At 64.5% G+C, this 57,671-nt stretch carries 41 protein-coding genes (1 of these 41 running past the window's edge); 20 read left to right on the top strand and 21 right to left on the bottom strand.

From position 1 onward, the window contains the following. The 7 genes from FJY68_01440 to FJY68_01410 all read left to right on the top strand — a co-directional run. Nucleotides 1–1,800 carry the end of a hypothetical protein gene (locus tag FJY68_01440; GenBank protein MBM3330497.1) on the top strand. It extends 6,834 nt beyond the left edge of the window, so only the last 1,800 of its 8,634 coding nucleotides appear in the window; its start codon lies off the left edge, out of view; the stop codon is at nucleotides 1,798–1,800. Between the two features lie 287 nt (nucleotides 1,801–2,087). After that, nucleotides 2,088–3,272 (top strand): radical SAM protein, encoded by a 1,185-nt coding sequence (locus FJY68_01435; protein ID MBM3330496.1) that lies wholly within the window; start codon nucleotides 2,088–2,090, stop codon nucleotides 3,270–3,272. Beyond that, nucleotides 3,214–4,899, top strand: a complete 1,686-nt coding sequence (locus FJY68_01430) for a hypothetical protein (protein ID MBM3330495.1) — start codon at nucleotides 3,214–3,216, stop codon at nucleotides 4,897–4,899. Before FJY68_01435 ends, FJY68_01430 begins: the two co-directional genes overlap by 59 nt. Nucleotides 4,900–4,901: 2 nt before the next feature. Next, nucleotides 4,902–6,071: a radical SAM protein gene (locus tag FJY68_01425; protein MBM3330494.1), complete on the top strand. Its 1,170-nt coding sequence runs from the start codon at nucleotides 4,902–4,904 to the stop codon at nucleotides 6,069–6,071. Further along, nucleotides 6,071–6,970 (top strand): hypothetical protein, encoded by a 900-nt coding sequence (locus FJY68_01420; GenBank protein ID MBM3330493.1) that lies wholly within the window; start codon nucleotides 6,071–6,073, stop codon nucleotides 6,968–6,970. The genes FJY68_01425 and FJY68_01420 overlap by 1 nt, the downstream gene beginning before the upstream one ends. After that, complete coding sequence (locus FJY68_01415) at nucleotides 6,954–7,592, top strand: ABC transporter ATP-binding protein (protein ID MBM3330492.1); 639 nt, start codon at nucleotides 6,954–6,956, stop codon at nucleotides 7,590–7,592. Before FJY68_01420 ends, FJY68_01415 begins: the two co-directional genes overlap by 17 nt. Continuing rightward, on the top strand, nucleotides 7,589–8,404 hold the full coding sequence (locus tag FJY68_01410; protein ID MBM3330491.1) for an ABC transporter permease: 816 nt from the start codon (nucleotides 7,589–7,591) through the stop codon (nucleotides 8,402–8,404). The genes FJY68_01415 and FJY68_01410 overlap by 4 nt, the downstream gene beginning before the upstream one ends. Nucleotides 8,405–8,595: 191 nt before the next feature. Here FJY68_01410 and FJY68_01405 read toward each other — a convergent pair whose 3' ends face one another. The 16 genes from FJY68_01405 to FJY68_01330 form a co-directional block, all read right to left on the bottom strand. Next, nucleotides 8,596–9,966: a sigma-54-dependent Fis family transcriptional regulator gene (locus tag FJY68_01405; GenBank protein MBM3330490.1), complete on the bottom strand. Its 1,371-nt coding sequence runs from the start codon at nucleotides 9,964–9,966 to the stop codon at nucleotides 8,596–8,598. 106 nt (nucleotides 9,967–10,072) lie between these two features. Next, nucleotides 10,073–11,035 carry a dehydrogenase gene (locus FJY68_01400; GenBank protein MBM3330489.1) on the bottom strand — a complete coding sequence of 321 codons (963 nt, stop codon included), beginning with the start codon at nucleotides 11,033–11,035 and terminating at the stop codon, nucleotides 10,073–10,075. 944 nt (nucleotides 11,036–11,979) lie between these two features. Beyond that, nucleotides 11,980–12,789, bottom strand: a complete 810-nt coding sequence (locus FJY68_01395) for a hypothetical protein (GenBank protein ID MBM3330488.1) — start codon at nucleotides 12,787–12,789, stop codon at nucleotides 11,980–11,982. A 54-nt stretch (nucleotides 12,790–12,843) separates the two neighbouring features. Continuing rightward, nucleotides 12,844–14,676, bottom strand: a complete 1,833-nt coding sequence (locus FJY68_01390) for a PAS domain S-box protein (protein ID MBM3330487.1) — start codon at nucleotides 14,674–14,676, stop codon at nucleotides 12,844–12,846. 39 nt (nucleotides 14,677–14,715) lie between these two features. After that, on the bottom strand, nucleotides 14,716–16,326 hold the full coding sequence (locus FJY68_01385) for a HAMP domain-containing histidine kinase (GenBank protein ID MBM3330486.1): 1,611 nt from the start codon (nucleotides 16,324–16,326) through the stop codon (nucleotides 14,716–14,718). 161 nt (nucleotides 16,327–16,487) lie between these two features. Next, a complete protein-coding gene (locus tag FJY68_01380; GenBank protein MBM3330485.1) occupies nucleotides 16,488–17,966 on the bottom strand; it encodes a hypothetical protein in 1,479 nt (492 codons plus the stop codon). A gap of 112 nt (nucleotides 17,967–18,078) precedes the next feature. Continuing rightward, nucleotides 18,079–19,350, bottom strand: a complete 1,272-nt coding sequence (locus FJY68_01375; GenBank protein MBM3330484.1) for a hypothetical protein — start codon at nucleotides 19,348–19,350, stop codon at nucleotides 18,079–18,081. Nucleotides 19,351–19,356: 6 nt separating this feature from the next. Further along, a complete protein-coding gene (locus FJY68_01370; GenBank protein ID MBM3330483.1) occupies nucleotides 19,357–20,661 on the bottom strand; it encodes a hypothetical protein in 1,305 nt (434 codons plus the stop codon). A 27-nt stretch (nucleotides 20,662–20,688) separates the two neighbouring features. Beyond that, complete coding sequence (locus tag FJY68_01365) at nucleotides 20,689–21,591, bottom strand: hypothetical protein (protein ID MBM3330482.1); 903 nt, start codon at nucleotides 21,589–21,591, stop codon at nucleotides 20,689–20,691. A gap of 9 nt (nucleotides 21,592–21,600) precedes the next feature. Continuing rightward, on the bottom strand, nucleotides 21,601–23,001 hold the full coding sequence (locus FJY68_01360) for a hypothetical protein (GenBank protein ID MBM3330481.1): 1,401 nt from the start codon (nucleotides 22,999–23,001) through the stop codon (nucleotides 21,601–21,603). 40 nt (nucleotides 23,002–23,041) lie between these two features. Continuing rightward, nucleotides 23,042–23,692 carry a hypothetical protein gene (locus FJY68_01355; protein MBM3330480.1) on the bottom strand — a complete coding sequence of 217 codons (651 nt, stop codon included), beginning with the start codon at nucleotides 23,690–23,692 and terminating at the stop codon, nucleotides 23,042–23,044. A 356-nt stretch (nucleotides 23,693–24,048) separates the two neighbouring features. Further along, a complete protein-coding gene (locus tag FJY68_01350) occupies nucleotides 24,049–25,062 on the bottom strand; it encodes a tetratricopeptide repeat protein (GenBank protein ID MBM3330479.1) in 1,014 nt (337 codons plus the stop codon). A gap of 258 nt (nucleotides 25,063–25,320) precedes the next feature. Beyond that, the gene (locus tag FJY68_01345; protein ID MBM3330478.1) at nucleotides 25,321–26,235 is read right to left on the bottom strand and encodes a tetratricopeptide repeat protein; all 915 of its coding nucleotides are present in this window, start codon (nucleotides 26,233–26,235) and stop codon (nucleotides 25,321–25,323) included. A gap of 1,060 nt (nucleotides 26,236–27,295) precedes the next feature. After that, complete coding sequence (locus tag FJY68_01340; GenBank protein MBM3330477.1) at nucleotides 27,296–29,653, bottom strand: YncE family protein; 2,358 nt, start codon at nucleotides 29,651–29,653, stop codon at nucleotides 27,296–27,298. Nucleotides 29,654–29,938: 285 nt separating this feature from the next. After that, entirely contained in the window at nucleotides 29,939–30,166 is a 228-nt protein-coding gene (locus FJY68_01335; protein ID MBM3330476.1) for a hypothetical protein, read from the bottom strand. Between the two features lie 4 nt (nucleotides 30,167–30,170). Beyond that, nucleotides 30,171–32,393 (bottom strand): hypothetical protein, encoded by a 2,223-nt coding sequence (locus FJY68_01330; protein ID MBM3330475.1) that lies wholly within the window; start codon nucleotides 32,391–32,393, stop codon nucleotides 30,171–30,173. A 212-nt stretch (nucleotides 32,394–32,605) separates the two neighbouring features. On the opposite strand from FJY68_01330, the gene FJY68_01325 reads away from it, so the two are divergent. Beyond that, nucleotides 32,606–33,283, top strand: a complete 678-nt coding sequence (locus FJY68_01325; GenBank protein ID MBM3330474.1) for a class I SAM-dependent methyltransferase — start codon at nucleotides 32,606–32,608, stop codon at nucleotides 33,281–33,283. On the opposite strand, the gene FJY68_01320 is transcribed toward FJY68_01325, so the two are convergent. Both FJY68_01320 and FJY68_01315 read right to left on the bottom strand, forming a co-directional pair. After that, a complete protein-coding gene (locus tag FJY68_01320) occupies nucleotides 33,273–34,643 on the bottom strand; it encodes a T9SS type A sorting domain-containing protein (protein ID MBM3330473.1) in 1,371 nt (456 codons plus the stop codon). The two genes, FJY68_01325 and FJY68_01320, sit on opposite strands and share 11 nt — an antisense overlap. A 28-nt stretch (nucleotides 34,644–34,671) precedes the next feature. Beyond that, on the bottom strand, nucleotides 34,672–36,801 hold the full coding sequence (locus FJY68_01315) for a hypothetical protein (GenBank protein ID MBM3330472.1): 2,130 nt from the start codon (nucleotides 36,799–36,801) through the stop codon (nucleotides 34,672–34,674). Between the two features lie 424 nt (nucleotides 36,802–37,225). On the opposite strand from FJY68_01315, the gene FJY68_01310 reads away from it, so the two are divergent. Further along, on the top strand, nucleotides 37,226–39,172 hold the full coding sequence (locus FJY68_01310) for a hypothetical protein (GenBank protein ID MBM3330471.1): 1,947 nt from the start codon (nucleotides 37,226–37,228) through the stop codon (nucleotides 39,170–39,172). A 57-nt stretch (nucleotides 39,173–39,229) separates the two neighbouring features. Here FJY68_01310 and mltG read toward each other — a convergent pair whose 3' ends face one another. From mltG to FJY68_01295, 3 genes are all read right to left on the bottom strand, one after another. Continuing rightward, nucleotides 39,230–40,237: an endolytic transglycosylase MltG gene (mltG, locus tag FJY68_01305; GenBank protein ID MBM3330470.1), complete on the bottom strand. Its 1,008-nt coding sequence runs from the start codon at nucleotides 40,235–40,237 to the stop codon at nucleotides 39,230–39,232. Continuing rightward, entirely contained in the window at nucleotides 40,234–40,752 is a 519-nt protein-coding gene (ruvX, locus tag FJY68_01300) for a Holliday junction resolvase RuvX (protein ID MBM3330469.1), read from the bottom strand. Before ruvX ends, mltG begins: the two co-directional genes overlap by 4 nt. Nucleotides 40,753–40,841: 89 nt before the next feature. After that, a complete protein-coding gene (locus FJY68_01295) occupies nucleotides 40,842–43,064 on the bottom strand; it encodes a hypothetical protein (GenBank protein ID MBM3330468.1) in 2,223 nt (740 codons plus the stop codon). 734 nt (nucleotides 43,065–43,798) lie between these two features. Between FJY68_01295 and FJY68_01290 the strand changes: the two genes are divergently transcribed. From FJY68_01290 to FJY68_01240, 11 genes are all read left to right on the top strand, one after another. Then, entirely contained in the window at nucleotides 43,799–44,596 is a 798-nt protein-coding gene (locus FJY68_01290) for a hypothetical protein (GenBank protein MBM3330467.1), read from the top strand. Between the two features lie 137 nt (nucleotides 44,597–44,733). Next, entirely contained in the window at nucleotides 44,734–46,281 is a 1,548-nt protein-coding gene (gene lysS, locus FJY68_01285; GenBank protein MBM3330466.1) for a lysine--tRNA ligase, read from the top strand. Nucleotides 46,282–46,395: 114 nt separating this feature from the next. Beyond that, nucleotides 46,396–47,619 (top strand): ABC transporter permease, encoded by a 1,224-nt coding sequence (locus FJY68_01280; GenBank protein MBM3330465.1) that lies wholly within the window; start codon nucleotides 46,396–46,398, stop codon nucleotides 47,617–47,619. Next, nucleotides 47,612–48,391, top strand: a complete 780-nt coding sequence (locus FJY68_01275; GenBank protein MBM3330464.1) for an ABC transporter ATP-binding protein — start codon at nucleotides 47,612–47,614, stop codon at nucleotides 48,389–48,391. Before FJY68_01280 ends, FJY68_01275 begins: the two co-directional genes overlap by 8 nt. Before the next feature lie 84 nt (nucleotides 48,392–48,475). Beyond that, the gene (locus FJY68_01270) at nucleotides 48,476–48,964 is read left to right on the top strand and encodes a hypothetical protein (protein MBM3330463.1); all 489 of its coding nucleotides are present in this window, start codon (nucleotides 48,476–48,478) and stop codon (nucleotides 48,962–48,964) included. 100 nt (nucleotides 48,965–49,064) lie between these two features. Continuing rightward, complete coding sequence (locus FJY68_01265; GenBank protein ID MBM3330462.1) at nucleotides 49,065–50,108, top strand: protein arginine kinase; 1,044 nt, start codon at nucleotides 49,065–49,067, stop codon at nucleotides 50,106–50,108. A gap of 29 nt (nucleotides 50,109–50,137) precedes the next feature. Continuing rightward, a complete protein-coding gene (locus tag FJY68_01260) occupies nucleotides 50,138–51,574 on the top strand; it encodes an L-seryl-tRNA(Sec) selenium transferase (GenBank protein ID MBM3330461.1) in 1,437 nt (478 codons plus the stop codon). Beyond that, nucleotides 51,525–53,222, top strand: coding sequence for a hypothetical protein (locus FJY68_01255; protein MBM3330460.1), 1,698 nt, complete (start codon nucleotides 51,525–51,527; stop codon nucleotides 53,220–53,222). The genes FJY68_01260 and FJY68_01255 overlap by 50 nt, the downstream gene beginning before the upstream one ends. Nucleotides 53,223–53,244: 22 nt before the next feature. After that, a complete protein-coding gene (locus tag FJY68_01250) occupies nucleotides 53,245–54,924 on the top strand; it encodes a hypothetical protein (GenBank protein ID MBM3330459.1) in 1,680 nt (559 codons plus the stop codon). 877 nt (nucleotides 54,925–55,801) lie between these two features. After that, nucleotides 55,802–56,962, top strand: coding sequence for a hypothetical protein (locus FJY68_01245; GenBank protein MBM3330458.1), 1,161 nt, complete (start codon nucleotides 55,802–55,804; stop codon nucleotides 56,960–56,962). 6 nt (nucleotides 56,963–56,968) lie between these two features. Continuing rightward, nucleotides 56,969–57,487, top strand: coding sequence for a hypothetical protein (locus FJY68_01240; GenBank protein ID MBM3330457.1), 519 nt, complete (start codon nucleotides 56,969–56,971; stop codon nucleotides 57,485–57,487). The last annotated feature ends 184 nt before the right edge of the window (nucleotides 57,488–57,671 follow it).

Here is a 57,671-nt window from a genome sequence, read left to right as displayed (position 1 = left end):
CAGCTTGGCACCCATGTCAAACGCTGCTCGACCGGCCTGGCCAATGACCAGGTGCAGACAAACGATACGCTATCTGGCCTTGTCACTGTCGTGCCTCCGCCCACTTTGGACGTCGGCGTTACCGCGATTGTCGCACCGACCGGGACGCTCGATTCGGGCACCACTGTCACGCCCCAGGCCAGGGTCAGGAACTATGGATCGTCCGCCGCCTCGTTCCCGGTCTACTTCAGTATTGGCTCGTTCTACTCCAACACCCAGACTGTATCGAACCTTGCGGCCGGTGACTCGGTCCTTGTCTCATTCACTAACTGGACCGCGCTGCAGCGCGGCACCCATGCGACTCGCTGTTCCACCGCGCTCGCCGGAGACGAGCACCGCGCCAATGACACGCTCTCCGGCTCGGTGGCGGTACGGGTGACCAATGTCGGCGTGACGGCCATCGTCGCACCGGCCGGCACGGTCGACTCGGGTGCGAGCATCACCCCGAAGGCCCGGGTACGGAATCACGGCAACACCGCCGCGACGTTCCCGATAACCATGTCCATTGGTGCGAACCTGAAGAGTGGCCGGAGCGCCGGCACGTCTGCCGCTACCATCCCGGTCGAGCCGGCCACCGGCAACAAATCCATCAGCGCGAGGATGAACCGTACCGGCGCCGGCTCGAACCCCTCACCGGTATCCCTCTTTCCGAACTACACCAACACCCAGACCGTCACCGACCTTGCGCCCGGCGATTCGATTGAAGTGAACTTCGCAAACTGGACGGCTTCACCGCGCGGCCTGTTGTCCGTGCGCTGCTCCACCGACCTTACGGGCGACCAGGTCGACACCAACGACACACTGTCCGGCGCAGTGACGGTGCGAGTGCTCAACGTCGGCGTTACTGCCATCGTAGCGCCGACCGACACCGTTGATTCCGGCGCGGCGGTCAACCCGCAGGCGCGGGTCAGAAACTACGGGACAGGAGCGACATCTTTCCCGGTCGTCTTCCGCATCGGCGCCTACGCGGATACCCAGAACGTTACCAATCTCGCGGCGGGCGACTCAGCTTCGGTGAGCTTCGCGACGTGGACGGCGACGGCGCGCGGCGACAACGGGGTCCGCTGTTCCACCGCGCTTTCCGGCGACAACAACCGGGCCAACGATACATTGCCGGGTCTGGTGACCGTGCGCGTGCGCGACGTCGCCTGCACCCAACTTCTGGCACCGCGGGACACGGTCGACTCCGGCGCAACTGTTGTGCCGCGGGCCGTGGTCGAGAATCTCGGTACCACCGCGGAGATGTTCAACGTACGGTTCGCGGTCGGCGCCGGCTTCGCTGACACGGTGTCGGTCACGCTGACTGCCGGGCAGACAGACACGCTCGACTTCGCAGCCTGGACCGCCTTCGCACCCGGAACGTTCCCAACCCTGTGCGCCACGACGCTCGCAACCGACATGGACCCGACGAACGACGCAATCCATGACTCGGTCTTCGTCGAGACCTACACCGGCGTGGCCGAACTGCAAGTCCTGCCCAGGGTGCTCGCGCTGGAACGGCCACGGCCTGACCCGATGCGCGGATGTGCTACCATCAGGCTCAGCCTCCCGCGCCGGACCCGAGTGAACGTCACCGTCCGCTCCGTCACCGGCACCCTCGTCCGAACCCTCTCCGGGCCCAAGTCCCTCGCCCCTGGCACCTATACCCTGGCTTGGGACGGACGCGACAACTCGGGCCGGAGCGTGGCTCCGGGCATCTACTTCTGGCGAATGGAGAGCGAAGGCACAGTCCTCACCCGCAAGGCCACTAAGATACACTAGGGCTGTACGGATCTCACGGGCGGGGCGCATTCGCGTCCCGCCCTTCCGGTTCCAGCCGCCCGGACGCCGCCGGGATGTGTCCGAACAGCGACTCAACGTCACCATTGAGAGACAAGTCCCGGACCTCGCTCTTCATTGGTGACGCAACTTGTATGTCTCACTGCCTGGCATTCAAGCTGCAGAACACCCGTCATGCTCTGGAGGCGCAAGAGTCGGTCGCTTGGGCCCGCTCCATTGCTTGACTCCCACCGGCCGGATCACTACTCTCTGGGCGCGAGGAAGCCAGAGTGAACGTCAGGCAGATGCGGCCCGGCAACGGCATCAGGCCGATGAAGCTGCCGCTTGGCGAAATACCGCACCTCGTGCTCGAGCCCACGCTGCGCTGCAATCTCGGCTGCCGCGCCTGCTACAATCGCTTCCGCGCCCCGGACAAGACGCTCGACCAGATCCGCGCCGAGATCGACCTCGGGCTGTCCAAGCGCCGATTGGAGACCATCAGCATCCTCGGTGGCGAGCCCACGCTCCACCCCGACCTGCCCCAGATCATCCGCTACATCAGGAGGCAAAACCTCTACTGCGAAATGCTGACCAACGGGCTTCGTCTGCTCGAACCGGACGGGGACGAGTACTTGGACGCGCTCGTCACCGCCGGGCTGGACCGCATCGCGTTCCACGTTGACTGCGGTCAAACGCATGTCCGCCCCGATCCCGATGCCGACTGCGAGCGGCTGCTCGGCATGGCCGAGTCGCGCCGGCTCTGGGCCGCTCTCGCGGTCACGGTCTACCCCGAGTCGAGCGGCACCATTTCTCAGGTGATGCGCCGCTGGTCGCGCTTCCGCTTCTTTGACGGTGTGCTCGTGACGCTTCCGCGCGACGCGGGTCGCAGCCCCACCCATGGCCACGGCTTCGGCTCTGAGATGCTGACCGAGTACCGCACCATCGCACAAGACCTCAAGGTAGAGCCGGTCACCTACCTGCCGACCAGCCTCAGCGATGACGACGTGAGCTGGCTCATCTACTTCTACAACATCAACGCCCGCACCGGCGAAACGTTCGGACTCTCGCCCCAGCTCAACCGGCTGCTCCGGTGGGCGTTCCGCGTCATCAACGGCCGCTACGCGTTCGGGATGACCACCCGGCCGGAAAGGGTCTCGTTCTCCTTCTACGGTTCGATTCTCCTCGAACTGCTGCTCCATCCCGGCCGGGTCGGCCGCTTCATCGCCCTGATGCGCGACAGCCGCGGCGCCGGGGACATCCGGCTCCACTACATCGTTCTGCAGGAGCCGCCGACGTTCAATGCCGAAAGGAACGCGGTTCAGATGTGCTACCACTGCCCGGACGCCACCATCCGCAACGGCCGCCTGACCCCGGTGTGCGTGGCCGACCGTATCAGCCCGTTGCCGGGCGCCGGCAGTGCTGCTGTCGACGAACCGCTCCGGACGACCGTCTACTCTCACCTCGGGGAGATGTAGCATCCGCCGGGGCCTGCTGCTCGCCGTCTACATCGTCCTTTTCTGGCTCGTGCTGCCCGCGCTGCTCTTGGCAAGCGCGCTCTTTCTCGACCGACGATTGGGCTGGCACATCGCCTTCACATGGTTCTGGACCGTCGTAGGCGGACTCATCGTCGTCAGCTCGGGTCTGATGCTCGGCACCTCGATCGTCCAGTTCCGGCACTTCGGCCGGGCGATGCCGGTCTCGGCCCTCCCGCCCGACCGGCTCATCCAGGCCGGGCTCTACGCGGTCTGGCGCCACCCGATCTACCTCTTCTTCACCCTCTTCTTCGTCGGCGTCGGCCTGCTGGTACGCTCGCTGTCCCTGCTCTTGATCGTCCTGCCTGCCTTTGTCGCGGCCGAGGCCGGCTACATCGCCCTCGAAGAGCGCGCGCTCGACCGCCGCTTCGGGACCGCCTGGCGCAACTACTGCCGGCGCACGCCGCTCCTCGTCCCGCGCCTCGGGTTCATCCTGCTCCCGTTCTTTCGGCTGGTCTGCTGGGTGCTGTTCGACCTCCGCATTCGCGGGAAGGAGAACCTGCCGCTTGCGCCGCCGTTCTTCATCATCGCGGCCCACCGGAACTACCTCGACCCTTCCTTCATCGGCGCCGGCGCCGGGTTCCCGGTCCACTTCATCACCACGTACGAGATGTTCCGCAGTCCCCGGCTCGGCGCGCTATTTCGCAGGTTCCTCTGCATTCCGAAGAAACGCTACCTGAACGATGTGAGCGCCGCTCGCGCGATTGCCGCGCGCCTGAAAGGAGCAGCAGTCGTCGGCGTCTTCCCCGAAGGCGAGCGGTCGTGGAGCGGCCTTACCCAGGCGTGGAAGCCCGAGGTGCTCAACCTCTTCGTCCATTTTCCGGATGTACCGATCGTGCCGGTACGGATCTCGGGCAACTACCTCGCCTGGCCGCGCTGGGGATCGAACCTGCGCCGCGCGCGTGTCGAACTCGCAATCGGCGCGCCGGTGAAGGTGCGCCCCGGAGCCGACACCGGGGCGCTCGAGCGACATCTCCGCTCGCTCATCGAGCCCGACGACTCGGGCCGCCGCTGCCTGAGCCGGAGACTGAACTCAGGACTCACCAAGATTGTATACCGCTGCCCGTCCTGCCGCAGTTTCCGTCCGCTCGCTCTCTCCGGGCCGGCCGGTTTGAACTGCCCTGACTGCGGCCGCTCCTTCACCATCAGCCCGGAGTACTCTATCGGCTGGTCTGAAGCCGACGCGGCATTTGATATGCCGCTGGCCGCGGTCTACGACCGGATTCGCATTAGGGCCGCCGACCTTGCCGGCCCTGAAGGACTCATCGCTGCCGCCGACTCAGCCGAGCTCTGGGAAGAGACCGGCACCGAACTCAAGTCCGTGCTCACCGGCTGGCTGACCCTCGGCCGCCGCTCCCTCGGCATCCAGGGAACGAACGGTGCGCGCATAATCGACCTCGCAGCGGTCCGCTCGGTCACGACCGAAAGTAACCGCAAGCTCCAGCTCTACGACGCCGCAGCCGGCCGGCTCTATCAGCTCACCTTCCCTTCCGAGAGCGTGCTGAAGTGGCAGGACTTCATCGTCGCGATCATGCGCAACGAACTGGGTATCGAACCCAATACGCGCTGAACATGCTCGACTACGGCCGCCCCATCACGACGAACGCGCCGCTCGACCGCTGGTGCCGGCAGAAGAACCGCACCATCACCCGGGTCCAGTTCCGCCTGCTCGACCTCTTCGGCAGCCTGCCCACGACACCGCCCGCTGCCCAGCTCTACGCCCGCTCCGCCCGGCGACTGGTCGGCGCCTACCTCTACTCGCTCAAGGTCGAACTGAACAACTACTGCAACCTCTCCTGCCGCATGTGCTACGTGCCGGCCGGGAAGAAGGAGCTGCCTCGCGACCAGGTAGACCGCCTGCTCGACGACATCAGCGGGTGCGGGGTCAGGGTCGAACTGCTCGGCGGCGAGCCGCTGCTCATGCCCGGCATCGCGGAAATCGTGCGCGCGGCCAAGCATCGGGCCCGCTCGCCGTTCGTGACGCTCTATACCAACGGCACGACCGCCGAACCTGCGCTCTGCCGCGAGCTCGCTGCGGCCGGGCTCGACGCCGGCATCGTTTCACTCATCTCCCACGACCCGGCGACCCACGACGAGTTCACCGGCAGCCCTGGCTCCCATGCGCGCACCGTCGCGGGCATCCGCAACCTGCGCGCCGCCGGCATCCGGGTCTACACCTTCAGCGCGGTCCACAGCCTGAACGCCGCGCACTGCCGCCAGATCGACCGCTTTGCCCGTGGCGCGCTCGACGCCCACGCCATCTTCTACCAATACACACCGCAGATGAAAGACGACCCGCTCCAGGTGCCGGCCCGAACCTGGGCCGACGTCAAGCACTGGGCACTGCTCGAAGAGAACCCGGACCACGCCCGCTTCGTCCGCCGCTTCTACGAGCTGACCGGCAACGCCTGCTCCGGCGGCAACTTCGTCCTGACCGTGAAGGTCGACGGATCGGTCCAGCCCTGCCCGTTCATCGTTGACATCCCGCTCGGCAACATTGCCGAGCAAGACATCTGGACCATCTACCACGGTCGCTTCTCCAACCCGGCCCTCGTCGAGTTCAAGAGCACGCCTGAAGAGTGCGAGCCCTGCGCGTACAAGTCGGCCTGCGCCGGCGGCTGCCGCGCCGGCAACATGGCACTCTACGGCACCTACGCGCGCCGCGACAGCCGGTGTCTCGGCCCGCATCCCGGCCCTTACCGGGGAAGCGAACTGACCGACCGGGCCCCCTCGTTCTTCTGATGCTCTACCAGTTGGAGAAGTGGTACTTCGACTTCCTGACCGAAGCCGGCGACTACTTCTTCGGCTACTTTGCCCAGGTCGCATTCCTCGGCACCCGCACATCCGAACTCGCGCTCCACCTCCGCCGCGCCGGGACCGATGAGCCGGTGAAGTGGTCCGGCCGCCTGCCGGCAGAGGTCAGCGGCGGCGCTACTCCCACCATCGACTTCCCCGCCGGCCGGCTCACGTTCAGCCCGGCCGCCGCATCCGTCGCCGTCAACCTGCCCGACGCCTCAGTCCGGCTTGAGTACACGGCCCGGCCGCTGACCGACCCCGGCCTCGCGATTGCCGCGCGCCGCGGCACTGTGCTCTGGCAACCGGTAATGCTCGGCGCCATGGTCCAGGGTGAGGTTCAACTCCGGGGCAGGACGATTGTCGCCTCGAACGTGCGGGGCTACGACGACTATCTCCGCTCGACCGTACTCCCGCCGTCCGTCCCTGTCCGCACGCTCTTCTGGGGCCGCGCCCATGATTCCTACTGCGATCTGACCTACACCGTTGCATCCGGTCCCGCCGGCGCCTGGCCGCGACTTGTCCTCCGGATCGGCGAGCGCGTGATCGTCGCGACTGATGTTAAGGTCGAGCCGTCCGAGTGGCGGCCTTCGCCGGAACTCGGCATCGCGTGCCCCTCCCGCTATCGCCTGAACGCAACCGGGCCCGGCCTCGGCGTGGAACTCGATGTCGTCCACGAAAGCGCCGCGGTCGAGTCCGAGTTTATCTCCGGGCCGCTTCTGCGCCGCATCACCCGCAACCCGCGCGGGGTCAAGTTCACCGGCCGCGCCGTAGCCCGCATCGAACACTCAGGGACCACGCTCCGCACCGAAGTGCCGCTGTTAGACGAATATGCCCTCTTCGACTGACCCGGCGACGCGGCCGCTCCTCTTCGCCCGGAACGTGGCCAAGTCGTTCGGACGCAACCGCGTTCTTTTGGACGCGAGCCTCAGCCTCGCTCCCGGCGAAATAGCCGGCGTCACCGGCGAGAACGGCTCGGGCAAGAGCACCCTCCTCAACATCATTGTCGGCCGCCTCAGGCCCGACGCCGGCACGGTCGTCATGTCCGGCCGCGTCGGCCATTGCCCGCAGGAGATGCTCGTCTTCGAAACGCTCACCGTGCGCGAGAACTTCCGCTACTTCGCCGCTGCCTACGGCCGCGCCGACTGGCCAAAGCGCATGCAGGTCTTGCTCGGCCAGCTCAAGTTCGAGCGCTACGCCGACACCATGGTCAACCACTTGAGCGGCGGCACCCGCCAGAAACTGAACCTCGCCATCGCCTACCTACATGACCCCGACATCCTCGTCCTCGACGAGCCCTACTCCGGCTTCGACTGGGAGACCTACCTCCACTTCTGGGAACTCACCGCCGAACTGCGGGAGAGAAAGCGGGCCGTGCTCGTGGTGTCGCACTTCGTCCAGGACCGCGCCCGGTTCGACTCGCTCTACCGTATCGTCGCCGGTCGACTCGAACCGGAGGCCACGAGATGAAGCGCGGCTCCTCTGCCCGCCGCTTCGGTACCGCGCTCGCGCTTACCGGACAGGAGCTCGCCCGCAACCGCGTCGCCCTCTTGATGCTCTTCATCATCCCGGCGCTCTTCGACACACTGGTCGTCCTGACCACCAGGACCACCAAGATCGCGTTCAAGCTCGCCTCCATCCCGGGCAACCCGTTCGTTCAGGTCAGCGAGCGCAGCACCAACCTCATCTTCATCGGTACCGCCGCGGTCGGCCTGCTCACCGCGTTCCTCGCGCTCGGCCTTGTCCAGAAGAACGTCGAGACCAACCGTCGGCTCGTCCTCTGCGGCTATCGCCCGCTTGAGCTCATCGCGGCCAAGCTCGCCGTGCTCCTCATTGTTACCATCATCATCGGCGCCTTCGTTGCCGAGCTCCTGCCGCTCTTCTTCGAGCCCGAACGGCTCGTCCTCGTCATCGCCGGCTTTGCCCTGGCCGGGTTCGTCTACGGCTGCTACGGCCTCCTCATCGGCGCCATCTTCCGCCGCGAGCTCGAAGGAGTGCTCTTCATCGCCCTCTTGGCCAACATCGACGCGGCCTGGCTCCAGAACCCGGTCTACTACGCGGGCGCGCAAAACCAGGTCATCATCCGCCGGCTGCCCGCCTTCTACCCGTCGCAGTTGAGCATGACCGCGGCGTTCACCCACCACGGCGTCGGCCAGGCCTTGCTCGGCAGCCTGCTCTACGGCGGCGCCTTCCTCGCCGCGGCGCTGGTGGTCTACTTCCTCCGGATGCGGGTCCGCCGCCCTGGCCCGCGCCGAGCGGACGTCCCGTCCACGCCCAGTTGACGCGCCGCGTCGAACAAGGCACTCACCTCTACCGCATCAAGAGCACGGGCGCCAAGCTCACGCACAAGGCCGTCAAGCTGGATTGACTAGCCCTTGAGTCGATATGGAAGCCACGAGAGAGCGCGCCGTCGACCGGGCCGCAATCGGCGCAGGTGGAGGCAGGCGACGGCCGGGCACGTCGGCCCGGTTTCTCAGTCGGCCGTCTCGTGAGCGATGCCGTGCCGCTTCATGATCCGGTACAGGCTGGCGCGCTCCACGCCGAGCCTCCGCGCTGCCGCGCTAACAACGCCTTCTTCGGCAGCCAGCGCCCCTTCTACGGCCTCGCGCTCGGCCCGGTCCAAGGTAGCCTTCAGTGTTCCGTCATGGCGCACCTGAGTCTCGAGACCAATGAACGCCAGCAGCTCGTCCGGCTCGACCGGGTTAGTCCTGGCCAGCACGGCTACCCGCTCCATCAGGTTGCGCAGCTCGCGCACGTTTCCGGGCCAGTGGTAGTCGCGCAGAACGGCCGGGCATTCCGGGGCAAGAGCCAGCACCCGGTTGTACTGCCGGCAGAACCGTTCGAGGAAGAACGCGGTCAACTGCTCAATGTCTTCCGGGCGCTCGCGCAGCGCCGGGACTTTGATACTCACAACGTTCAGGCGGTGGAAAAGGTCCTCGCGGAAAGAGCCGTCCTTGATAGACGCCGCGAGGTTCTTGTTGGTGGCGGCAAGTACCCGCACGTCCAGCAGGTGCTTTTCGTTCGAGCCCAGCCTCTCGACCTCAGGATGCTCGAGAAAACGAAGCAACTTGGCCTGCGCTGCGAGACTCATGTCGGCGACCTCGTCCAGGAACAGCGTGCCCTTGTCGGCCTCCTGCAGCTTGCCTTTGCGCGCGGCCTCGGCGCCGGTGAACGCGCCCCGCTCGTGCCCGAACAACTCGCTTTCAATCAACTCCTTGGGAATCGCGGCGCAGTTGAGTGCCACAAACGGCTCAGCCTGCCGCGGGCTCTGCAGGTGAATCGCCCGCGCCACCAGCTCTTTGCCCACGCCGGTCTCGCCGGTAATCAGCACCCCAGCCGCGGTCGGCGCGGCCCGGCCTACGAGGTCCTTCACCTGGTCCAGCGCCCCTGAGCTGCCGACCATCCGGAACCGCTCCCCGAGCTCCGCCCGCAGCACGCTCACCTGGCGCCGCAACTGCGAGCATTCCAGCGCCCGGGCAAGCGCAGCTTCCATCCGTTCCTGGTCAACCGGCTTTTCCAGGAAGTCGAAGGCGCCGAGTCTAAGTGCGTCCACCGCGGCGCGGATTGTCCCATGGCCCGACACCATCACCACGGGCAGGTCAGGTGCGGCCAGGCGGATGCGGCGCAGCGTCTCGATGCCATCCATCTCCGGCATGGCCAGGTCCAGCATCACCAGCTGCGGCCGGACCTGGTTCAGCGCCGCCAGCGCGGCCGGGCCCGTGTCGAACACGGTCGCCTCACAGCCGGCCTGTCGCAGCATAGCGGACAGCGCTCTGGCCACCAGCGGTTCGTCATCGACCACGTACACCAGCGGCCGGAGACCCCTGCTGTCTCTCTCTCTCATCTACTCTCCCTTCGCATTCGGCGGCAAGTCACGCTGGATTATATAACTCGGCTGGACACTGTCAAGCCGTCGAACCGCACCGGCCGTGTCCGCCGCCGCTGCCCCGTCAGGCCGATTGGACCGTGACCGCCAACTCGTGCCTGGCGGCCCGGTCATGAATCGGAGCCTCCGCCTCAGGACTCAGCAGCGCCGCGGTCTCAACCAGCCGCCTGAAAAGGGTCACGAACCGTGCCGCCGGTCCGCCGTCAACGATGTCGTGATTGAAGGCCACGGTCACGCACAGGAACTCGCGTCTCGTCAGGACGTTGTCGATGTAGACCGGCCTCTCGGTGATGCCACCGGTGCAGACGCTCAGGTTGCTGTTGGAGCAGTGAATGCCCCAGCCACCACCTTGCCCGAGCATCCCGACGGCGGTCAGACCTACGGTGCCGCCCTGTTGCTTCCAGCGACACGGTTCGGCCTTGTAGTAGCGGTAGACGAGATCGCGCACGAACCGCGGCAGTCGCGCGAACAACCTCGCGCCCCGTCCGTACCCCAGCCCGATGTGATCCTGCCGACCGGTGCGCAGTTCGCGGATTTCCGCGTCGATCTGGCGGAGACTCCGCTTGTCGGCCGCTCGCACAACGTGAACCACGGGGAACGAACCGGCAGCGGTGCGCATCTCAACCATCAGGGCAATATCGACATCATCAAAGATGACCAGCCGATTCCGCCAGTCCCGGTATGCCTGCACCGAGCGGTCGGCAGCCACGGCCCGGCCAAGGCATGCCGCCATGTAGGCAGTCAGCGACGGCCGCTCGCCGGTGCGCTCCCGCTCCGCCTGCAGACGCCTCCGAACCAGCGTGATGTCGAACTCCAGCAACCCGTGGACGAGGCTCATCCGTCGCGCATGCCGCCCGGCGTCGACGACGAGCCGCCTTTGGATTGGGAACGGTACTGCCCGGAAGCGCTCGGATCCAGTTTCTGTCAGTCCCACACTACCTCCTCTGCCTTCTGGTGCACGGAAACTCCCGAGGTGCTTCCTGCGGAGTCCGCGTCTGCCACTGTTCCACACCGCACTGGATTGCATGCCGCATGCCAGTCGGCCAAGGGCCGATATTGCGGGACCTAGCAGATGGACAGAGTGGAATCAGTCACCGTGAAGCGACAGCCTGTCGCCGAGCTGACACGCTATTGACCTTGTGGAAGCAGGCTCGCGATGTCCATTGTGAACGGGAGCGCCGACTTGAATTGAACACCGCTGGAGCAGTAGATCCCTCTCTAGACTATCCAGCAGGGGCCGGCGCTCTGCAGGGAATTGGAAGACGGTGGCCATGCTATCGCAGTGCGGCGAGCGGGAACTGACCTTGGCGCGGATGAGACAGGTTCTTATCATCCTGCGGAGACGGCTCTCTGGCGTATCTGTTTGCGGCCTATGGCTTTGGGCTTGGGGCCGGGAAATGATACCCCCGCCCGGGGGACTGCCCCGGGGATTGCCCCACCGATTGCCCGCGAGGTTAATTCCCTCGTTGCTTCCAGCGCAATCCTCCGGGTAAACCCGGCCGGCGTCCCGCACACAATCTCCCGGGCAACGTCCGGACCAACCGGCTGGTGAACTTCCCTTTTAGCCGGGGAGCTGGCCGGTCGGGTCAGCCCCGAGGTTTGCCTCCTCGTTACGGTGGAGTTCGCTGCCCGGTTTGCCCCGGGTCTTGCAGCCGAGGCTACCTGCGGTGCGATTCACCGGTCAGTCCCAAGGATTGGCCGAGGCACTGCCGGGCTCACCGTCACTCACGTCACCACCGGAGTACCGCCCCAAGTTGTGTTCTAAGTGCAGTATTCGGTCCTGCGCCCGGCTAGTCAAATGGCTTCGCGTGTTGAGGAGAGCGGCGGCTCAGTCGGAGATGCGGTTCTTGAAGCTCAGTTCAATTGCTTTGAGGACAACCCGGCAGCTGGCCGTGGCGCCCGCTATCGCGTCTACGCCGAGCTTGGTGCTGGAGGTTTGCGGCCGGTGAGTCAGCGGCCTGAACCGATGGACTAGCCGTCTATCGGGCACACGCCATACGGCATCACCGGCCGGCCGTTGGGCCACACCCCGCAGTCGATCGGGCCTATCTCCCGGCAAACGTCAGTCGGGCAGCGACCGTACATCTCGTGGAATCCCTCGAAAGTCTGGCACCCGTCCGACATCCGGCCGCACTGCGGACAGGTGAATCTCGGCGAGACCGATACGCCGACGCGACGGAAGTAGCCGTCGAAGTGAACCGCGGACCCGCATTCGATGCAGGTCGAGCCGTCGAGCCGGGAGTAGTTGATACGATCAACCAGTGTCGCCTCGGCGCCCCGGCCTTCATCCTCGAATCTGACCGCCCGGGCGTTGAGCATCGGGAAGTCCAGGTTGACGGCATCGGCAACGTAGTAGAGCGTGGGCGCGGCATCGAGGAACGGCCGGGCCAGGGACGAGCGCGGGACCGCCTCACGTCCCCAGCCGGAACGGCCGATGACCGGCACGAACACCGCGCTGATGAGACAGCCGAGCAGCAGGCCGAGGAGACCTCCCAGGAAGCGCGCCGCAGGCAGCCGGCCCCAGGCCGGGTCCAACCGCAGCGCATGCAGCAGGGCACGCACGCCGAAGATGCCGATGAGGGCCGCGACCCCGAACGCGGCGAAGCCGGCCGGGTACGAGCCGGACATCCGGTGGAGCAGGGAGAAAGCGGCGAATCCCAGTGCCAGCCCGATGACGATTCGGATGAGATCGAAGAGGGCGAAGAACAAGCCTCGCTTCGCCTCGGCATACGTGCTCAGACCGAGGGCGAGAAGTACCAGACCGTCAATCAGGAATCGCATGCGGGATTATAGCACAAGGAGAGAACGAAGTCAGAAGTGTGCAGTTCCGGGAACTCACTGTTCATCGATGTCAACCTGTAGTTTTGTCGGCCTGCCGGTGCAACGTCCGGCACACATACTGGCCGGCAGAGTGAACCCGAACCTGCTGCCACTGCCGGGCTCGCTTTCGATCCATGTCTCGCCGCCGAGTTTCTCCATGATGCGCCGCACTATGGAGAGTCCCAATCCCTGCCCGGTGGTGCGGACTTGGTGCAGCCGGGTGAAAGGCATGAAGAGTCGCGACTGCTGTTCCGGCGTCAGGCCGGGCCCGTTGTCCCTGACCCAGAAACGAACCTCGCCTGCGGCCGCGGCGGCCCCGAGTTCGAGCCGTGGCGGCCTGCCGCCATACTTCATCGCGTTCGACAGGTAGTTGGCCCAGACTTCCTCAATCCAGGGCCCGTGACCGAGCGCTACCGGCCACGTTTCGGGCAGCACGATTTCCGGCGCATACTCCTTCGTCATGTGCGAAAGGCGCTGCAGCGCGCCGGACACGATCGCGGCCATTTCGACCGGCTGCTTCTCGACTTCGGCCTCACGCACCTCGGCCAGCAGCAGGAGTTCGTCAATGATGCTGCTCATCTTCCTCGCGCTCTGGCCGATTGCCTGCAGCGACTCGGAAACGTCCTTGTCGCTCAAACGGACGTCGGCGGCGGTCAGCGGCCCGGCGAAACCGAGCACGGCGCAGAGCGGGTTCTTGAGGTCGTGCGCCACCACGTGCGCGAAATCGGCGAGATCCTGGTTCGCGGCCTCGACCTGCCGCAGCAAATGCGCCTGACGCTGCTCGGCCTCGTGCCGGGCGGTGACATCACGGATAACCCAGACGCTGCCCACGGTTTCGCCGCCTTTGTCCCGCATCAGCCGGCTCGATACACTGACCGGGACGATACGGCCGCCTTGACCTTGACATTCGAGATCGAGCGCGCTCAACGCAACCCCATCACCGACCCGGATGAATGTCTGCCGGAACAGGTCGGGCAGGACGAAGAACTGCTCGGCCTTCTGCCCGCGCAGTCCCTGTATCTCTCTGCCGAAGAGGTCGGCGGCGCCCTGGTTCGCGATCGCGATCTCACCCTCCGGTGTCAGGAGCAGCAGGGCGTCGGCCATCGTGGCAATGATCTCGCGGGCGGCACGCTGGGGAGTAACCGACATCAGCCCGTAGCGGGTGACCGCAAGGTAGAGCCCGCCGGCCCAGATCAGACAGAGCGCGCCGGCGAGGTCGGGAATCCCGAGGTAAGTGAACTGCGGCAGCACGACGTCGGTGACCGTGCCGAGCACGAGAGTGATGAGGCTGGTGCTGAGAATCAGGCCTGTCTGTCTCCGTTCACGGTAGGTCTTGGCCGACTGCCACAACTTGAATATCAGGAAGAGCGCTGCCAGCGTATACAGCCCGTAGTACGCATAATAGGACGGAACCCAGGCGGTTTTTGCCCAGACCGTCCTCCAACCGTAGACGCTGCGGTCGTAGTCGGCAGTGAGCTTCCCGGCCAACTGCGCGCAGATGATCAGCGCGGGCGGGACGACGAGCACCGGCCAGAACAGCCAGGACCGCAGCAGCTTGAGCCGACGTGTCAGCACCATCGCGAAGGCGAGGTAGACGCTAGCAAACCCGACCCAGCCCAGCGAGCCGACGTACCCGAACAGCCAGACCAGGTCCCTTGGCGCGTCCGGCATGCCGTGGACAATGTCCTCGACGCTCCAGAGAGCAAGCGCGACGAGCACGGCGGCACACAGCCAGTGGAGCAGCGTGCGCGGCCGGCGCCGGAGCACCCGCACGGCCAGCGACAGGTATGCGGCCAGCGCCAGCGCGTACACGAGCGTCATCGGAGTCACGGTCCGTGACTCTATCATCCGGTCACCGACGCCGACGGTTTGGGCAGCGTGAGGCCGCTAGTCAGACGCGGGGACATGCGGAAGCGTGAAACCGAATCTGCTGCTTCTGCCCGATTCGCTCTCAACCCAGGCCTCGCCGCCGAGCTTTTCCATGATGCGGCGCACGATGGAAAGCCCCAGTCCCGAGCCGGTAGCCCGCGCGTGGTGCAGCCGGGTGAAAGGCATGAAGAGTCGCGCCTGCTGTTCCGGTGTCAGTCCGGGCCCGTTGTCCCTGACCCAGAACCGGGCTTTGCCGTCCGCAGTGTCGGCCCCCAGCTCCAGCCGCGGCGGCCTGCCGCCGTACTTCATCGCGTTCGACAGATAGTTGGCCCAGACTTCCTCAATCCAGGGCCCGTGAGCGAGGGCTAGCGGCCACCTGTCAGGCAGCACGATTTCCGGCGCATACTCCGCCGTCATGTGCGAGAGACGCTGCAGCGCGCCGGACACGATTGCGGCCATCTCGACCGGCTGCTTCTCGACTTCGGCCTCGCGCACCTCGGCCAGCAGCAGGAGTTCGTCGATGATGTTGTTCATCTTGCGTGCGCTGTGGTGGACCGCCTGCAGCGACTCGCGGACATCCTTGCTGCTCAGTTCCACGGCTGCATCGGTCAGGAGTTCGGCGAAACCAAGAACGGCGCCGAGCGGGCTCTTCAGGTCGTGGGCCACAGTGTGTGCGAATGCGGCCAGTTCCAGGTTGGCGGCTTCGACCTGTTTCATCAGCTGCGCCTGCTTCTCCTCGGCCCGCTTGCGGGCGGCGAGCGCGTCCTGCAGGTCCTCGGCGAATCCGAGGTAGGATCGGTTCGGCCCCTTCATCTCCCGGTACAGCCGGGCATCGGCGATAGCGAGCGCGCCTGTCCGGGCAACTACCAGCGCCAGATCGAGGTAGTGATCCCGGTACTCGGAGAAGGAGGCGCCCTCGACTTCGAGCACGCCGAGCGTCCTGGTCCGGTGCCGCAGGCTCAAACGAAACCCAGCCCCGCTCTCTGTCCAGGCATGCGAGCGGCTGAAAGCCACGAGCCGTCGTTTCACCTCCTCGGATTCTCCGAACCCCGCCGGCCGCGACCAGATTCGGAGCAGCTTGCCTTCCTCCAGCGCAGCGAAGACCATCGTCGTCGGCGCCAGCATCGCCGCGAACAGGCCGAACACTCTGTCCACGACCTTCTCCTCAGCCAGGGTCCCGGCCAGCCCGCTCACGAGTTCCGTCACCATGCCGAAGTCCGTGAGCCGCCGGTAGGCGCCGGACAGGATGACGTTCAATCGCGTCCGCTGACACTCCAGCCGCCACTCCAGCGCCGTCTTCTCGATCAGCAGCCCCAGTCGCTCGCGCCCGGCATCAGACAAAGCCCGGGGCAGGCCGTCAAAGCATCGGACGATCGGCAGTTGCCGTCCGGCGAGGATGGCTGGGGCCGGGCCGGGGACGCAAGCGCCGGCGAGCATGCGAAACTGCTGGCAGTCGCCCAGCGTCGCCACGGCCCGCTCAATCTCCTGCCAGCCGTCAAGTTGTCTGCTGCAGTCGCCGGGAAATGGTATCAACCGGACGTCCTCGAGCCGCGCGGCGCGCACCAGCTCGACTGCGGCCGGGTGCAAGCACTCGCAGACCAGCAAGCCAAGCCTTTCCGGCCTCGGCATCAGGACACCTCTGCTGCGGGCAGTATCCGGACGTCCGCGAAACGGTCGCAGCGCGACAACGCATCCACCTTATCAGAAGCCTACAGCCCGGAGTCTGGAGCGTCAAGTAGGCGCTGGCCGGCTTCGAGGTTTCGGAGGTAGATGGCGCGAAGCGGGGGCTTCTAGCCGAGACTGACTTTGTGCTTGGCGACGGTCGCGCCGGAGATGATAACGACGAGGTAGGTGCCGCGCTTCAGGCGCACGCCGTCCTCGCCGCTGCCGTCCCACTCGACGGCGTGATACCCGGACGTCTGCTGTTCGGTCAGGAGCAACTTGACCGGCCTTCCCAGCATGTCGAAGACTTCCGCGCGGACCTGCCCTGCCCGGCTCAGCCGATACTCGACCCGCAGGCTGCCGCGGCGCATGGCCGACTGCGCCCGGACGATTGTCACGACGTCGGCAGCGGACCCACCGTCGGCAGTTACACCTTCAGCTTCACCGACGGCGAACACGAGCGCCGGGACGTGACCGGAAGGCAGCCCGAGCGCCGAGGCAATTGCCCGCCGTTCGGTGCGGTCGAGCGGCACGACCAGGAACCCGGCAAGCCCGAGCGCCCGTGCCTGCGCGAGCAGCTGGAATCCGGCAGTGCCAGCCTCAATCATCACCGGGCCGGAGCCCGTGTCCGGAACGCAGATGACGAAGTAGGTCGGCGCGCTGCCGGGAATCCGCGCCGAGGCCGCCCGCAACTGGGGTCGGCGGTCGCCGGCTGCGACCCGCTCCAAACGGTGGTCGCGCTTCGCCGCGTCGGCCGCGACCATAAGCCGGTTGTGATACCGGCTGACTTCGTAGGCGCTGACGACGTAGATGCGGTCGGTCAGGTAGTAGCTCGCCATCGCGCTGGGCACTGTCAATCCCTGGCGGCGGTTGTAGGTCAGATGCGGGGTAACGCCGTAGGCGGCCCAGCAGAGCTGAGAAACGTTCTCCTGCGACAACTCGACGGAGTTGAACAACGAATCCTGGTGCAGGTCGGCCATCACCGCCTCGAAAGTATCGGGTCCGACGACATGTGGCTGTGGCAGGCTTGAATCCGACGAGAAGGCGACGCACAGCGTGTCGAGCGGCCCAGCGGCGGCCCGGCCGAAAACGTTGACCATCTGGACCCGGTGGCCCGGCAGCCATGCGGTGGCGGCGTGGTCTGCGGCCCACTGCATCGGGCAGCTGACCACCTCCGTCCCGCCGCCCCTGAAGGCAGTTCCGGCGAGCAGCCCTGCCTGGATCGCCATGCCGGCTGCTTCCGCCCGGTCGGCGGCGACGCCCACCTCAAACGCCGAACCGGAATTGTAGCGATGGTCACCGGCCCGATGCAGAGTCAGGCGGAGGGCTAGCGGGTCGTAGCGATAGACATTGCTGGACGTAGCCACGTAGAACTCCCGGTACCCACTGCCGACTTGCGGCGCGCGGCTCATCGCCCAGAGCACGTTGGCCATTACCTGCGCCGGCAGGGAGTCATCAAACCCGGAGTGGACGGAGTACCGGCTGTTGGCAAGCTGCGCGAACGAAAACGCGCTGCGGGCCGGGCCGGGCAGGCTGTCGCCCCAGGCCGACCCCGGCAGCGACGCGACGCGCACCGAGAGGCCGATCACGCACAGGAGCCAGTGCATAGGCCCTAAAGATTAGCCCCTGCGCCACCCCAGTCAAGCCGTGGCAGCACCAGGCGCTGCCGGTGGCTTCAGCGATCCGGCCCGGTTCTGCCCTTGGGTGTCGTCCGGGAAGTCAGTGGCTGGGCTGTTCCAGTTCCCGGCCCAGTTCCCGGATGTACTGCTTGACCGGAGCTGCCCGCCTCGAGTTGACCTTGACCCAGGCGGCGATGTCTTCGTCCTGAACGATGGCCGCCCGCGCCCCCGCGTCTCTCGCCGTGGCGTCGGCGAAGTCTTTGAGGGCTCGCGGCACGTCGCCCTGCCACAGCCGGGCGACCCCGGACAGAAGCCGTGAGGCGCCTTGTGCCCGGTCGGAACCTACGCCCTCGATTTCGGCCGCGTCGGACAGCACCCGACCGAACTCCCGCTGACGCAGATTGGCAAGCGCACGGCCGTGCAGGGCGTGGAATCGCAGCTCCGGTTCGTCCCAGGGCCCGCCGGCGAGAGATTCCAAACAAAGCGTGTATGCCCGAACCGCCGCCGGGTACGCCTGCTGATCCAGCCTCTGGTCGCCGGCCCGCAGCGAATCGACCGCTGCCGTACGCCGCGCCACCGCCTCGGCCCGCGCCGCGCCGGCCTCAGCCGCTGACTGCGCCTTGACCGCGGTCTTGACCAGGCCCTCGGTCTTGGCGCGGTCGGCGGCGGCGGCCTGCGCCACGCTCTCCACCCGGGCCCGCTCGGCGACGACGCTGCGCGCGAGGTCCCCGACCTTGCCCCGCTCGCCGGCGGCCGTCTTGACCAGCTCCTCGATTCTTGCCCGTTCTTCGGCCACTGCCTTCGCCAGATCCTCCGCCCTGCCCCGTTCTTCGATGGCGCTTCGGACCAGTTCCTCGACGGCGGCGCGTTCCTGCTTCGTCACGACGGTGTGATCAGCGACCGCCTCCAGGTTCTCCTCGGCGCGGTCAAGACGTTCGCGCAGCGCCACCATCTCGGACTGCACCATCGCGACCTGAGCGGTTGCGGCATCCTGCTCTGCAGGCCGCAGGGCAGCCGTGTCTGCTTCGATCTTTCCGACCCTGCTCTCGGAATCGGCCAGCTTCCGCTTCAAGCGCAGGACTTCGTCCGCGGTACCAGCGAATCGTCCTTCCCACGACGACCGCAGGTCCTCGAGCCTTGCGACCTTCCGGCTCAGGGACCATGTCCGCCACACGGCCAGCGCGGCCGCGACCAGAACCGCCACAATGACGAACGTGAGCGTGCGGCCGAGATTCCGGCTCGCCGCTTCCAGCGCCTGTCTTGCCGCCAGCACGACGTCGTCCCGCGAAGCCGTATCCGAGGCGACCGGCTGCGCCTGGGCCGCCGCCAGCGCCAGAATGACTACTGCCATGACGATTGCCGTACGCTTCATGTGGCGCTAGCCTGACGAGCCGGTCGAACGGAATCGCTTGACGTACACCTTGCCGCGCACGCGGTCGAGGTAGGTCTCGAGCCGCTCGCCCAGTTTCTGCTGATAGAGGTAGTTGCGGATGTTCTCCTGCAGTTCGAGGTAGGAGAGAATCTGCTCCGGCTGCTTGGACAAGACCTTGATGATGTGGTAGCCGTGCTCGGAGAGCACCGGCTCGCTCACGTCACCGGAGTCCATGCCGGCGACGACCTGGTTGAACGGCGGGGCGAGACCGACGACCAGGAACTCGCCCAGCCGGCCGCCCGAGTCGGCAGTCACCGGGTCCTGCGAGTATTGCCGGGCGAGCGAGTCGAAAGGTACTCCCTCGAGCGCCTTGCGGCGGACTGAGTTGGCGAGAGTCCGCGCCCGGACCGTGTCGCCACGCGTGACCGGCACGCGGATCAGTATCTGCCGGAAGCGAACGCGGTCCTCGCCCTTGCGCTCGAACTTCACCGTCATGTAGCCTTCGCGGGTCGGGAACGGCGGCGAGGTCTGACCGGGTTCCAGCTGCGACAGAACCATCATCAACTCCGGGGGCAGCTGCGCTATCTCCACCCAGCCACGGTCGCCGCCTCGGGCGGCTGTCCGCTTGTCGTCGGAGAATGAAGCGGCAACGGTCGCGAAGTCGCCACCCCTCGCCAGCACATCCATCACCTCGGTCATGCGGCGCTGACCGGCGGAGTCAGCGGCCGGGCCCGGCGCAAAGACAAGCAGGACGTGGGCGAGGGCCACTCTTCCCGGCACCCGGGCGATGGAATCTCGGTTCTCGTTGTAGAAGCGCTCGGCTTCGCTCGGCGAGACGTAGATCTGGGTGAGCCCGGCTTTCTCCATCAGTTTGCGGGCGAGCAGCTTGCGCCGCGCATCTCTTTCGTAGCGCTGGCGCAGTGCCCGCTCGGTGTAGCCTTCGACCGCCAGCGCCTCCCGGTACCGCTCCTCGTCCCCGAAACGCTCCTTAACGGCGGCGATATTGCCATCCACCTCGGCCGCGACTTCCGACGGCGCCGCCTCGACTGTCTCGCGCCGCGCCTGCTCCTCCAGTACGAGGTCGTCGATGAGGCGGCCCAGCGCCAGGTCCTCCAGCGCGGCTTCCGACGCGGTCGTGTCCGGCTGCGACAGCCGCAGGAAAGTCACCGCCTGGTTGAGTTCGCTGGCGAGAATCAGCTCATCACCGACCACGGCGACGATGCTGTCGGCCGGCTCAGCCGCGTGCGCCGGGTGGAAAGTGAGAAGGCACAAGGCCAAAGTCACGACCGCCGGCACTCCTCCCTTCGCCATTTCCACTTTCTGTACCCCGACTTCTCCCTACTTCTCGAAATACGCGTCCGGCTTCAGCTCAATCTTCGCGGTCGCGCGCAGGGCACTGAGCACGCTGTCTACAATCGCCTGGCTCCGACGATACAAGAGAATCGCCTCGATGTCGGGCTTCGCCTCGGCGAAGGTCACGTCCGCCTTCACCTTCTTCTTATCCACGAGCTTAATGATCTGGTAGCCTTCCTGGCTCGGGACGACGTCCGAGATCTGTCCGGGCGAAAGCGCGAAGATGGCCTCGGCCACGGCCGGGTCGCCGCCCATCCGCGGGTCGCCGACGTTCCGGGCGAAATAGCGCGACTCCTGGCCGGCCTCGAGTGCCACGTCCTGCGACCATTCCTTGGCCAGCTTGGCGAAGTCAGCCCCGGCCCGGAGTTCCGCGAGCGTCTGAACGGCCATCAGGCTGTCGGCCAGCACGATGCGGGTTATCTTCACCTCGTAACTGAACTCTTCCTTATGCTTTCTGTAGTAATCCAAGACCTGGCTTCCGATGTTGTCCAACTCCACTCCATTTTGCGTTACGTGGCCCAGCTGAATACGTTCGGGGGCGGTCAACCGGTCCAAGAGCTCGTTGACCAGGTAGTCGCGCTCGAGCCGCTTGAGGCGGGCCTGTATCTGCGGTTCCTTCTCTACCCCGCGGCGCACGGCCTCCTGGTACATCAGCGTATTCGAGACCCACTTGTCGAGAATCTTGGGCAGGTTCTCGCGGGTGACATCGAACCCCTCGGGTGAGAGCGAATCGAGCTCGGGCACGGTCAGCTTGTCGCCGTTCACGCTGGCAAGCACCGGCCCGGTCAGGGCCGGCGCGCTCTTCTGAGTACTGCTGTTGCCGCAGCCGGACAGGAAAACTGCTGCCGCCAGCACCGCCGCCGGAACCAGTAGATATCGGTTTATCATCGCCGCTCCTTATTGCCTGGGATTGACCCTTGCTGTCGCTTGCTTCTTCACGGCGGCGAGCGCCGCCTGGTTGATCGTTATCTTCGCCTTTGCCTTCAACTCGGCCACGTACTCCTGCATCCGGGCGTCGCGGCGCTCGGTCAGCAGTCGGCTGCGAATCATGTTCGCGACCTGGTTCGTGTCCGGGGTCGTTAGATTCTCGCGGTTCTGCTGGAAATAGTCCATCACGTCCGCATCGGATACGTTCAGCTTGTCGGAGATCTCCGCCTTGAACAGCGCCTTGTACAACACATCCTCGCGCTTGACCGCCAGCTGCCGCACGATTTCCGGGGCCTTCTGCAGCCCCATGCGCAGCGCGTCCTCGTACATCAGGTCCTCTTCAATGTAGCGGCGCACCGCGTACTTCTTTGTCGCCGAGTCGAGCATCGGCGTGAACCGGGCCGCGACGGGGAGCAGTCTCGTCACCTTCACGTACTTCGATTTGTCTTTGTAGGCAACGGCCACGTCCTTGTCGGCCTCGGTCATCTCGTCAATCGGTTTGCACAGGATATCGAGGCCTTCCGGGTTGTAAGTGATGCGCTGCCGCAGGTCGGCCATGTACCGGTTCGCAAGTTCCCGCCGCTGCAACTGCTTCACTCGCCGCTCGAACTCCGGCCGGTACTGGCTGAGCGGCGGCGGGCCCGGGTCTGCCGGCCTCGTCTCCAGCAGCTCCGCAATCTGCCACACGCCCGACACCGGCGTCGGCTCGGTGCGCTGGCCCGGCTTCAGAACCGTCACCCTGGTCCGCAGCGGTTCGTCGATGTAGAGGAGTGGAGCGAAACCGGCGTCCCCGCCCTTGACCGCACTGGGGTGTTTCGAGTACTTCACGGCGAGCGATTCGAAGACCGCTCCCTGGTTCAGCTCGGCCGCCAGACGGCGGGCCACGCTCTCGTCGGGGACCGAGATCATTCTCAGGTGCGCCTCGACCTGCAGCAGCTTGTAGGCCGCCTGCAGCTCGGCCTCGGTCAACCGGTTGCCGGCAGCCGTAATCGTGTCGTACAGCCGCTGGTTCACCAGCGCTTTCTGCTCCAGCTCTACCTGGTACTCGGCATCCTTATCCATGCCCGCGCGCTTCGCCTCCTGGGCGAACAGCTTCCGGGTGATGATGTTGTCGAGGACCTGTTTCCTGACCGTGTCGGCCCGCACCGAGTCAAGGTTCTGGGGGAGCATCGCCTCGACGTCGGCGGCGGCGATCTTCTCGCCGTTGACCACGGCCACGACCTGCCGGCCCGGAGCGCCGGCGCAGGCCGTCAGCGCCAAGGCGGCCAGAATAGCTGCGAAGAGATTTCTCATGGCGAGGGAAACAATAGCTCCTCCCTCAGGAAAGTCAAGGTAGCGGAGACAACGTAGCGCCGGTGACGCCTTCCGCATCCGCGCTTCTGCCCGGCCCGGTTCCGCCCGAATGCAGGCCCTACTTCTGCGGCCCCGGCTCCGGCTGTTCCTGCGTCTGGGTTGGCGGTGGCGGAGGCGGTCCGGCGGCCAACTTCACCTTCAGCGTGCTGTAGTTGGTATGCTTCGCGCGGAGCGAAATGCTCTTGGTGTTCTGGGCGAGGATAACGTCGTACGCCCCGCCTGGCTCCAAGCCCGGAACCGCCAGCGCCTCACCGGCGGGAAACCGCAGCGGGTAGGAGAATTCCATGGCCGTGACGCCGGTCTCCTCGTCACGGTCGATCTCGGCCTCGCGGATGGCGCTGTCCGACTGCGCTGAGCGGTTGTGGGCGTAGTTTGCCCCGACCTGGTTCATAACCTCGGTCGAATCCTCGGTGAAGTAGCCGATCATCATGTTCGACTTGTCCATCCTGGCCGAACCGAACCCGATTGCCAGCCAGCCGCGGCTCTTGGTCTCCAGCCCGACGTAGATCAGGCTGTCGTCGAATCCCCAGTGAACCGTGATGCCCGACGCCTTGTCCTTGTAGGTAGCGGGGTACTCCGGCCCTTCCTCGTTGTCGATAACGCCGTCAATTCCTACCCGGTCTACCAACAGCGAATCGTACGGTATCACCGGCTGCGCCGCCGCCAGTGTCAGCGCGGCGCCCAGCAGTAGCGCGAATTGCCTCAGCATTCTTCAATCTCCTCTCGGTATGGAATTCACTCCAGAGATTATGTCGGCGGCGCGCCCGCCGGTCAAGCTGCGGGCCGGCGCCCGCCGGACGACGACCGGAAACAACGCCCGGCTGGACCTGCGCGGCAACCGGAACGGTCTCTATCTCTGCACGGTAGCGGCCGGCAACCAGGTGGTCACCGAACCACTGGTGCTGCTCAGGTAGCGACGCCTTTCGAACCGACGCCGGGGTGGCATCGCCACTCCGGCTTTTCTTTCTCCGCCTCGTCCGCGAGTTGCCGCACTGCCGGCATTCGTCTGGCCTGCATTGCGGCAGTGATCCGGGGAACTGAAGGAACTCCGGTCAGGCGACCGGCTCAGGCCTCTGTCTTGGGAGCGGCTTCGAGCGCGCTCACATGCCGCCGGACTCTCTCGACCACTGCTTCGCCTTCCGGGGCGAGGGTGACGAACCGCTTGTAGGTCGCGATTGCCTGCGGCAGCAGGCCCAGGCGTTCCTCTATGACCGCCCTGGCGTGCCACGCCACGGCGAAAGAAGGATCCAGCTCGGTGGCCTTGCTGCAACAGGGAAGCGCTTCCTCGGGGCGGCCCAGACTGGCAAGACAGATGCCCTTGTTGTTCCACGCCCTCGCGTCGCGCGGGTCGAGTACCAGCGTCTCGTTGAAGCAGTTGAGTGCTCCCTCCAGCCGCCCGATGGCGCAGAGCGTGTTACCCTTGTCGTGCCAGACTGCCGGATCCCGCGGATCGAGTCGGAGCGACTCATCATAGCAGCGGATCGCTTCCTGGTACTGACCCAGGGCATTGCTGGCCAGCCCCTTGCCGGCCCAGGCACCGGCGAGGCGCGGATTGAGCCTGATGGCACTGTCGAAATTGGCAATCGCCTGCTCGACGTGACCCAAGGCGTACAACTCGTTACCCTTCTTCAACCAGGCCAGGGCCTGCGGCATGTTCGGCACCACCGGCACGGAGTCGCGACTCCCTGCCGACGGCTCCGCTGCTGCCCGTGGTGCTGCAATGCGGGGACCCGCCGTCGCCACCTCCGGCCGGGGTTCCGTCTCGGGGTAGTCGTCGAATGCCTCCGACACGGCCAACGCCTCTTCCTCCGACCCCGTATCGCGGAGAAAGACGAACGCCAGTACCACGAAGAAGATCACCCATGCCCAGGCGACAACATCGACATGGACCACGAACCAGGACACCGGCGGCCTGATTGCGGCGGCATTGGTGTCGGAGAGGAGTGCGCGCGCCCTGGCCAGGATGCCGCGCTCCAGGACCAGCAGGACAATCGGCGAAAGGGCGGCCACGGCCGCGAACGCCGCTGCCTTGTCCCAGTTCCTGGACGGCCGGTTTGTCGGTCCGGACTCGCCAGGCAACTAGAACTCTCCGGCTCGACGCCCTGCCGACTCAGCGATGTTCGAGGTAACCTGCGGACACGCGCAGGGACGCCACGCAGAACTCACATCACGGATGAAGGTCATCATTCCCGATACAAGGATGGCCGGGATTAACCTGCTGTCAAGCTGGAGAGAAGCCCCGTCCCCGCCCCCGCCTCGAAACCCGGGCTCCTCTCTGCCAGGGCTTGGACCCGTCTCATCCTTCCCGGTCGCCCGTCAACGCGCCGGGACGCGTCTCTACGATGCGGCCGATGCGCTCTCCAACTCGCGAACGTGCTTCTCTACGCCCTCGACCGACGCGGCATCGTCGGCAGATGCAAGCGTGATGAACTGCTTGTACGCCTCGACCGCTTCCGCTATCCGGCCAAGCCGTTCCAGTGCCACTGCCTTTGCCCGCCAAGCCACCGGGTACAAGGGGTCGATCTGCAGGGCCTTTTCGAAGCAGGCGACCGCTTCCTCGTGGCGGCCCAGGCCGGCAAGGCAGACGCCTTTGTTGCTCCAGGCGCTCGCGTCGTGCGGGTTGAGCACCAGCGACTCGCTGAAGCAGCGGAGTCCCTCCTCAAACCGTCCCAGGGCACAGAGGGCGTTCCCTCTGTTGTACCAGGCTTCCGGGCTGCGCCTGTCCAGCTTCAGCGCCTGGTCATAGCAGCGAACCGCTTCATCGCACCGGCCGAGAGCCTTGCGGGCCAGTCCTTCGTCGATCCACGCGTTTGCCAGGCAGGGATCGAGCTCGAGTGCCTTGTCCAGGTGTCGCAGCGCCTCCTCGTGCCGGCCCTGCCTTTCAAGGGCATCACCCTTGAGCCACCAGACCTCGGCGTCCCGTGGGGCGTCTGCGAGTGCCTCGCTGTAGCAGGCGAGCGCCTCTTCGTCTCGGCCCAGCGCATCAAGACAGAGACCTTTGCCCGCCCAGCCTCGGGCTTCACGGGGATTCAGCTCCAGCGCTTTATCGAAAAGAGGGATTGCGTCCTCGAGTCGGCCTTCCCGGTGCAGGGCAACCGCCTTCATGCACCACTCCTCTGCTTCCTGCACCGGCGTGTCGGCGGATGGCTGCCCGCCGTGCGCTGCTGTCTGCGGCGTCACGCCCGGACCGCGGTCCTCGGCAGCGTCAGGCTTTGCAGGCCTGCGATGCCAACGGTCGGATTTGCTGCTCATCTACGATGTCTCCTCTACTCTCGACTTGATGCCACCCCGGGGTGCGGCATTTCCCGGCCACACGCATGGACCGCGGCCGCTCGCCAGGGGTATCCGTCTACACGCAAGACGGTCTGCTCAGAATGAGATTCTAGTCCAGTGACCGAGGATGTCAACCCCGCGGCCTGCTATCCACGGAACCCGCAGACTACTCAGCCTTGGGTCCGCTCCTCCACCGCAAACTGCCAAATGGGAACTGGGGAATCGCAGCTCAAAGCTGTGCCAAAAGGTCGAAGGGAAGATCCCTCGGCAGCACGTGCGAAAGCTCGGTCAAGAGCTGCTTGAGAGGCTCGCTTGGAAACTCGCGGCCTTTGGCCGCGTTGCCTCTGGTTTCTAGATTCTGAACTACCCAGGTCCGCCTATTTGCGTCCATCGGCGTGCATCGGCGGTTTCATCCCTCGGGCTTCGAGTTTCAATCGTCATTCGTCATTCGGACTTCGTCATTCCTCCATCGTAGTGCCTTGGTGCCTTGGTGGTGATCCTCGGGTCCGCCATTCTGCACTTTGATGTCTGCATTCTGCAGTTTGCATTGCCTCCGCGCATAGCCCGGCAGGCAAGTCTGGAGACTGACCCGCACGCAATCTGGACTGCTGTCTCAGCGGCAGTCCGGGCCGCAAACGCCCGGACTCAGTGGAGAGGAACCCGGACTGCAGACCGGCAAACTGCATCCCCTGCTGTTCGGCACGCAAGCCCTCGAACTCCCGGTCAGACTGCTCTGGAGACCAGGGACGAAGGACTTTCCGGGACTACGTTTGCGACTGTCTGAGGAACGATGTACGATACAACGATGTGAACGATGCAGGGGGTATTCCCTCAGGTACAGGGGTCATTTCGTCAGCTTCAAGCCTAAGGCCTCGAGCCTCAAACACATAGGCCCGAAAGCCCGCTGCCGCGCTATTCTACAGCGTCGTAGAATCGCGCTCGGCAGCGAGCCTAGGACATCGTCACGGCGAGTAGATCGAAGGACGCAGGGGCGGGCTTTCGCCCGCCCCTGCCCTGTATGCTGTCTACTGTCTGCCGTCTACTTCTGCAAGACCACCTTCTCGGTAGCCCGGTAGTCGCCGGCCAGGCGCCGGACGAAGTATACCCCGGGCGCGAGGCGACGCACGTCATTCGCGCCGGGCTTGAGATCAATTGCCCTGCGGCCGCATGCATCCAGTAGGACGGCTTTGGGGATGGTCCCTGTGCGGGGACAGTCCCCATCCAGTAGGAAGACGCCGCGGACGATGGTGGGACCGGCTTTCATCGTTGCTCGTTCATCACTCATCGCTTCCGCGATGCCGGTCAGAGAGTCAACGACAACTGTGATGTCCGAGCCGTACGGGCTGATGGCGTAGACCCGCCCGCCGGACGGGTTCAGGGCGAAGACCTCGACCCGGACGCCGGAAGGTACGTTCTTCCTCACTTCGTTGGTGGCACCGTCTATGAGCACGATGTTCCTCGCACTGACGCCGACGTAGGCAAGCCCGGTGCGTTCACTGTAGATGACGCTTAGCGGACTCTGGCCGACGCTGACCTTGGTGATGATGCTGTCGCCGGCGCCGTCGAGCACAGCGACACTGCTCCCAGAGCCGGTGACGACGTAGACCTTGTTGTGGTCGGGGTTGTATGCCAACCGGAACGGCCAGCGGCCGACCTTGACGGTGGCAACGACGGAGTCGCCCGCGCAATCGATGACCGATACGGTGCTGTCGCCGTAGTTCGCGACGTACACCTTGTCGTCATTGCCGTTGTAGCAGAGGAAGTAGGGGCCGTCGCCGACCGGTATCGAGTCAAGAACGAGATTCGTGACGCCATCGATAACCCTGACCTGGTCGTCGTCACGGGTGGCGACGTAGACCTTGTTACCGGCAGTGCTGAGGCAAAGTGCAACAGGGTTGTTGCCGGGGCTCATTCGCGCCAGAACCGCGTTGGTCGCCGCGTTGATGACGAACAGCGAGTCGGTATAGATGTCGGAGCAGTAGACCTTGCCCGACGCCTGATTGTACAGGATTCCAAAGGGCCTGCCGCCGACCGGCACCGAGTCGACTACTGCACCGGTCGCCGCGTTAATGACCGCAACCCGCTGCGAACCGGAGACGGCGCAGAAGATCTTGTTGTCCACGCTGTCGAAGCAGGCCGAACTCACATCCTGACCGACCGCCACCTCGGCGTCGACGGTGTTCGTCGCGCAGTCCACGACCGCGACCGTCGGCCCATGCGCGTTGGGCACGTAGAGCCGGTTCTGCCGCGAATCATAGCAGGCGCCGTACGGGTAGAAGCCGACATACGCGGTCGCGACGGTCGAATCGGACACGCCATCCACGATGCTCAGGTTGTTGTCGTCGCGGTTGCAGACGAAAACCCGGTTGCCCGTCGCGGCGTGGATGACCGGCCCCGGCGTGTAGCCGACGTCGGCCGTGCCGAGCACGGTATCGGCCGTGCCGTCAATGATGGTGACCCGACGGCTGTACTGCCAGGTGCAATAGGCCTTGTTGCTGGTTGGATTGTATCCGACCGCGTAGGCTTGGCCGACCGTGAAGAACGTGTCGATGGCGTTGGTCACTCCGTTTATGACCACGAGCTTGCTGGTGCCATTTGCCGCAGCGTATACCTTGCTGTTGGTCGGGTTGTAGCAGACGTCGCGGGTTAGAGTCCCGGTCGCCACAGTGGCGACGACGTTGTTGGTTGCGCCATCGATGACGGTGACGCTGCCATCGGTGCTGTTGGCGCTGTACGCCTTATTCTCGCCCGAGTTCCAGCAGAGCGCGATCGGGCCGCGGCCGACCCGGACAGTGGCGACGACGTTGTTGGTCGCGCCGTCGATGACGGTGACTGAGCTGTCGGAGTTCCCTGCGACGTAGATCTTGTTGTTGGTCGCGTTGACGCAGAGCGCGTACGGATAGTCACCTACCTTCACCGTCGTGACGACGCCGTTGGTGGTTCCGTCGATGACTGTAACCGAGTCCACGCCCGAGTTCACGCAGTAGACTCGGTCGGTCGCCGGGTTGACTAGAATTGCGTTGACGTAGCCGCCTACAGGCACCGTTGCCAGCACTGCGTGCGTCGCGCCGTCGATGACCAGCAGCTTGGCGGAGCTGACGCTGGTTGAGGCATAGAGCTTGTTGTTGGCCGGATTGTAGCATAGCGCATAGATTCCCTCGCCGGGTGGGGTGGAGATCCGGGCGACACGCGTGCCGGTCGCCGCGTCGATGACGGCTACCGCGTCGCTCGCGGTCCCGCCGGCGTAGATGCGGTTGGCGCCGCTGTTGTAGACCATCGCACCCGGGTATCCGACGCCACCGAGCGTATCGGGCAGCAGCACAGTGGTTTCCCGGAACTGGGCGCCGGCGTACGCAACGAGCAGGCAAAGGACGGCGAGAACTGCGGTTCGGTTCATGTCATCTCCTTCTGGTTCAAGTACCGGGACTCCAGGGCACCGCGTCGCGCGACATGTCCGCGTTCGACGGACGAACCGGTCGGGTTCGGCTCATTCAGCCTATGCTAGACGCGGAAACTGTTTGTGTCAAACACCGCTGTCGGGGAGGGTGGAGTGCGGCCGGCAGATGGTCTGAGTTTCAGCCGCAGCGCGGCACGGTCGTCCGCTGGTTAGAGGTCCACGTTGGCGGATTCCGGGTTCGAGGGCAGACCCGGGATGTCGGTCCGGTACCCTACGTTCTCGCATTCATGCGCCTGCATGAGTCCGAGTGCAGCCGTCGAACGGCGAGCATGACTCCTGTTCGGCTACCTGTTTCAGGTACGGGCCGTAGCGCGTTCGGAAGTCCTTTGGGTTGAGACACGCGTCGAGCCGCGGGGCCGCGTGGTCGACGCGGTGACAGGCCATGGTGAGTTGGGGCTCGGCCCGGCCGAAGGCAACCAGTAGCATCAGGACCACCATCGTGCTGGTCCCCATCTCATCATGTTTCTGCCTGCCGGGGGTCTGTCGGCTGCGCTCGCTTTCGCCGCAGAATGAGAACTACTACTACCGGCAGAGAGATGAGGGAAAGTAGCCGGGTCGCGCTTCTTAGTCTTCCGAGGCGAGCCGTGACGCTCAGGACGTGGGGTCCGGCCGGGCAACGGATGTAGGTAAAGTGGTCGGCCGTCTCAAAGAACTGAACCGGCTTGCCGTCCAGCCGGACCTCGAGTTCCGGGTAGTAGCTGACGGCTATGCGGAGGAAGCAGTCCGATTTGGCCCAGAATCCGGCGGCGACGTCGGGATGGCGGATGCGCGTGCGGTCAATCACCAGCACCGGTTTGCCCGGCAATGACTCGGGGCCGGAGCCCGCCGGAACCGGTATGAAGTTGAGGGAGCGCGTGGCCGCGTCGAGTTGCAGCGTGTCGAGCAGTCGACGCCAGTTCCGCGCCACGATGAAAGAGAGTTTGCGGCCCAGCGTATCCGGGGCCATCGGGGCGGTTCGGCTCGCAGCCAGGAGAAGGTTCTGATTGGTTCGGCCCAACGCCAGGGGAGGCTCGCGCCCGGCTCTCATAAACCGGTCGTCCCAGTCCATCTCATTCTTGAGCAGCAGGAGCGTGGGCCCGGTATCGGTGACGTTCAACAGCGACGGGAGGGTAATGAGGTGGCTGATACCCATCAGCGCGAGTGCCTTGTGAGCGTTGGCGGAGATGAGAGGTGACTCCCGGGCACCAAGGTCTTCGGCTACGAAATCAACCCAGGCATAGGCATGGAGCATCGACCGGGGCGCGTACTGGTGGTAAGGTAGCCCGAGAGGAGATGGAAGCCCGCCATAGACGACGCCGACTGTGGGCATCCGTACTACGCGGCGCGGATCGTCGACCCTGGCCGTCGGGATGTTCACGTCGAGAAGCCGGGCATGCGGTTCGCTGGCGACCATCGGGTACAGCTCCTCGCGCACGTCCCGGAACTCGCTCGGGGGCCTGAAATAGACGCGTAGCACGAACCGCAGGCAGTCGAACATCACGATTCCGGCAATGACCGCAAACACCATACCGGGCCAGCCTCGTTTGCGGGCTACGGCGTCGCGTACGAGCCGATGCGCGCTCGGGATCAGCAGCGCCACGAAGAAGATGACGAAGAGAAGGAAGCGCTCCGGTGGCAGCCCGGTAGTAATCAGGTGCTGCTTGTCTCTCAGCAGGGCCGGGGCGAACGTCAGAAAGACGCTGGCTGCCAGGCCGACCAGGTCCGGCAGTTGAAAGCGCTCGGGGCGCCGCAGGAGAATGGCGCCGAGGCTGACGAGCAGCATCACTACTACGCTCAATCCCAGGTACCCACCTCCATATCCGCCTGTCCGCGGCCTGAGTCCGAGCAGGACCACTAAGTCCGGCACGGACAGGTTCAGGTGGGCAATCGGAAATCGGTGCGATGCCTGCTCGGCTGCGAAGGGGACGAGGAAGAAAGCCGAGACTCCAATGGCGGCCAGCATGGCCGTGCCCAGCGGCCGCCAACGGGCCACGGCCCGAGCTGGACCTTTGGCCAGTGCCCACAAGGCGAGAAAGACGAGCGTGTAGATGGCATACACCAGGTGACTGAGGAAGAGCAGGCCGACCCAGAGACCAAGCAGCAGGGCCTGACGCGTATTGCTCTCCGCGTCTTCCTTTCTTTCCTCCAGGATCCGCTCCAGCGCGAGAAAGGCAAGCGGCAGAAGCAGGTAGACCAGCGCCTGGGGGTAGTTGGCGCAGCCCGAAAGGTACAACGTTCGCCAGGGGACTACCATGTAGACGATGGTGCCGAGTGCCGGCCCGAGTGTTGGCGGCGCATCTTCACTTCTCGCTCGATTCCCCCGGGAGCACAGAAACCGGTACATTGCGAGAGCGCTCGCCAGGTGCAGCAGAACAAGGAGGATGCGCAAGGCCAGCAGTAGATTCCCGGACGTGAGCAGCGTCAAAGGCCCGCCCAGCATGTAGAACAAGGGTGAATAGAACCTGAGCACCGGGAATCCGCAGTAGAACATGAAAGTGTAGAAGGGCGAAAAGCCCTCTTTGACCGCCTGGTAGACGATGCTCTGACGCGCCAGATGCGGCCACACGTCGACCGTAGCCGGATGTCCCGGGGCGATGAACGGATAGCAGCTGAGGACCGCAGCCAGCGCCACGAACCCGATGCCAAGTCGAGAAGCAGGATCTATGCGCGGCATGCGGCCGAGGTGGTTCGGAGTCCGCACGGGCTACTATATCCGGCGAGCCGGGCGGGTCAAGGAGTCGGCGCGAGGCCCCGGCTTGATTGTTGCCGCGGGCGCGGCATACTGGAATCCGTGGCAGATGAAAGGAAATCCGTGCCGAGAGTGGCGCGGTGCGCTTTCAGCGACCCCGGGTGCTTCGCCCGCGCGATGCTGAACGCCATGCGCCGCGCTGTGAGGTGCTGACCTTCCAGGAGATGGATCCGCAATCGAGTCCTTTTGAGGCTCAGGCCGACAGGTACGACTCGTGGTACGACGGCAAGGGTCGCCTGCCGTTCGAGATAGAGCTGGCAGCCCTGAGGCCGCTCCTGGCCGGACTGCCCGAGCCGTGGCTCGAAGTCGGCGTGGGCACGGGTCGATTCGCTCAGGCGCTGGGAATTCCGCTGGGCGTCGACCCGTCACCGGCGCTGCTCGAGAAGGCGCGGCGGCGGGGAGTCGAAGTGCTGTACGGGGAGGGAGAGGAACTGGTGTTCCGGGCCGCCTGTTTCGGCACCGTGTTCCTGCTGACTACATGGGAGTTCCTCAACGACCCGCCGAAGGTGCTGCGTGAGTGCCGGCGCGTGCTCAAGCCCGGCGGCCGCCTGGTGAACGCCATTCTCGAACGCGACGGCAGGTGGGGTGCGAGCTATGTCGAGCGAAGGCGACAAGGACATCCGCTGTTCAGCCGGGCACACTTCGATCGCTACGAGGACGTCAGGCGATTGACGGAGCAGGCGGGCTTTGAGTTGCTGGATACGCTCTCCACTCTCTTCCAGGGACCAGGTGAGACTGTTTCCATGGAAGAAGCCCGCCCCGGCTTCGTGCGCGGGGCGAGCTTCGTAGTGCTGGTGGCGCGGGCTCCGGTCGACGCGCCGGCCGGACCGCCTATTCGATAACCAGTTTCCTCGTCGCGCTGCTGCGGCCGGACTCGAGTCGGAGCAGGTAGACGCCGGACGGTAGTGACCGAAGACCGAGCCGGAATGAAGAAGCCCGGATTTCGGATGCCGAGTACACGTGGGTGCCGGTGATGTCGTACACGCTGACGTCGGCCGCGGAATTGGCGGGCAGTGACCAGCTTACACTGACTGCGCCGCGGGTCGGGTTGGGCGTGATTGACAGGCCCATGCGCCGGCCGACGGCCTGGTTGTCCTCAGCGACGCCGTAATCCACGTGGCCGGTAGAATCCGTCTTCACCAGCAACACGCTGCCGCCGGCGGAGTCGGATGTGCCGGCAATCACGTAGCCACCATCCGGAGTCTGCCACACGTCCTCGGCCTTTTCCCTGCCAATGCCGGGCAAGACCTTTGTCCAGACCGTGTCCGCCCCGGCGTCGAGCCTGGCCAGCCACGCCCGTGAAGAGTCACCCCAATCGACCGCACCAGCGAGGATGTAGCCACCGTCACTGGTGGTGCGAAGTGCCGTGGCATGCGTTCCGGCGCCGGGAAACGGGATGTTGCGGGTCCAGATGATGGTGCCGTTGGAATCGGTACGCAGGAGAAAGGCTGCGTCCAGTGACTGCAAGGTGTCGAACTCGTTGCCCACGGCGAGAAACCCGCGGTCCGGGGTTTCGCAGACCGCCTCCAGTGAGGGTCCGACGGGCCCCGAGTAGAGGCGGGTCCAGAGCGTGTCGCCGGTTGAACTGGTCCGGACCAGCCGGACGTAGGAACCCATGTAGTCGGTCGCGTCGCCGCAGAGTATGAAACCGCTGTCCCGGGTTTGGGCCACACCGTTGGTGGTGGAACCCTGGACGCGGGGTTCATCATAGGAACGGACCCACTTTTCGCTGCCCGCGGAATCGAGCCGCACGAGGCCCATGTCCTGCATCGAATCCCGGCCGGCAATCAGGCATCCGCCATCGCTCGTGGCCATGAGTGCAAACGGCAGGCCGCGGTGCGGGGAATCGTAGGTCCAGATCGAGTCACCCGAGGGATCGAAGCCCTGCGCGAAAAAACGTGAGCCGTTGCGAATGCCGGCAGCGACGATGTCCCCCCCTGTCAGGGCACAGACGTAGCCGCTGCCGTGAGCAACGCCCAGCAAGTGACGTACCGAATTCGTGTCGCCCAGGGAGTCGGTTCGCGCCAGGACGATGCCGTACAAGGTTGAGTCCACCCAGGTTTCACCAGAGACCAGATACCCGCCGTCCGCCATCAGCGCCACCGAGCGGCCGATGTCTTCGCGGAACCAGTGCCAGCGGCGCTCGAACGTCACCGTGGCAATTGCCAGTGCCGGCAGCAGGGCCAGTACCAGTGTCTTCACGGTACGTCGAGATGCGTTCACTGTCGGACTACTCGCTCTTCACCAGTTTCGCCGACGTGCCGAATGACGGTCCCTGCAGCCGGCAGTAGTAGACACCTCGGCCCACGCGATTCCCGTTGTTGTCGGCGCCGTTCCAGACGGAGCCGCTGACGGCCGGCAGCGTCCGCACAAGTCGACCGTCAGCCGAGTAGATGCCGAGTTCCGCCGAAACGGCACGCGGCAGATTAAAGCTGATTCGGGCGAGCGGTCCGAAAGGATTGGGGCTGACTGACAGCCCGACCGGAGCGCTGCCGGACGGCGGAGCTTCCTTCACGCCGACGTACTGCTTGGTGGTGTAGAGTTCCACCGGGTATCCCGGGGTCAGGTCGTGACCTTGCAGTCCGGCGTAGTCGAGCGGATAGCGCGGCGACCGGTGGACCGTGTTCTGTGCCGGCGGCGTGCCTTGGTACTTAGGCAGCGTGTCCGTGACAGGGTTGGTGTACTTCCACACTACCTGGGTATCCGGTGCGAGTTCGAAGAACCGCCCGCTGTTGCCCTCGCAAATCAGCGTGTTCCCGTTGGGTAGTCGCTGGACGCTGCTGAGCTGGGACGAGTAGAAGGACGTCGGCGGGTCGGCGACGTACTGCCAGGCCGGACCGAAAGGATCGTAGGGTGCGCCGGGCGGAGGGTCCGCGTAGTGGCCGGTGGAATCAACCGGCGGAATGAACTCGATGGCGGTCGAGTACGCCGATCCCGGCCGTTGCAGTCCGTTGTCAAACACCGTGATATTGCCCGCGCCCGGCAGGCCGCTCGGGATCCACGACGAGTGGTGCTGATGGTAGAAGATCTGGCTGGTGCTGTCGCCCCGGCGGTAGGTTCGAGGATTACCCCAGCGGAAGAGCAGGTCTCCGCCCTTGCCGTAGCGCCCGCCGGTGTGACCGGCCGCCTCATCGGTCGTTGTGCTGTGGTCTATGACCCACACTTCGTTGAAGTCGCGGGCGCTGAGCAGGATCTGCTCGAACTCCGAGTTGTAGTCGAGAGCGTTGGAGTGTATCCAGTCGGCCGCGATCGGCGAAACCGCGTCCGTGAAGTTCAGGTCGATGAGTTCAGGATGGTCCCCGACCACCCCGTAGTTCTGCTTGGTAGAGTCGTAGTCCTGGATGAGGTGGTCCCAGACATGCCATTTCCAGACGATGCTGTCGGTTGCCGGGTCGACTTCGATGATATGGTCGGGCCAGAGCTTGTTTGCGGTCAGCTTGGTCGTATCGCGGCCCGCCGCGATCGCCTCTGCCCGGGTCTTGAGCTCCCAGGCAATCGCCAGCATGTTTCCATTGGGCAGCCAGATGGCGTCGTGGTGCAGGCAGACCAGGCTGTCCGAATAGTCGAAGGACCAGGTCTTGTTGCCGCCCCAGTCGATGAGCGATACGCGGCCGCCATTGAGGAAATGGGGGTTGTTCAAGTTACCGATCTGGGAAACTAGTCCGTTTTCCAGCAGGTAGAGCGCGCCGACCGTCTTGTCGGTAACACGCCACCTGTGGATCAGCCGGCCCTTGTTGTCGATCAGGTAGAAGGCCCGGCCCTGGTTGTTTGCGAACAGCGTGTAGCCTTCCCAGGCCGGGGAATCCCAGTAGCGCAGGCCGAGCGTGGTCGAATCGGCAGAGAGCTCGCGTACGAATCCGCGGATCGAATCGTCCAGGCGGTTGACGTCATCCCAGGACGGCACGCGCGCGTTCAGCGCCTCGCCGAAGTGGAGAGCATTCTCGTCTCCGTTGTTGTCCGGCTCGCCCGGAGTCCAGTTGCGGTAGTTCATCGACTCGCCGGTCACCCAGTGCCAGCCGCTGTCCGGCTCGAATGAGCCGAAGTCCTGCGTGCCGCCGAGCCACGGTCCGGCAACCTGGCGCGATGTGCGCGTGTGCCAGAACTGGCTGGAGTCGACCAGGCTGAAGACGAAATCGTTCTCGGCCTGCGACGTGATGGTGGCGAGGTAGCCGCCATGCCCGAGCGCCGAATCCCAGGCGAAGTTCCAGTTCAGGCCGCTCGGCGTGCTGATGGGGTCGTAATAGTGAATGCTCCCGTCCGGGTGGACCCAGGGTTCGGGAACGGCGCCGGCAATGCCGGCGAGAAGCGCGACCGCGGCAATCAGGGTCGCGAGCGACCTTGCGGAAAAGCGCAGCATCATGGTGTACTCCTTTGCTCGCCGTGCGGGGAATCGGTACAGGCTCTGCCGGACGGCAGACCGGATTTCAGGCTAGACCGAACTCGACGACTTGCAGGCTGTTCAAGAACCTTCTCTGCCAACGGTCCTGCGACCAATCAACGTACAATCCTAGCCCTGGAGTTCCATCGTGTCAAGCGGCCGAGTGTCTCCACGACAGGAACTGGGGCGCTCTCACAGGCCAGTGAGCCCGCAGTCCCGGTGTCGGTCGGAGTTTCCACCCCGCATACTTCAGTTGTCTGCGTGCTCCGTGGCTCATCGTCGGATTCAGGGCGGAGCGCGGACTTGACATCCAAACCGGTCAGGCGAAAATACAGGAACGACTCCTGCCCGGATGCGGCCGGGGTCGTTCGGTACTCCGACAGCGGCATAGCCAGTGGAGGTGGCAATGAAGAGTGTTCTGGTTCTGTTTGCGGTTCTGACGCTGGTCGCCGGTACACCGGCGCTGGCACTTACCGGTATCTGCGGCAAGGTCACCAACGCCGAGAGCGGGCAGCCGATCGCGGGTGCGGCGGTGTGCACCGGCCATGGCGGAGCCTACACCGACAGCACCGGCCACTACCTGATTCAGATTCAGCCGGGCAAGTACCAGGTCCATGCCTCGGCTACCGGGTTCAAGACCAAGGTCTACCCGGAGTCGGTAGTAGTGGAGGAGGGCCATGTCACCGACGGCATCAACTTCGCCCTGGAACCGCTCGGCAGTGAGAAGGGCGGGATCTCCGGTAAGGTGACCGATGCGGTTACGGAGGAACCGATTGCCGGCGCTCTCATCGTTGCCCGCGGTCCGAGCGGAGACGGCGAGGCCCATTCGTATGCCTGCGGCGGGTACCAGATCGCGGGACTGCCACCGGGCAGGTACCGCGTCACCGCCTCGGCCACTGGGTATGAATCGTCCGTGTATCCGGAGTCGGTTACTGTGGTTGCGGGCGAAATCACAAAGAACATCAACTTCGCTCTGCAGCCCACCGGCGGCGAGAAAGGCGGCATCTCCGGCAAGGTCACCAATGCCAGCAACGGCGAGCCCATCCCGGGAGCGGTGGTGTTTGCCACCGGGCCGAAAGGCAGCGGCGAAGCACATACCTGCCAGCAGGGCGGGTATCTGATAGAGAATCTGCCGGCGGGCAAGTACCGGGTCTGCGCGCAGGCTCAGGGGTTCAAGCCCAAGGTCTATCCGGAGTCGGTCCTGGTCGTTGGCGGCCAGATTACGGACGGCATCAACTTCGCGCTGGAGCCCGTGGGTGGTGGCTACGGCGCGGTCGCCGGAACGGTGACGAACAAGGTGAACGGCAAGCCGATATTCGGCGCGCTGGTCGTCGCCGAGGGGCCGAGGCGCGGCCAGGCAAATACCAACATGGAAGGTAACTACTACATCGGCGAACTGCCGCCTGGTAACTACCACGTAATGGCCAGTGCCCGAGGATTCAAGCCCGCGCCCCCGGAGACGGTCGTGGTCGATTCCGGACAGGTAACCCAGCACGTGGACTTCGCCCTGGAGCCGGAGGAAGGCGAGAGAGGCCGCATCTCCGGAACGGTGACCGACTCCGCAACCCAGGAGCCGATCAAGAACGCAGAGCTGTTTGCCTGGGGTCCGCGCGGTCAGGGTCACGCCAAGTCGGACTCAAACGGCTACTACCTGATTCAGGAGCTGCGCGCGGGCAAGTACCTGGTTCGGGCATGCGCGCGGGGCTACTACCACCAGGTCTATCCGGAGAGCGTTCACGTTCAGGCGGGCCAGATCACGGAGAACATCAACTTCGCCCTGGTTGCGGTCGAAAGCGGCGGCATTTCGGGCTTTGTCTACGAAGGGGTCAGTCAGACTGAGGTCAGTGGGGTGCTGGTTACCGCCTCCGGCGCGAAAGGCACCGGGCAGGCGTACACGACTACCTGGGGTGAGTACCTTATCAAGGGGCTGGCTGCCGGAGAGTACACGCTGACCGTCTCGGCATCGGGCTACAGCGGCGGCACCTACTTTGAGCCTATACTGGTCGAAGACAAGGTGGTCGCGTCGTTTGTCAGCCCGCCTGTCTACCGGCTGCTTGGCGTCGTCGAGACCTCCCGCTCGGTCGGGACTGACCGGCTCTCGGTGACGCCGAATGTGTTCACCCACAGCACCAGTATCCGTTGGCAGACAGCGGAGTCGGTGCCGGTCGACCTGCGGATACTCGACAAGACCGGCAGAATCGTACGGCTACTGGCACGCTCAGCGCTTGAGCCGGGGACGGCGGTCTGGGACGGCAGAGACGACAGCGGGCACAAGCTCTCGCGCGGCACCTACTTCGTGGAGCTGAGGACCCAGGACCGCAGGCTCACGGGCCGGGCCGTGCTGGTCAACTAGCCGAACCGAACGGGAAGTCGCGGGGCGAAACGGGCGTTTCGCCCCGCTTCATTTCCGCTAGCCGCCGTCGCGGACGCGGCGGCAGGCCGCAGCGTGCTCGGCCGCGGTGCGGGAGAAGAGGTGGGTGCCGTCGCCGCGGGCGACAAAGAAGAGATAGTCGTTCCGCTCGGGATGGAGCGCGGCGGCCAGCGCGCGGCGGCCCGGATTGCAGATCGGCCCGGGCGGCAGGCCGGCGTGGAGATAGGTATTGTACGGGGACGCTATCTTCGTGTCCTCTACCGACAGCCGTCCCTTGCGCTGCGGCAGCAGGTACTCGACGGTGGCACAAGACTGCAGCGGCAGGCGCCGGCGCAGGCGATTAGCGAATACTCCGGCAATGCGCGGGAACTCCTCCGGCACCCTGGCTTCGCGCTCGACGATGGACGCGAGTATCACGACCTGCGAGGGAGTGAGGAAAGAGGCAGGAGGGAGGCGTGAGGAGTCGTGGAGTTCGGCGAACACCGAGAAGAACTGGCGGATCAGCCTGCGCGCGACATCGGCTGGCGCGGAGCCGCTGAGGAATTCATAGGTCTCCGGAAACAGGTAGCCCTCGGCGGTCGCCGCCCTCACGCCGGACTGCCGGAGCAGGCTCGTATCCATGCACGCGCTCAGGAAGCTGTCGGCCGGGCAGACCCCGCGTTCCGCCAGCACCGCTGCGATTTCGTTCATGGTGTAGCCCTCGGGAATCGTGACCATCGTCACCGCGGCCTCTTCGCCGGCCAGCAGCCGGAGCGCGCGCCGCTCGCCGGTGCCGATGGAAAGCTGGTAGCGGCCGGCGCGCAGGCGGGCATTGTAGTTGTAGTACCAGGCGTATAGCAGGAACAGCGGTTTGGAGCCGATGACCTGCTTCACAACCAGGGTGTCGGCGATGGACGTGGCGCTCTGGCCGGGCCGCACCACCACCTCGACCTTCCGGCCGTTCGACGGCACGCGGCTCGAACACGAGAGGTGACCCACCATAAAGGCACAGAGACACAAAGAGGTCAGGACCAGGACCTTGGTGCACCGGTATCCTGGTGGTTTCACGCCCCGGCTCCGGTACTTCTGGATTCTGGATTCTGGACTCTGGATTCTGGGTTCTTCGTGCGGTCCCCCATCTCAGCCAGGTAGTCTTCAAGGATGATGGTCGCGGCTATCCGGTCCACGGCTTCGCGGCGCTTCCGGTTCCGGCCGGTGGCTGCGCGCTTGCCGGGCGCGAGGTCGCGGCCGCCCGACATCTCCTCCAGCACCTCGGTCGCTCGGGCGGTCGAGAAGCGTTCATCGAACGTCGCCACAGACAGGCCGGTTGCCTTCCTCAGTTGCCCGGCGAAACTCCGCACCTGCTCGGACCGACGGCTCGGCTTGCCGGATTGAGCCACCGGCAGGCCGATGACGACCTCAGTCACCTCCTGCTCGGCAATGAGCCGCCTAAGCGCTTCCAGCAGCTCGCGTTTGCTCGAGTGATGGATGGTCGGCAAAGCTTGCGCGATGGTTCGCGTCGGGTCAGAGACCGCAACGCCCGTATGCCGCTCGCCGTAGTCTATACAGAGGATGCGACCCATCTCTGTAGAGTGTAGGCTACAGCCCGCGACCTGTCCAGCAAGAGGCGGGCTTGCGCCCGCCCCTGCCGACTGCTGCTGTCGGATGCTGACTAGCGCTGCAGGACCAGTTTGCGCGTGGCGGTGAAGACGTCGGTCTTCATCCGCATCAGGTACACGCCGGCTCCGGCCGCGTGCCCCCGTGCGTCCCGGCCGTCCCAGGCAAGCGAGTGGTATCCCGGAACCAGGTCGGAGTTGCAGAGCGTCCGAACGAGCGTACCGGCGGCGGAGTAGACGCTCACACACACCTGCTCCCGGCGCGTGACGCCGAAACGGATGGTTGTGCTGCCGGTGAACGGGTTCGGCAGCGCATTGTCCAGTGAGAAGGCGCGGGCAAGGCGGGGTTGTTCGGCCACCCCAACGAACGGCATGACCGTAGCCGAGCCATGGACTGCGTCATTGGCCTGGTCCATATCACCGGCCAGTTCGGTCGAGCAGGTGACGCTGAAGGTCCCGAGCGATTCCGGAGTCCAGTCCGCGAACTCAACCGTGTCCGTCAGGCCGGGAGCAAGCGTCATCGAGTCCGAGTCCCCATAGCCGTCGCCGACCGAGAACCGAACCACGAACGTCTGCTCCGCGCTACCGAAGTTCTGGACTACGGCACGCGGGGCGATCGTGTCACCGAAGTAGACCGACTCGGCCGGCGCGAGTGTCTGTACGACGCCGACGTCGGCCGCGAGCCTGGCGATGCCGATGCCGGCGAAGTCGTCAATCATCCAGCCGCCCTGGTATTGGACCGAAAGGTCAGTCATGAACTTCCAGCGCAGCTTGAACCCGCTGTCCTGCAGGACCGGGACACGGAACGTGGCCAGTTCCCAGGGGACGGTGCCGGTGTAGCCCCACTGCCCGGAACGGAGAGAGTCGTAGGGCCGGGTGCCGTCCGGGAAGATGACAGTCCAAGTCGAGCCATGGTCGGTTGAGTAGGATACGTTGCCGCCGTCGAAGTTCGGCTCGACGTACAACCGGTGGTCGAACATGACCTGCGGGGAGTCCAGGGTGGCGACGTACTTGCAGGATGCCACGTAGCTGCTTTCGTATGTCTGATAGGCACCGGAGTCCGGGATGGTCCACACATTGGGTGACGACGGCGGCGCCGGCCGCGGGTACGCCGGTTCGCGCCACGCCCAGTGGCCCGAGTCCGGAGTCGGCACGTAGCCGCCGTTGGTCGGCTCAAAGTGCTCGACCAGGCTCACAATCATCGCGCTCGCGGTCGCCTTGTCGTTCCTCTCGAACAGGTCGCCGCTGAGTTGGGTCGAGCAGGCGACCGCGTACGGGCCCATGGCAGTCGGGACCCAGGGGGTGAACGTGTTGACGACGACGGTATCTCCGGGCGCAACCGGACCGGGTACGTTCACCGTGCTGGTATAGCCGGTGCCGATGTCGAGCCTGACCCCGAAGTTGGATTGGGCAGCAGTCCCGTAGTTCTTGATGACGGCCTCCGGCTGAATCGTGTCCATCAGGTGGACGCCGTTGGGCGCGACAATCCGGTGAGTGCCGACGTCGGCCGTCATCTCCGGACGCCAGAACTTGATGGCGCGCCCGGCGGTCAGCGACGCCGTGTTGTACGAATACTGCAGGTAGCGGTTGCCGGTCTGGGCCTGCTGTTCGCCGATTGTGGCGGACTGGCCCTGCGCGTTCGTGTCCAGGTAGCGGTACTGGTAGGTGATGCTGTTGTCTGACTCACCCAGGATGGCTTCGAACACGAGACGATAGCTGCTGCTGAGCGTGCGGACGCTGTCCCAGATGACGGCGAACTGCCGGTTCGGGGCAGTGCCCACGGTCTTGTAGAGGACCTTGGAGCTGGTGTCCACGTACAGGTCGTCCCAGTAGGGGCACAGGTGACTGGCGGGGAGATTGGTGGTCGGAAGCTCGGAGTTGGCGTAGGCCCGGATGCCGCTGCCGAGCCCCATCTGGCCATTGGTGGAGGGGTGGCAGTAGTCAAAGTCCGCGCCGTAGAACGAGAAGGTGAAAGGCAGCGCGACCACAGTGAATGTATCGTCGCCCGTGATATCCAGGCTGGTTGCACCGACGGTGTCAATCCAGTCGTAGGCCGGACCGCCGCTGTCGGTCTCGTCTTTGAAGATGTACCCGTAGTCGTCCGGCCCGCCGCTCAACTCGAGCGGGTCAGCCCCGGGCGCGTCGAACGCGGCCGCGTATGCTGCCGCCTTGGCCTTCTCGATCGCCGACGCTTCCGACGTCGCTGCCGATGCTCCAGCGGCAACGAACAGCAGGACTAGCATTGTCACGGTCACTGCCTTGCGAACTGCCTGAATCATCCGACCTCCTTCGTGCTGACTGGCGTTGCGCACCCGCCGGTCGCCACCGCAGACAGCCTTGCCACGCGGCCTGCCGGCGTATGCCGCTCACGGCTGCAAAGGACCGCAGCCCGTGAACGGGTCATGCTATCGCCCCGGTACGCCATGTCAAGCCGGTGATGGACTCACGCCGCAGGCTGGATTCGGGAAGACCTCTCATCGTGGGACTCGGGTCACGGAAAAGGACATGACTCCGGGCGCAACCCCGCGAACCGCCTCGCAGGCTGCGTTCCGGATTGCGGCGGAAGCAACGTGCAGAACGACGTGCCCGTCTGCGTGCCCGGCAGTCCTGTCTACTGCCTGCTGCATACTATCTCTGCTTTTCCCCAAACGACGCACGAAGCAACGATGCACGCAGCTTGCCGCACTGCCTCCGGGACAACGGACCAAGGACTCTCCCAGACCGTGTCCGAGACTGTCTGCCGAACGATGTCCGATACAGCGATACAAACGACATGGCTGGCTATCCCCCGAGCAGTCCCCGGGGCGGGGGGGGTCATTTCGGCTCGATGCCGCCTAACGCCCTAATCCTCAGGCACATAGGACCGAAAACGCCCTCGGCATAGTGATACGAACATGTCTCATCATCCCGACTTCGCCATGCGCCTAACTTCGCGGCCAGCCTCCTCGGGCGGCTAGGGATTGTCCCTCGACAAGTGGTTTGACAGCAGTCTGTGTCGTTATACACTGGTGTCGTGCGTTGGACGAGAGTCGCCCTGACCGCGTTGGCTGTCGCGGCATGCGCGCGGCAGTTCACCGCGGGCGGGAAGATGAACTTTGCTCCCAGGTGGCGAGTGGGCGACTGGTGGGTGGTCAAGACCTGGGAGCCGGCAAGAGTCGATCCTGCGGTTGACTCCGGCTGCAGCTACAAACGATATTGTGTAGCCGGCGTCGAGACGGTCGAACAACAGGACTGCTACGTGCTGCGGGCCGAAGCCCAGGATCGTCGAAACGGGACATCCAGGGACGACTTTGTGTGGTACGTTCGTACGGACAACTGGCTCGTTGTTCGTCAGGTTCTGTTCTCCGGACCACGCGACAATGTCGCTCCGGAGACCGTGGTGAGCGCCTCCGGTTTGGTCGGCGCTCTGTTTGGCGGCGAGCAGTGCCTCCCCAGGTTTCCGCTGAAGCCGGAGGAAGTAGATACTATGTTCCAGCCCAGGAAGCTTGAGGACTACGCGGCGTGGCAACGCGAGATATCGGGCGTCGCCGACGCCGCATCGGTCCAGCGTCTGCTCGATGAAGGGGACACCGTCGGAGGGCGCGTCGTCAGACCGCGCGGCATTGTCTACCAGGTCCGGACTGAGTCGGGGGGCGAGATTGGACTGCGTGCACAGCCTGCCGAACGCCGAATAGTTCAGAGCCTGCAGTTCTGGAGTCGGAGTCGGCCTTGGCGTGTCTATGGAGAGCTTCTGCAGCACGATGCGGACAATCCGGTTTGGGGAGTTGTTGAGCGGAGCTGGCTCGTTGCCAGCGGGCACAAGAAGAAGTAGCCTTGCGCGTGCATCGGTAGCGGCTGCTTCCAGATCCATCTTTGTGTCTTTGTGACTTGGTGGTAGGTGCCTGTCCCGGCGTCGATCTCTTCTTCGTCTGTTTGACTTCGCCTCTGACACGGATATAGTCTTGCCCGATGAGCGACAACCCACAGGAGCAACAACCACCGACTCAGACCAGCGGCCATGACCGCGAAGTCAGGCTCGGCAAACTCGCGAAGTTGCGCGAGGCCGGTGTCAATCCTTACGCGTACAAGTGGGAACGGACCCACACGAATGCGAAGGCGATAGCGGAGTTCGAGGATCTGAGCGGGCAGGGACAGTCTCCGGCGCCAGGAGCGCCGCAATCCGGTACAGCCCCTCTGCCCACGCCCCTGTTCGCAGTGAGCGTTGCGGGCAGGCTGATGTCGCGGCGGGAGCACGGGAAGACCCAGTTCGGCCACATCCAGGACGAAACCGGGAGACTGCAGCTCTACCTGCGGAAGGACACCCTGGGCGAGCAGGCGTTCGCGAACCTTGGTCTGCTCGACCTAGGCGACTTCGTGGGAGCGCGGGGCGAGATGTTCCGCACCAAGACCGGGGAGGTGACGGTCAACGTGAAGGAACTGGTTCTCCTCACAAAGTCGCTACATCCGCTGCCGGAGAAGTTCCACGGTCTGACAGATGTCGAAATGCGCTATCGGCAGCGCTACGTTGACCTTATTGTCAATCAGGAGTCGCGGCAGGTGCTGCTGAATCGGACCAAGATCACCGGGCTCGTGCGGCGGTTCCTTTCCGAGCGCGGGTTTGCCGAGGTCGAGACGCCGATTCTGCAGCCGATCTACGGCGGTGCCGCAGCCCGTCCGTTTGAGACATTCTACAACGTGCTCGAGCAGAAGATGTTCATGCGGATTTCCGACGAGCTGTACCTGAAGCGGCTGATCGTCGGCGGGTTGGAGAAGGTCTTCGAAATCGGCAAGGATTTCCGCAACGAGGGACTGGACCGGACGCACAATCCCGAGTTCACCCAGATGGAGCTCTACTGGGCCTATGCCGACTACAATGACGTGCTCGCGCTGGTCGAGGAGCTGTTCAAGTTCCTCGCCATGGAGGTCTGCGGCAAGACGGAGCTACCGTTCGGCGACCACATCGTTGATTTCGGCAGACCCTGGCAGCGGATGAAATTCGTGGACACGCTGGCAGCGCGGATTGAGACGGACCCGATGAAGCTCTCCATGCCGATGCTGAGGAAGGTCGCGGCGCGCTTCAACGTTCAGACCACGGAGGACATTTCCCGCGCCAAGCTGCTGGACAAGCTCTTCTCCGAGCTGATACAGGACCACATCATTGACCCGACCTTCGTGATGGACCATCCGAAGGTGACGACGCCGCTGGCCAAGAGCCACCGCGACAACCCGGAACTGGTCGAGCGGTTCGAGCCGGTGGTATGCGGCATGGAACTGGGCAACGCGTTCTCTGAGCTGAACGACCCGGCCGAGCAGCGGGAGCGGTTCGAGGAGGGCGTGGCTCTGAATGAGGAGTTTGCGACGGTGGACGAGGACTACTGCACCGCGCTCGAGTTCGGCATGCCGCCGACCGGCGGCCTCGGACTGGGGATTGACCGGATTGCCATGCTGCTGACGAACTCACCGACCATCAGAGACGTGATTCTCTTTCCGCAACTCCGGCCTCAGAAAGAATCCTGATTCGGTGAGGATTCTCACCACAAAGGCACAAAGGCACAAAGAGATCTCTCCGGCCGGCCGGATTCCGACCTTGGTGTCTTGGTGTCTTGGTGGTAAGACTCCGGTCCGTCTACCATGAGATTCGAACTCTTCATGGCGCGGCGGTACCTGCGCGGCAGGGGCAGGCGCACTTTCTCCGGCATAACCGCGATTGCGATGGGTGGCGTGTTCGTCGGCGTTGCGGCAATCATCATCGTTCTCTCGGTCGAGAACGGATTCCACCAGGAGCTGAAGGATCGGATTCTCGGCGCTACCCCGCATGTGGTTGTGGCCAAGTATTCGTTCGAGCCGATCCCGTATCCGGCCGGCGGAGGCGACTCGCTCCAGCAGGAGATTGCCCGGGTTCCGGGTGTCCTGTCGGTCGCTCCGTTCATCTACGCCAAGACGTTGGTAAGGACCGAGAACGGGGTCGAGGGTGTCGTGGTTCGCGGCGTCGATCCGGAGTACGAAGACGATATCACCGACATATCCGGCACCATTGTCCAGGGGCAGTTCGACTTTGACTCGAGCGGGGTTGTCATCGGCATCGAATTGGCGCGTATACTCGGGCTTTCCATCGGTGACTCGCTGAACCTCGCTTCGCCCTTCGGCGGGACGATGACCGCCTTCGGCTTCCTGCCCCGCACCAAGTACTTCGTCGTGAACGGCATCTTCGACTGCGGCATGTACGAGTACAATTCGAGCTTCGTCTACCTTTCGCTGGCCGGAATCCAGCAGTTCCTCGGCATGGAGAAAATGGTTACCGGGTTCGAGTTACGCGTGCGTGACGTCTACGCTGCGGCCCGCATCGGGCGGCGCATCACGCGGCAGCTTGGATACCCGTATCGCGCTACCGACTGGATAATGCAGAACCGCAATCTCTTCACCGCTTTGCGCCTGGAAAAGGTCGTTACGTTCATCGTGCTGGTGCTGATCGTGCTGGTTGCCGCGTTCAACATCATCGGCATGCTGACGATGATGGTCATCCGCAAGACCCGCGAGATAGGTATCCTGAAAGCGATGGGGGCCAAGTCCTCAACCGTGACGCGCATCTTCATACTGGCCGGCGGGTTCATCGGTATCATCGGTACCGTTACGGGTTCGGTCTTCGGCCTGGTCGCATGCTGGCTGCTGAACAAGTATCGCTTCGTCTCTTTGCCCGGCGACGTCTACTTCATCAAGAACCTGCCGGTGCAGGTCATGGTGCAGGATGTGACGTTAGTCTGTATCTCGGCTATTGCTATTACCTTTGCCGCCACCATCTATCCGGCGCTGCAGGCAGCGAGGCTCGTGCCGCTGGAGGCGATAAGGTATGAGTGAGCAGAAGCAGTGGTCTAGTGGTCCAGTGAACCAGTGTTCGGCCGGGAGTTCGGCACTTGACCACTCGACCACGGCGCCACTCGACCACACGCCTGTCCTTCAGGCGACCGATGTCTGGCGCGTATTCGAAACCGGGACGGAGCGGCTTGAAATCCTGCGGGGTGTCGATCTGGAAGTGCAGCGCGGCGACCTGGTGGCCATTCTCGGTCCTTCGGGCACCGGCAAGTCAACCCTGCTGCACGTTCTCGGCGCTCTGGATCGGCCCACCAGAGGCCGGGTGCTGCTTGATTCACTGGATGTTTTCAGCTACCCTGAGTCGGAGCTGCACGAGGTGAGAAACCGGAAACTGGGCTTTGTGTTCCAGTTCCACCACCTGCTCTCCGAGTTCACGGTTCTCGAGAATGTGGCGATGCCGCTGTTGGTGGCGGGTGTTGCCCGTGCCGAGGCGTTGGTCAGGGCGCACAAAGTACTCGAGGAGATCGGGTTCACCTCCCGCCTGACCCATCGTCCGGCTGAGCTGTCGGGCGGCGAGCAGGCGCGCGCCGCCATGGGCCGGGCGCTGGTGAACGACCCGGCAGTAATCCTGGCGGACGAACCGACCGGTAACCTCGATACGACGTCGGCGGCCGCCCTGGTCGACTTGATGGTGCGCTTGAGCAACGAAAGGAAGATGACGATTCTGGTCGTGACTCACAACCAGGCGGTTGCGGACCGGGCGACGCGACGGCTGCATCTCGCCGCAGGGAAGCTCGATGAGGAATCCAACCACTAGAACACAAAGTCCCGAAGGTTCCAGAGTCTGGGGCCTCTTCGGGTCTTTGTGCCCTTGTGGCGGACCTCCGGTTTTTCCATCCATATGAAGGCATGTGACCTCTGCGGCAAGGGTGAGGCGACAATGAAGGTGAGCCAGCTCGACAAGGAGGGCAAGGTCACGGAGATCACCATCTGCCCCGAATGCGCCCGCCAGCGAGGGTTCACCGAAGTCGAGAAGCTGAAGGCGAACGTAGCCGAGATCATCACCGAGCTGAAGAACCGCATCGATGAGGGCGATTCGAAGCTGATCTGCCCGAATTGCGGCCTCTCCTATGCCGAGTTCAAACGGCAGGCCCGGCTCGGCTGCGCCGAGTGTTACACGTCATTTCACGATCAGCTCGTACCGCTGATAAGACGGATCCACGACGCGGTGCAGCACGTCGGCAGGACCGCGAGCGGAGGGCGCAAGCAGGCGCAGATGAAGATGAACGTCCAGAAGCTGCGCGAGGCGCTGTCCGGCGCCATACAGGACGAAGACTACGAGAAGGCCGCGGCCCTGCGCGACCAACTCCGGAAAACTGAAGGGGAGTGAGGATGCCCGCCACAAAGATACAAAGGCACAAAGCAGACCGGACAGGAAGTCCGTTCTCGGACTTGGTGTCTTGGTGCCTTGGTGGTGATACTCCGCTTCTATGAGTCCAGGCGGTTCGGTCGGGAAGTGGCTTGCGGCCTCCGGCCCGGAAGCTGACGTAGTCCTCTCCACCCGCGTCCGGCTGGCGCGGAACCTGGCCGACGTACCCTTCACCCACCGGGCAGAGCCCCGCGACCACGAACGTACCGTTGACGTCGTACGCTGGGCGCTTACCGACACCGGCTACCTGGAGAACGGCAAGTTCCTCCAGAACGAGCAGCTTGCCGACCCGCAGTGCCAGTACCTGATCGAGCGTCACCTCGCTTCGCCCGATTTCATCGCCTCCAAGGCAAAGCGCGGGTTCTACGTCGGCAACGATGAAGCCACGAGCCTGATGATCAACGAAGAAGACCACCTTCGGTTCCAGGTGATGGCATCCGGCCTCGATTTCCCCGAGGCCTTCACTGCGGCGGCGGCTCTTGATGAGAAGCTGGAGAGCCAGCTTCAGTACGCCTTCTCGCCCGAGTTCGGATTCCTGACCGCGTGCCCGACCAACCTCGGCACCGGAATGCGGGCCTCGGTTCTCGTGCACCTCCCCGCGCTGGTCATCACCCGCGAGATCGAAAAGGTGCTGCGCGGGGCCATCCATATCGGCCTCGCGGTGCGCGGCCTGTACGGCGAGGGAACTGAAACCAAGGGCAACTTCTTCCAGATTTCCAACCAGAAGACGGTCGGCCAGACCGAGTGGGAGATCATCGAGACGATCGCCGACATCAGTCGGCAGGTGATTCTGTACGAGCGGAAGGCGCGTGAGTACCTGATGAAGAAGCTGCGGGTCGAGGTCGAAGACAAGGTCTTCCGGTCGCTTGGCCTGTTGCGGGGCGCGCGCGTCCTCTCTTCGGACGAGGCGATAAACCTGATTGCCGGCCTCAGGCTCGGAGTCACCCTTGGCATAGTCAACGAGATCAGCCTGGAGCAGGTGACGCGGCTGATGATACTTGTCCGTCCTGCGAACCTGCAGGCGCTGCTGGGCGAGAACCTGACCGCGGCGGAACGCGACGAGCGCCGCGCCACATTCGTCCGAGAGACGCTGGTGCATCCGTGAAGAAGAAACAGCAGCGGTCTAGTGCTCAAGTGGTCAAGAGGTCAAGTGCGGGACTCCCGACCGGACACTCGAACACTGGACCACTAGATCACGGGGCCACTTTTCGGTCTCTGCCATCGGTAGACAAGCTGCTCGAGAGTGAGGAACTGAAGCCGGTTCTGTCTCACGTCCACCGTCGAATGGCGGTGCGTACGATACGGGTCTACCTGGATGAACTGCGGGAGAAGATTCACGCTGGCGAGGGCGTTGCCTACGACCAGACCGAACTAGAGCGGCGTCTTGAACGCGAGCGCAAGCCGACCCTGACTCGGGCGATCAACGGACTCGGCGTCATCCTGCATACCGGGCTGGGTCGCGCGCCGTTGTCCAAGGCCGCGCAGGAAGCGCTGGCCGACGTGAGCGAGCATTTCTCCAGCCTCGAAATCGACCTTGAGACTGGCAGGCGCGGCAGCCGCTATCGACACATCGAGCCGCTGCTCTGCGAGCTGACCGGGGCCGAGGCGGCGATGGTCGTCAACAACAACTGCGCCGCGACGCTGCTCATCCTCTCGGGGCTGGCCAAGGGCAGGGAGGCGATTGTCTCGCGGGGCCAGCTCATCGAAATCGGCGGAGCATTCCGCATCCCCGACGTGATGCAGCAGAGTGGATGCAAGATGGTAGAGGTAGGCACAACCAACCGTACCCACCTGCGTGACTACAAGAATGCCATCACGTCCGAGACGGCATTGCTGCTCCGGGTCCACACTTCCAACTACAAGATTACCGGGTTCACCAAGGAAGTGGGACTTGAAGAGCTGGTCGGGCTGGCGCGTGAGGCCAAGGTGCTGGTGGTGGATGACCTTGGTTCCGGCGCGCTCATAGACCTCTCGAAGTACGGCCTGCCCAAGGAACCGTTGGTGCAGGAGTCGGTCAAAGCCGGAGCCGATGTCATCTGCTTCTCCGGGGACAAGCTGATTTCCGCGTCGCAGGCAGGCATCATCGTCGGCAAGAAGAAGTACATCGACCTCTTGAAGAAACACCCGCTCACCCGTGCCATGCGCTGCGGCAAGCTGACCTACGCCGTGCTCGAACGGACCCTGGAGCTCTTCCTCGACGAAGAGCGAGTCGTCAAGGAGCACGCTCTGTTCCAGCTCCTGCTCAAGACTCCCCAGCAGATGCAGGAAGAGGCAGAGACGCTTGTGAGTCAGGTGCAGGCCAGGCTCAAGGACAAGGCCGCAGTCCAGGTGAAGCCCGCGCTATCCGAAATCGGCGGTGGGTCGCTCGCCACCGAGAGCCTCGAATCACGCGTGGTTTCGGTTCGGCCAAAGACCGTGCACGTGGACGAGCTTGCCCGCCGGATGCGCCTCAATCGCCCACCGGTATTCGGCCGGGTCGAGAAGGGCGAATACCTGCTCGATTTCCGGACCCTCCGCCAGGATGAGATTCCCATCATCGCCGCCGCCCTCCAGTCCGCATTCCAGCACTAGCCTGCGTCCGTTCTGTTGCTCGGCCACCTGCAGGATTCTGACTCCCGATCTGGTCTGGTCACCGACCTGGTGGTGGGCTCAAGTGCGGAGTCTCGGCGGCTGTTTTCGCCTGACAGTGCTCTACCTTCCTGCTACAATATGCGGTGTGATCTTCGGAAGAACATGTATGCGAAAGGAATCGACTTTGAGACCTCGTCTGCGCGGCGCGTTGATCGTCGGTCTTCTCCCTTTTCTGACCTGGGCGCGGCCGGCCGGGAAGGCGACCGAGAAGTTCCTCGGCCCGGTTCCGGCGCTGGTCGGCCAGATTGTCCGCAGCCGGGACCTGCGCCACGCGGCAGGCGTGGTCGCGGTCGACTCCGGCCAGAGCGCCTGGTTTGACGGCAAAGTGCAGGCCGGGATCTATGATTCGATCTGGATCGGTGAACTCGCGTTCAGCCCGGACGGACAACATACTCTTTACATTGCCATGAAGGGCGGCAAGGCGTTTGCCGTGATCGACGGCCGGCCCGGACCGGTATGCGATGAGATTGAGCTGGGCGACCAGATCTTCAGCCCGGACAGCCGGCGCACCGGCTACGCGGCGCGGGACAGCAGCTGGCAGTGGATGGTGATTGACGGCGTCGCCGGGCCGCGCGGCTACGGTGCCTGGGGGCTCATCTTCAGCCCGGACAGCCGGCGCGCGGCGTACATCCTCTGGCAAAGAGGCGCCCGGCGTGTGGTAATTGACGGCCGGGTCGGGCCGGAGTACACGAGTGTCCGGGAACTGGTCTTCAGCCCGGACAGCCGACGCCTGGCCTTTTCCGCCGAGCAGGACGAAGCAAAGTTCATTGTGGTCGATTCGGTGCCCGGGCCGGCGTATGACGCGCTCGGCCGGGAAGGGGCGGTTTTCAGCCCGGACGGCCGGAGCTTCGCTTACTCGGCCCGCCGGGGCGACAAGTGGTTTGTTGTGCAGGATACTGCTCCCGGTTCGGCGTACGACGAGATCACCGACGGCCCGGTCTTCAGCCCGGACAGCCGGCGCATGGCCTACTGCGCCCGCCGGGGCGAGCAGTACCGGGTCGTGGTCGACGGCCGGGAAGGTCCGGAATACGCGGACGCGCATTACTTGGTGTTCAGCCCGGACAGCCGCAGCTTGGCCTACCGGGCCCGGCAGGGAGACAAGGTTTTCACGGTGCGCGACGGCGTGCCCGGGCCGGCATACGACGGTGTCGAGCCGGCTGTCTTCAGCCCGGACAGCCGGCGCATGGCCGTCCTTGCCTGGCAGAACGACCGGACCCGGGTGATTGATGACAGCCTGCCCGGCGCGGAGTACTACGATATCCGGGATGAGAGCGTTATCTTCAGCCCGGACAGCCGGCATCTGGCCTATTGCGCCAACGACTCGGTCGACCGCTGGTTCGCCGTGCTCGACGGCAAACCCGGGACGGTGTACAACGATGCCGCGCGGCCGGTCTTCAGCCCAGACAGCCGGCGCTTTGCCTTTCGGGCGGGCCGGGGCTACCGGGCGCTGGTCGTGGTCGATGGCCTGCCCGGCGCGGAGTATGACCGGCTGCTGGGCGGCCCCGAGTTCCGTGCCGACGGCGCGCTCGAGTGGCTCGCGGTGCGCAGTGATTCGCTGTTCCGGGTGCGACTGCCGCCAGGACGATGACGCCAAACTAGGGAGACATGAAATGAAACTGGTCCGATTCACAGTCCTGATAGCCAGCCTGTTACCGCTGGCACTCGGCGCGCAGGCGGTGGGCAGCGTGACCGAGACCGTACTCGGCGCGCTGCCGAACCCGGTCGAGGATTTCACCTACAGCGCGGACGGACTGCATGCTGCCTGCGTCGTAGCGGACGACTCCGGTTACAGCGTCTGGCTCGACGGCAAGCTGCTGCCCGGGACGTGGGATGCGGTTCGCGAAAACAATCTGGTGTTCAGCCCGAATGGCGCGCGGTTCTGCTTCACCGGGATCAAGAACAACAAGGCATTCCTGGTGATCGACGGCCGGCCAGGGGCCGCGTATGACGACGTCTACGCGTTCACGGTCACGTTCAGCCAGGACGGAAAGCACGTGGCGGGTATCGTGCAGGACGGTGATGGCCAGCGCGTGGTGCTGGACGGCATGCCCGGGCCGAAGTGCGGCGCCGTGGGCGAGCTGTTCACGGTTTTCAGCCCAGACAGCCGGCGCATTGCCTGGGTTGCTCTCGACCAAGAGAAACAGCGGGTCGTGGTCGACGGCATTGCTGGTCCGGAATACGACTACGATGCGGGTGCGGCGCCGTTGTTCAGCCCGGACAGCCGACGCGTGGCGTACAGGGCGAGCCGCGAAGGCAGGCAGTTCCTGGTCGTGGACGGCAAGCCCGGCCCGGACTACGACGAGATTAGCGATCAGCGGTTCAGTGCCGACAGCCGGCACGTAGCGTACAAGGCGCGCCGGGGTGACAAGCACCTGGTCGTGGTCGACAGCCTGCCCGGGGCGGAGTACGAGGTCATTGGGCCGCTTCTTTTCAGCCCGGTGGGCGGGCGGCTGGCCTACGCTGCGGGCGACGTCGGGGAACAGCGGGTCGTACTCGACGGCAAGGCCGGTCGGGAGTATTACTTCATCGAGGGTCTGGCATTCAGCCCGGACGGGGCCCGCGCAGCCTACCAGGCGCGCCAGGGCGCAAAGCGGCTCGTGGTGGTTGACACGCTGGCCGGGCCGGAATACGCGCAGGTCTCAACGCCGGTCTTCAGCCCGCAGGGCGGGCGAGTCGCCTACGCCGTCCTAGATGGCCAGCAGCAGCGTGCGGTGGTCGACGGGAATCCCGGGCCGGCGTACGACTTCATCGACGGGCTCTCGTTCAGCCCGGATGGCCGTCGCGTGGTCTACTTCGCGCTGCAGGGCGAGCAGGCGTTCCTGGTAACCGACGGCGTGCCCGGCCCGGCGCACGAGGACGTATGGGACTGGTGCGTCTTCAGCCCGGACAGCCGGCGCGTGGCTTACGGAGTGAAGACTGCCACGGGGCAGTTCGCGATGGTGGATGGCCAGGCTGGACCGAAGTACGACGAGATCGCTTGGGGCAGTATGGTTTTCAGCCCGGACAGCCGGCGCGTGGCCTACCAGGCGGACAGCGGCGGCAAGCGCCGGGTCGTGATCGACGGCGTTCCCGGGCCGGCCTATCCCGGCCTGGACCGGTTCGCGTTCAGCCCGGACAGCCGGCGTACGGCGCACTGGGCCCGGGAGGGCAAGAAGGAGTTCGTAATCATCGACGGACGGCCCGGACCGGAGCATGACGTCATCCACGGCGGTCCGGTCTTCCGGGACGACGGAGCGCTGGAATGGCTGGGCGTGCGCAAAGGCACGCTGTATCGGGGATTGAGCCGCTAGCGACCAGAGGCCAGCTGTCCCCATCGGCCGCCGGTGTTCGGAGGGTCGAGTAGGACGAGTACCTACTCGACTTCCGCGCCCTCCACCGCGATGAAATCCCCGTCATCGCGTCCGCCCTCCACTCTGCTTTCCGGTAGTAGTCACGCAGCCGCTCTCGGCTTGACTCCGTCTCGGTATCACCCATAATCCAGCACGAGTACTGCAGCCTCCGGTTGTTCGGGTGTACGAGGATGGACTGCATTGTTCGGCTTGTCCAGGATCGATCCGGTTGTGGCCTGTGCTGCTGTGCTCTGTCACATAAGACGATGAGGCGCATGAGGAGGTACACGTGTTCTTGACGGAATTTCGGGTTGGAGGGTTCAAGGCATTCAGGGACACGCAGAGGTTGCCTATCAAGCCCATCACGCTGGTCTTCGGGCCGAACAGCGGCGGGAAGTCCAGCCTCATACACGCGCTGCTACTCGCCCATGAGGGCGTCACGAGGGAGAACCTCGACGCCCACACGACTCAGATAGGCGGAGACAACGTCGACCTCGGCGGGTTTCGTCAGTACGTTTTCAGGCGGGACGTGAACGCCGACGTTGAGCTCGGCTTCCGGCTCGCGAAACCGCCGCTGCCCGACGAGGCGAGCCACTTGTTGGACAACGACTGGAATGTGTGCGTCCGACTCGCATTCGACAAGAAGCCGTACGTCCGCGAATACACACTTGAAAGTGAAGGCGGACGCATCCGGCTGACCAGGGAGAGCTCCGATGCCCCCTTGGCGTTGACCCAAATCGGGACGCGCGCAGCCGAGAAGCTCCACGTGTTCACTGAGGAGGAGACCCCCGACTCTGGGAACTACCCTTTGGCCGGAGACGATAAGGTCTATGCGGAGATGGAGGCTGACTACTTCTGGCCGTGGTTTGAGGTAACCGGCATCGCCGCCAAGTGCCCCGGGCTTGTTGCACAGCGGCTACACGGTGAGGACGGGGACGCCGTGAAGGTCCGCCAGGAGTCGGCCGGTGAATTGACAGCGACTCTGCAGACTGATGACAGAGAGCTGCCGGGGTACGTGACGTGGGAAGAATGGAAACAGGAACGAGGCATCACTGACGTTGACTACGAGGAGCGTCGCGATGGCCCGTTGAGTTGGAGTGAGGAAACCGAGTCCCACGAAGCCTATCGTCAGCACATCTGTAGCCTGCGGAAGACTGCCGAGCATTGGATCCCGGCTGTGCCCTTTGCAGAGCTGAACGATATGGTGAGAAACCTGCACGCGCGAATAGCTGGCGGCTTTGGCAGCATGCGGTACCTGGGCCCGTTCCGTGCCTACCCTCCGAGGCGGTTGATCACTTATGGCGAGTATGACCCGAACTACCATTCCTCCGGCGCATCTGCGTGGGACGTAGTCAGGACTGACTCAGAAGTGCGCGAGGCTGTGAACCGCTGGCTTGGCTCAGGGCTGCTACAGACCCCGTTCAGGCTTGAGGCGCATCCCTACTACGATGTAGAGCCGCTCGCCCGGGTACTCTCGGCGCAGAATCACGATCCAGTTGAGATCCGTCTTGCGCTGGAGCGACTACGAGAGAAGGGTCCGGCGGCCATCGAACTGCAGCTGACGGACGAGCGCACAGGTACTCTGGTGAGCCATCGGGATATCGGAGTGGGGATAAGCCAAGTTCTGCCGGTTCTCGCGGAGGCCTATGGTTCTAGGGGTGCGACCATCGTCATTGAGCAGCCGGAGATACACCTGCACCCGGCACTGCAGGCCGAGCTTGGCGACGTGTTCATCAAGGCGGCGCTGAGCGAACGCGAGAATACGTTCATAGTCGAGACTCACAGCGAGCATCTGCTCCTGCGTATCCTACGTCGAATCCGCGAAACGACTGATGGCAAGGGCGCCATTCGTGTTACGACGAAGGACGTGCAGGTCGTCTACGTCGAACCGACAAACGAAGGGAGCGTCGTTCGCGAAATGCCGCTAACGCCTGACGGCGACCTTGCAGTGGATTGGCCCGGTGGTTTCTTTGCCGAACGGGCGGCCGAGCTCTTCTAGGCGGACATGCTCCACGAATTCGCTGTCGACCCTGAGGTGCTAAGGACTGAAGACGCCTTGCTCAGATACGTTGACTGCTTTGGTGCGAATACCGGGCGTCTGATAGCGAGGTTCCCCAATGATTGGACACGCCGCATCTACGAACTCCATCCAGCGGGGCGCCGAAGTGGGCCTCGGATCGAGATTCTCTTGGGCAAGCTCAAGCACAGGATGTGGCGCGGAGAAGGCCGGTCCTACGACGGACAGGGAACTTGGCTTGAGAAGGCTGAAGCCCAGCACGAAGTGAAGGCATTTCAGGCAATTCTCGCGAAGGCCAACCCGCGAGACAATCCTGACATTCTGCTCGCCGACTCCCTCTGTGAGGAGGACGATCTATGGTCAGTGAGCACAGATTGTTTGGTCGAGAGGACGCCGGATGCCATTTCCAAGGCCCTTGCTCCCATAATGAAGAACGCCCGCAGCTACGTCATGATAGTTGAGCCCTACTTTGCCCCGGATGAGTGCGGGAGGATGTCCCTGTCTTAGTTGAAAATCAGTAGCGGTTCCCCTGCCCGGATGGTAGCATCTGGGTTGTTTGAATGTTATGAAAGGAGAACCGCTGTGAGAAAGTACCGGAGATGGTCGTCGGCTGCAAGTCGGAACGTCAGGTCGGCAGGCAGGCAGGTGCTGGCTTCGCTGGATCAGGAGGATGCCTTGGAGCTATTGCAGG

This window comes from candidate division WOR-3 bacterium (assembly GCA_016867815.1).
Classification (GTDB): Bacteria; Hydrothermota; Tepidihabitantia; order Tepidihabitantales; family Tepidihabitantaceae; genus UBA2258.
This window is presented reverse-complemented; position numbering and strand designations above follow the sequence as displayed.

Bases quoted from the DNA above. Each gene is read 5' to 3' on its own strand.
- FJY68_01335 (MBM3330476.1), bottom strand. From the start codon at position 30,166: ATGGGGACCAGCACGATGGTGGTCCTGATGCTACTGGTTGCCTTCGGC.
- FJY68_01360 (MBM3330481.1), bottom strand. From the start codon at position 23,001: ATGCGGAAGGCGTCACCGGCGCTACGTTGTCTCCGCTACCTTGACTTT.
- FJY68_01280 (MBM3330465.1), top strand. From the start codon at position 46,396: ATGAGATTCGAACTCTTCATGGCGCGGCGGTACCTGCGCGGCAGGGGC.
- FJY68_01240 (MBM3330457.1), top strand. From the start codon at position 56,969: ATGCTCCACGAATTCGCTGTCGACCCTGAGGTGCTAAGGACTGAAGAC.
- FJY68_01395 (MBM3330488.1), bottom strand. From the start codon at position 12,789: ATGCGATTCCTGATTGACGGTCTGGTACTTCTCGCCCTCGGTCTGAGC.
- FJY68_01270 (MBM3330463.1), top strand. From the start codon at position 48,476: ATGAAGGCATGTGACCTCTGCGGCAAGGGTGAGGCGACAATGAAGGTG.
- FJY68_01410 (MBM3330491.1), top strand. From the start codon at position 7,589: ATGAAGCGCGGCTCCTCTGCCCGCCGCTTCGGTACCGCGCTCGCGCTT.
- FJY68_01420 (MBM3330493.1), top strand. From the start codon at position 6,071: ATGCTCTACCAGTTGGAGAAGTGGTACTTCGACTTCCTGACCGAAGCC.
- FJY68_01400 (MBM3330489.1), bottom strand. From the start codon at position 11,035: ATGCAATCCAGTGCGGTGTGGAACAGTGGCAGACGCGGACTCCGCAGG.
- ruvX (MBM3330469.1), bottom strand. From the start codon at position 40,752: ATGGGTCGCATCCTCTGTATAGACTACGGCGAGCGGCATACGGGCGTT.
- FJY68_01405 (MBM3330490.1), bottom strand. From the start codon at position 9,966: ATGAGAGAGAGAGACAGCAGGGGTCTCCGGCCGCTGGTGTACGTGGTC.
- FJY68_01380 (MBM3330485.1), bottom strand. From the start codon at position 17,966: ATGCACTGGCTCCTGTGCGTGATCGGCCTCTCGGTGCGCGTCGCGTCG.
- FJY68_01245 (MBM3330458.1), top strand. From the start codon at position 55,802: ATGGAGGCTGACTACTTCTGGCCGTGGTTTGAGGTAACCGGCATCGCC.
- FJY68_01375 (MBM3330484.1), bottom strand. From the start codon at position 19,350: ATGAAGCGTACGGCAATCGTCATGGCAGTAGTCATTCTGGCGCTGGCG.
- FJY68_01315 (MBM3330472.1), bottom strand. From the start codon at position 36,801: ATGATGCTGCGCTTTTCCGCAAGGTCGCTCGCGACCCTGATTGCCGCG.
- FJY68_01425 (MBM3330494.1), top strand. From the start codon at position 4,902: ATGCTCGACTACGGCCGCCCCATCACGACGAACGCGCCGCTCGACCGC.
- FJY68_01275 (MBM3330464.1), top strand. From the start codon at position 47,612: ATGAGTGAGCAGAAGCAGTGGTCTAGTGGTCCAGTGAACCAGTGTTCG.
- FJY68_01365 (MBM3330482.1), bottom strand. From the start codon at position 21,591: ATGATAAACCGATATCTACTGGTTCCGGCGGCGGTGCTGGCGGCAGCA.
- FJY68_01415 (MBM3330492.1), top strand. From the start codon at position 6,954: ATGCCCTCTTCGACTGACCCGGCGACGCGGCCGCTCCTCTTCGCCCGG.
- FJY68_01325 (MBM3330474.1), top strand. From the start codon at position 32,606: ATGGATCCGCAATCGAGTCCTTTTGAGGCTCAGGCCGACAGGTACGAC.
- FJY68_01255 (MBM3330460.1), top strand. From the start codon at position 51,525: ATGAGATTCCCATCATCGCCGCCGCCCTCCAGTCCGCATTCCAGCACT.
- FJY68_01385 (MBM3330486.1), bottom strand. From the start codon at position 16,326: ATGCCGAGGCCGGAAAGGCTTGGCTTGCTGGTCTGCGAGTGCTTGCAC.
- FJY68_01390 (MBM3330487.1), bottom strand. From the start codon at position 14,676: ATGATAGAGTCACGGACCGTGACTCCGATGACGCTCGTGTACGCGCTG.
- lysS (MBM3330466.1), top strand. From the start codon at position 44,734: ATGAGCGACAACCCACAGGAGCAACAACCACCGACTCAGACCAGCGGC.
- FJY68_01345 (MBM3330478.1), bottom strand. From the start codon at position 26,235: ATGAGCAGCAAATCCGACCGTTGGCATCGCAGGCCTGCAAAGCCTGAC.
- FJY68_01340 (MBM3330477.1), bottom strand. From the start codon at position 29,653: ATGAACCGAACCGCAGTTCTCGCCGTCCTTTGCCTGCTCGTTGCGTAC.
- FJY68_01355 (MBM3330480.1), bottom strand. From the start codon at position 23,692: ATGCTGAGGCAATTCGCGCTACTGCTGGGCGCCGCGCTGACACTGGCG.
- FJY68_01310 (MBM3330471.1), top strand. From the start codon at position 37,226: ATGAAGAGTGTTCTGGTTCTGTTTGCGGTTCTGACGCTGGTCGCCGGT.
- FJY68_01370 (MBM3330483.1), bottom strand. From the start codon at position 20,661: ATGGCGAAGGGAGGAGTGCCGGCGGTCGTGACTTTGGCCTTGTGCCTT.
- FJY68_01250 (MBM3330459.1), top strand. From the start codon at position 53,245: ATGAAACTGGTCCGATTCACAGTCCTGATAGCCAGCCTGTTACCGCTG.
- FJY68_01265 (MBM3330462.1), top strand. From the start codon at position 49,065: ATGAGTCCAGGCGGTTCGGTCGGGAAGTGGCTTGCGGCCTCCGGCCCG.
- FJY68_01295 (MBM3330468.1), bottom strand. From the start codon at position 43,064: ATGATTCAGGCAGTTCGCAAGGCAGTGACCGTGACAATGCTAGTCCTG.